Below are 55,779 nucleotides of genomic sequence, written 5' to 3'. Positions count from 1 at the left end.
AGCGACGACGCGCTTGATGTCGTTCTGGATGATGCCCAGGAAGCCCATGAACAGCGCGGTGATCGAACCGATGACGATGATGAACGACAGTGCGCCATCCGACAGCTCGAACAGCGGCGACATGCGCGACACCATGAAGATGCCGGCGGTAACCATGGTCGCGGCGTGAATCAGTGCCGAGATCGGGGTCGGGCCTTCCATCGAGTCGGGCAGCCAGACGTGCAGCGGGAACTGCGCCGACTTGCCCATCGCGCCGATGAACAGGCAGATGCAGGCGGCGGTCAAGAGCGGCCAGTCGGTGCCCGGCACGGTCATCAGGGCCAGCTGGTCGGCCTTTTCGAACACTTCGGCGTAGTTCATCGATCCCGAGGCGGCCAGCAGCAGGCCGATACCGAGGATGAAGCCGAAGTCGCCGACACGGTTGACCAGGAAGGCCTTCATGTTGGCGAAGATCGCGGTCGGACGCGTGTACCAGAAGCCGATCAGGAGGTACGAGACCAGGCCCACCGCTTCCCAGCCGAAGAACAGCTGCAGGAAGTTGTTGGACATGACCAGCATCAGCATCGCGAACGTGAACAGCGAGATGTACGAGAAGAAGCGGTTGTAGCCGTCATCCTCGGCCATGTAGCCGATCGTGTAGATGTGGACCATCAGCGACACCGAGGTCACGACGCACATCATCATCGCGGTCAGGGTGTCGATCTGGAAGCCGACGGCGAGCTTGAGCGTGCCGACCGTCATCCAGGTGTAGATATCCTGGTTGAGCTTGAAGCCCTTTAGCGTTTCCATCAGGGTCATGACCGAGATGACCAGCGCGATCGCGACACCGAGGATGGTCGCCGTATGCGACACCTTGCGACCGACGACATTACCGAGGAACTTGGTGCCCAGCAGGCCGGCAATCGCCGAGCCCGCCAGCGGCGCCAGAGGCACCGCCAATAAGAGTGAGGTTGAAATTTGCCCCGCCATGTTGAACCTTATTCGTTATTAGTTATCGAGCCGAGCTCATCAGCCTTTGAGGCTGTCGAGGTCTTCCACGTTGATCGTGTCCAGGTTACGGAACAGGACCACCAGGATCGCCAGGCCGATTGCAGATTCGGCGGCCGCGACGGTCAAAATGAAGAACACGAAGATCTGCCCCGCCGCGTCGCCCAGGTAGTGGGAAAACGCGATGAAGTTCAGGTTCACCGCCAGCAGCATCAGTTCGATGGCCATCAGCAGGATGATGATGTTCTTCCGGTTCAGGAAGATGCCGACCACCGAGATCGCGAACAGGATCGCGCCCAGGATCAGGTAGTGTGCGAGCGTCAAAGTCATTTTTGCTCCTTAGGTGCTGCCGGCGATCCGGCGGCTGCGGCAGCGGCGCTGGCTGCGGCGGCTTTCTCGACGTTCGCTGCGTCGATGGCGCGCTGGTTGACCGTCTCGACCTTGACGATCTTCAGGCGGTCGTTACGCTTGACGCGAACCGCCTGGCCCGGGTCGATGGCTTTGGTGTCCTTGCGCTTGCGCAAAGTCAGGGCGACGGCGGCGATGATCGCCACCAGCAGCACCACGGCGGCGATCTCGAAGCCGTAGATGTAGCGCGTGTAGATCTGCAGGCCCAGCTCCTTGGTGCCGCCGATGTTCAGGGCGGCCGCCTCGGCGCTTTGCTCGAAGTTGCTGTAGCCATGCCACAGCACGACACCCATCTCGATCACGATCAGGCCACCGACGATGGACGCCACGGGCAGGTAGCCCCAGAAGCCTTCGCGCATGCGGTCGATATTAATGTCGAGCATCATGACGACGAAGAGGAACAGCACCATGACGGCGCCGACATAGACCAGCACCAGCACGATGGCGAGGAACTCGGCCTTCAGCAGCAGCCAGATACCGGCCGCATTGAAGAAGGCCAGCACCAGGAACAGCGCGGCGTGGACCGGATTCTTGGCCGTGATGACGCGCAGTGCGGCCAGCACCATGATGGCCGCGAACACGTAGAACAGAACAGTTGTAAATGTCATGACTTACCCAGGACCCTATTGTTATTAGCGGTACTTCGCGTCCGCCTCGCGGGCGGCGGCGATGTCGGCCTCGTAGCGGTCGCCCACGGCGAGCAGCATCTCCTTGGTGTAGTAGAGATCGCCGCGTTTCTCGCCGTGGTATTCCAGCACGTGGGTTTCCACGATCGAGTCGACCGGGCACGATTCTTCGCAGAAGCCGCAGAAGATGCACTTGGTCAGGTCGATGTCGTAGCGCGTGGTGCGGCGGGTGCCGTCGTCGCGCTGGCTTGACTCGATCGTGATCGCCATGGCCGGGCATACCGCTTCGCACAGCTTGCAGGCGATGCAGCGCTCTTCCCCGTTGGGATAGCGGCGCAGCGCATGCAAACCGCGGAACCGGTTCGACATGGGGGTCTTTTCTTCCGGGTACTGGACCGTGATCTTGCGCGACAGCGCATATTTCCCGGTCAGGGCGAGGCCCTTGATCAACTCGGTCAGCATCAGGCTGCCGAGGATTTCTTTCATTCTGGACATGATGCTTTCCTTACTTCCAAATATTCCACGGCGTCTGCATCCAGACGGCGACGACGACCAGCCAGATCAGGGTCAGCGGGATGAATACTTTCCAGCCCAGGCGCATGATCTGGTCATAGCGGTAGCGTGGGAAGGTACCGCGGACCCAGATGAAGAAGGTCACGAACAGGAAGGCCTTCAGGAACAGCCAGAAGAAGCCGATGAAGCCGCCAATGGTGCCGCCCACTTCCAGGAAGGCGAACGGCGCCGACCAGCCGCCCATGAAGAACAGCGACGCCAGGGTGCCGATCAGGATCATGTTGCCGTATTCGGCCAGCATGAACATCGCGTACGACATGCCCGAATACTCGACCATGTGGCCGGCCACGATTTCCGATTCGCCTTCGATCACGTCGAACGGGTGACGGCCGCATTCGGCCAGGCCCGATACGAGGTAGATGATGAACAGCGGGAACAGCGGCAGCCAGTTCCACGACAGGAAATTGATCCCCATGTCGGCGAACATGCCCACTTGCTGGCCGGCGACGATGCCCGACAGGTTCAGGGTGCCCGACACCATCAGCACGACCACCAGCACGAAGCCCATCGGGATTTCGTACGAGATCATCTGCGCCGAGGCGCGCATCGCGCCCATGAACGAGTACTTCGAGTTCGAGGCCCAGCCGGCGATGATGATGCCGTAGACTTCGACCGAGGTGATGGCCAGCAGCAGCAGCACGCCGGCATTGACGTCGGCCAGCGCGAACTGCGGGCCGAACGGCACCACCGACCAGGCCGCCAGCGCCGGCATGATCGTCATGATCGGGCCGATGATGAACAGGTTGCGGTTCGCCTTGGCCGGGATCACGATTTCCTTGATCAGGAGCTTCAGGCCATCGGCCATCGGCTGCAGCAGGCCACCGGGACCGACGCGGTTCGGGCCGATACGGATCTGGATCCAGCCGATGAATTTACGTTCCCACAGGGTGGCGTAGGCGATCGCGATCATCAGCGGTGCGACCACCGCGACGATCTTGATGATGGTCCAGACCAGAGGCCAGACCGGGCCGAGCAAATCGGCGCCGCCGGCGTTGAATGAATCGATGTAACCGGGCGTTGCCATTACTTGCCCTCCCCTGCTTTTTCAACTTGGATGGAACCGAACATGGCGCCGAGCGTGGCCACGGCCGGGTGGCCGGCGGCGACACGCACCGCGTTCGACGGCAGGCTCTGGTCGACATTGGCGACCAGGACGGCCGAGCCGTTACCCTGGGTGACCTTGACCTTGTCGCCCGCAAGCACGCCGATCGATTCGGCGACCGCTTTCGACAGCGTGACCAGCGGCGCGTTGGCGTCGGCGGTGCGCTGCAGCGGCTCGGAGCGGCGGGCCAGTGCGTCGGTGAAGTACACCGGCACGTCGGTCAGGCGCTCGAGCTGGCCGGCCGGGGCGTAGCTGCCCGCGGTGGGGGCCAGTTGCGCCACGTTGTTCAGCTTGGCGGCCAGGTCGGTATTGCCCTTGCCGAAGACTTCGTCGCGGATCGCTTCCGAGGTGTCGTAGTCGAAGCCGGTCAAGCCCAGCAGGTTGCCCAGCACGCGCAGCACTTTCCAGGCCGGACGGGCCTCGCCCAGCGGGCGCACGGTGCCGTTGAAGCTCTGTGCGCGGCCTTCGCAGTTCACGAACGTGCCCGAGGTTTCCGAGAACGGCGCGATCGGCAGCAAGACGTCGGCGTAATCCATGCCATGCTTGAAGGCGGACATCGCGACGACCATCTCGGCCTGCTGCAGCGCGGCGAAGGCCTGCTGCGGGTTGGCCGCATCCAGTTCCGGTTCGGCGTTCAGCAGCACATAGGCTTTCTTCGGCGTGGCGAAGATGTGTTCCTTCTTGCCGGACGTCGCGCCCACCAAGTGGCCGCCGACGGTGTTGGCGGCGTCGACCAGGTAGCCGAACGAGCAACCGGTCTGCTCGGCGATCCATTGCGCGGCGGCGTGGATCTTCGAAGCTTGCGGGTGTTGTGCGGCGGCGTTGCCCAGCAGGATGGCGCCTGGCACGTCGACGTCACCGACGACGACCAGCGAGGCGGCGATGGCCCTGGCCGCGTCCGATGCCTCGATGCCTTCGAAACCGGCCGGGACGGCGATGTTCTTGTCGGCGGCGATGGCGACCACGACTTCCGACAGCGCGACCAGCCAGTCGCTCGGCGCCGCCACCAGCTTGTGGGCGACCTTCATCAAGAGTGCCTCGTCGCTGCCGCCCAGCACCGACAGGCGCAGGCCGGCCTTGGTGGCGGCGCGCAGGCGGGTGGTGACCAGCGGGTGATCCTTGCGCAGGAACGAACCGATGACGAGCGCGCGCTTCAGGGTCGACAGTTGCGCGATCGGCATGCCCAGCCATGGGGTCACTTCGCCGTCCAGCGCGAAGTCGCTCTGGCGCAGGCGGAAATCGACGTTCTCCGAGCCGAAGCCGCGGAAGGCCTTGTTCAAGAGGTGCAGTTCTTCCACGGTCGAGTGGGCGGTGGCGACGGCCGCGAGGCTGTCGGCGCCGTGCTCGTGGCGGATATTGCGCAGGCCGTGGGCAACATATTCGAGGGCCGTCGACCACTCGGTCTCGATCCACTTGTTGTCCTGCTTGATCATCGGCTTGGTGAGACGGTCGGCATTGTCCAGCGCCTCGTACGAGAAGCGCTCTTTATCGGACAGCCAGCACTCGTTGACCGCTTCGTTCTCGAGCGGCAGCACGCGCATGACCTTGCCGCCCTTGACCTGGACGATCAGGTTGGCGCCCAGCGAATCGTGCGGCGAGACCGACTTGCGGCGCTGCAGTTCCCATGGACGCGCCGAGTAGCGGAACGGCTTGCTGGTGAGCGCGCCGACCGGGCACAGGTCGATCATGTTACCGGACACTTCCGAGTCGACGGTCTTGCCGACGAAGGTGGTGATCTCGGAGTGTTCGCCGCGGCCCAGCATGCCGAATTCCATGACGCCGGCAACCTCTTGGCCGAAACGCACGCAACGGGTGCACTGGATGCAGCGCGACATCTCTTCCATCGAGATCAAGGGGCCCGCTTCCTTCGGGGCCACCACGCGTTTTTCTTCTTCGTAGCGCGAGCCGCTCTTGCCGTAGCCGACGGCCAGATCCTGCAGCTGGCATTCGCCGCCCTGGTCGCAGATCGGGCAATCCAGCGGGTGGTTAATGAGCAGGAATTCCATCACCGACTTCTGCGCCTGCACGGCCTTGTCGCTGTGGCTGCGCACGATCATGCCGGGCGACACTGGCGTGGCGCATGCTGGCAAGGGCTTGGGCGCCTTCTCCACTTCGACCAGGCACATGCGGCAGTTCGCGGCGATCGACAATTTCTTGTGATAGCAGAAGTGCGGAATATAGGTGCCGAGTTTGTTTGCGGCGTCCATCACCATGGAACCCGGTGGGACTTCGACTTTCTTGCCGTCTAATTCGATTTCAACCATTTGATCGTTACCTGACCTGGTTTAAAGGTATGCGGGCACGAGGCAGTGCTTGTGCTCGATGTGATATTCAAATTCCTGGCGGAAGTGCTTGATCATCGCCTGGACTGGCATCGCGGCCGCATCGCCGAGCGCGCAGATGGTGCGGCCCTTGATGTTGTCGGCGATGTTGTTCAGCAGGTCCATGTCTTCCGGACGGCCCTGGCCGTTCTCGATGCGGTGGACCATGCGGTACATCCAGCCGGTGCCTTCACGGCACGGGGTGCACTGGCCGCACGATTCTTCGTAATAGAAGTACGACAGGCGCAGCAGCGACTTGACCATGCAGCGGGTCTCGTCCATGACGATGACGGCGCCCGACCCCAGCATCGAACCGGCTTTCGCGATCGAATCGTAGTCGAGGTCGGTCTGCATCATCAGGTCGCCGGGAACGACAGGCGCCGATGAACCGCCCGGGATGACGGCCTTGATCTTCTTGCCGCCGCGCATGCCGCCGGCCAGCTCCATCAAGGTCGCGAATGGCGTACCCAGCGGGACTTCGTAGTTGCCCGGACGCTCGACGTCGCCCGAGATCGAGAAGATCTTGGTGCCGCCGTTGTTCGGCTTGCCCAGCGCCATGTAGTTCTCGGCGCCGATGTTCAGGATGAACGGCACCGCCGCGAAGGTCTCGGTGTTGTTGATCGTCGTCGGCTTGCCGTACAGGCCGAACGAGGCCGGGAATGGCGGCTTGAAGCGCGGCTGTCCCTTCTTGCCTTCGAGCGACTCGAGCAAGGCGGTTTCTTCGCCGCAGATATAGGCGCCATAGCCGTGGTGGGCGTGCAGCTGGAACGAGAAGGTCGAACCCAGGATGTTATCGCCCAAAAAGCCCGCCGCGCGCGCTTCTTCGAGCGCTTCCTCGAAACGCAGGTAGTCTTCGAAGATCTCGCCGTGGATGTAGTTGTAGCCCACGGTGATGCCCATCGCGTAGGCGCCGATGGCCATGCCCTCGATCAGCGCATGCGGGTTGTAGCGGATGATGTCGCGGTCCTTGAACGTGCCCGGCTCGCCTTCGTCGGTATTGCAGACGAGGTATTTCTGGCCCGGGAACTGGCGCGGCATGAAGCTCCACTTCAGGCCGGTCGGGAAGCCCGCACCGCCGCGGCCACGCAGGCCCGAGGCCTTCATGTCGGCAATGATCTGTTCCGGCGTGATCTTTTCTTCGATGATGCGGCGCAGTGCCGAATAGCCGCCACGATTGACGTAATCGGACAGGTGCCAGTTTTCGCCGTTCAGGTTGGCGAGGATCAGCGGTTTGATGTGACGGTCGTGCAGGCTGGTCATTTGTTCAGTTCCTCAAGCAGGGCGTCGATCTTGGCGTCGCTCATGAACGAACACATGCGGTGGTTGTTCACCAGCATGACCGGTGCGTCGCCGCAGGCGCCCATGCACTCGCCTTCCATCAGCGTGAATTTGCCGTCGGCGGTGGTGTCGCGGAAACCGATGCCGAGCGCGTCCTTGATGCGCTGGGCCGCGTGTTCGCCGCCCGACAGCGCGCATGGCAGGTTGGTGCACACGGTGATCTTGTGCTGGCCGACCGGCTTGATGTTGAACATATTGTAGAAAGTCGCCACTTCCTGCACGGCGATGGCCGGCATGCCGATGTAGTCGGCAATCTCCTGCATGGTTTCAGGCGACAGCCAGCCCAGTTCGACCTGGGCGTGGGCCAGCGAAGCCATCACGGCCGACTGGCGTTGATCGGCTGGGTACTTGGCCAGCTCGCGATCGATTTTTTGATAGCACTGCGCGGATAACATAGTTTTTCTCTGCCCTCTGATTACCTGTCGATACTGCCGAACACGATGTCCTGGGTACCGATAATGGCCACCGCGTCAGCGATCATGTGGCCGCGTGCCATCTCGTCGAGGCTCTGCAGGTGGACGTAGTCCGGGGTGCGGATTTTCAGGCGGTATGGCTTGTTGGCGCCGTCGGAGACGATATAGATGCCGAACTCGCCCTTCGGGTGCTCGACCGCGGCGTAGGCCTCGCCCTCTGGGACGTGGAAGCCTTCGGTGAACAGCTTGAAGTGGTGGATCAGCGATTCCATATTGGACTTCATGTCCATCCGGTTCGGCGGCGCGATCTTGTTATTGTCGATCATCACCGGGCCGGGATTGGCGCGCAGCCAGGCCAGGCACTGCTTGATGATGCGGTTCGACTGGCGCAGTTCTTCCACGCGCACCAGGTAGCGGTCGTAGGAGTCGCCGTTGGTGCCGACCGGGATATCGAACTCGACCTTGTCGTAGGCCGCATAAGGCTGGTGCTTGCGCAAGTCCCAGGCGATGCCCGAGCCGCGCAGCATGGCGCCGGTAAAGCCCATGGCCTTCGCGTCTTCCGGACTGACGACACCGATGCCGACGGTACGCTGCTTCCAGATACGGTTATCGGTCAGCAGGGTTTCGTACTCGTCGACATAGCCGTCGAAGCGCTTCGTGAACGCGTCCAGGAAGTCGATGACCGAACCCTGGCGGTGTTCGTTCAGCTCGGCGATCGCCTTGGCGCTGCGGATCGGCGACTGCTTGTGCTGCGGCATGGTGTCCGGCAGGTCGCGGTACACGCCGCCCGGACGGTAATAGGCCGCGTGCATGCGCGCGCCCGACACGGCTTCATAGACGTCGAACAGGTCTTCGCGGTCGCGGAAGCAGTACAGGAACGGGCCCATGGCGCCGATGTCCAGCGCGTGCGCGCCGAGCCACATCAGGTGGTTCAGGATGCGGGTCACCTCGTCGAACATCGTGCGGATGTACTGGGCGCGGATCGGCGCTTCGATGCCGAGCAGCTTTTCGATCGCCAGCACATAGCCGTGTTCGTTGCACATCATCGACACGTAGTCGAGGCGGTCCATGTACGGAACCGACTGCAGGTAGGTGCGGGTTTCGGCCAGCTTCTCGGTGCCGCGGTGCAGCAGGCCGATGTGCGGGTCGGCGCGCTGGATCACCTCGCCGTCGAGTTCGAGCACCAGGCGCAGCACGCCGTGCGCTGCCGGGTGCTGCGGACCAAAGTTCAGGGTGTAGTTCTTAAGCTCAGCCATTATTTCGTCCCGTAGGTCTCTTCGCGAATCACGCGCGGGATGTTCTCGCGCGGCTCGATCGTGACGGGTTGGTAGATCACGCGTTTCTGTTCCGGGTCGTAGCGCATTTCGACGTAGCCCGAGATCGGGAAGTCCTTGCGGAACGGGTGGCCGATGAAACCGTAGTCGGTCAGGATGCGGCGCAGGTCGCCGTGGCCGTCGAACAGGATGCCGAACATGTCGAACGCTTCGCGCTCGAACCAGTTGGCGGCGCGCCAGATGCCGGTGATCGATTCGACCAGCGGCATGTCGTCGTCCGGGCAGAACACGCGCACGCGGACGCGCCAGTTCTTCTCGAGCGACAGCAGGTGCACCACGACCGCGAAGCGCGGGCCCTCATAGGTGCCTTCGCCGTATTGCGAGTAGTCGACGCCGCACAGGTCGATCATTTGTTCGAATGCCAGGCTGCGCTCATCGCGCAGGGTCTGCATCGTCTTGAGGTAGTCCGCGGACTTGACCACCACCGTCACTTCGCCCAGCGCCACGGAAATAGCGGCGCCCTCGCCCAATGCATTTTTCAGGGCGAGTTCAAGGGTCTCGAGTTTTGTCGTCATGGAGTACGCCGTCCGTTTTTAGCGCGCGATGGTATTGGTGCGCTTGATCTTGTTCTGGAGCTGCATGATGCCGTAGAGCAGCGCTTCGGCAGTCGGCGGGCAGCCTGGCACGTACACATCGACCGGGACGATGCGATCGCAGCCGCGCACCACCGAATACGAATAGTGGTAGTAGCCGCCGCCGTTGGCACAGGAACCCATCGAGATCACCCAGCGCGGTTCGGCCATCTGGTCATAGACCTTGCGCAGCGCCGGCGCCATCTTGTTGCACAGGGTGCCGGCGACGATCATCACGTCGGACTGACGCGGCGATGGACGGAACACGATGCCGAAGCGGTCCATGTCGTAGCGGGCCGCGCCCACGTGCATCATCTCGACCGCGCAGCAGGCCAGACCGAACGTCATCGGGAACATCGACCCCGTGCGCGCCCAGTTGATCAGCTTGTCGGCTGTGGTGGTGATGAAACCTTCGTTTAATACGCCTTCAATTGCCATGGCTTATTCCCAATCAAGGGCACCTTTCTTCCAGATGTACCAGAAACCGACCACGAACTCGGCGATGAACACCATCATCGTGATGAAACCGGTCCAGCCCAGCTCGCGCATCGAGACGCCCCATGGGAAGAAGAATGCCGTTTCCAGATCAAACAAAATAAACAGGATCGCGACCAGGTAGTACCGGACGTCGAACTTCATGCGTGCGTCTTCGAAGGCTTCGAAGCCGCATTCATACGGGGACAGCTTGGCGTCGTCGGGCTTGTGCGGCCCGAGCAGGCGGCCGAGCAGCTGCGGGGCGACACCGACACCGATGCCAACCAGGATAAAGAGAAGAACGGGGAGATAATTTTCGAGGTTCACGGATGAAGCTTTCTGAACGATCGGTTAATGAAAAACTGCGGGAAAACTGCGGGGATGCAGCACCGAATCGCGGAACCTGGCTTCAAGCCTACCACCAGGATCGTGGGACTGATCCTCGTAAAAAAGCCAGCTCAGGCATGAGGAGAAACTCGTGCGCCCTTGCTGGCTTCTTTCTAAATTTTGGTGCCGACGGCGAGACTCGAACTCGCACAGCTTGCGCCACTACCCCCTCAAGATAGCGTGTCTACCAATTTCACCACGTCGGCTGGAGACCAGTATTTTACCCTGCCTTAGCACTACTTTTCAATGCTCAAATTGCGTAATCACAAGGATATTTGCAATCTTTTTGAATCATGTCGCCGAATAATCAATTGCTCATCAATGGCTTACGCCAACATGACAGGCATTTCCAATCAGGCATGCATCGATATTCGCAGGGACCGCACTGGCGGGCTTGCTGCTTCAGAGCCGCGCCGCCGCATTCTACGCCTAAAAACAGGAACGCGCCGGAGAACGGCGCGTATCGGTGCTGCAAGGTGTGGCGCGACGGACGCGCCATGCACGATGCTTACTTGGCCGGCGCAGCCGGTGCGGGTGCGGTCGTGACAGGAGCGGGAGCGGGAGCCGGGGTTGCCGGAATCGCCGCCGCTGGCGCCGCGCTGTTCGCCGGCAGGGTCGGCACATCCGCTGGTGCGGCCTGGTCCGGTGCGCCGCCCGGGATGCCGGAGGCCGGCGCTCCGGTGGCCGGCGCCTGGCTCGACGGCACAGTCACGCGGCCCATGACGCCGCCGCCGCTTTCGCTGCTGCCGCCACCGTTGCCGATATAGGCCAGGGCGAGGGTCGAGCCGAAGAAGATGGCGGCTGCCACGGCGGTCGACTTCGACAGGAAGTTCGACGAGCCGGAGGCGCCGAACAGGCTGCCCGATGCGCCCGAACCGAAGGCCGCGCCCATATCGGCGCCCTTACCGTGCTGCATCAGCACCAGGCCGATAATGGCCAGGGCCGACACCACCTGCACGACGATAATCAAATTGAACCAGATCATTGCAATTCCATTCCAAGGGTTATAACAACGTTTTTAAATTTCTTATATTTTCAAAATATTCGAAAATTCATTCGTGATGCTTTTCTGAAAGACTTATGCAGCTTACTTAACCGAACGAATGATCCCGAGAAAATCAGCCGCTTTCAGCGCCGCTCCACCGATCAGGCCGCCGTCGATATCCGGCTGGGCCATCAGATCGGCTGCATTTTCCGGTTTCATGCTGCCGCCGTAAAGGATTTGTACGGTTTCGGCAGCCTCGGCGTTGCAGTTGCGCAGTTTCTCGCGCAAGAAGGCGTGCACTTCCTGGGCCATCGCCGGCGTCGCCGTCTTGCCGGTGCCGATCGCCCAGACCGGCTCGTAGGCCACGACCAGGCGCGGCACCGCATCAGCGCCAAGCAGTTCGAGCACCGCATCGAGCTGGGCGCCGACCACTTCTTGCGTGGCGTCGGCCTCGCGCTGCGCCAGCGTCTCACCGACGCACACGATCGGGGTCAGGCCCGCGTCCAGTGCCGCCTTGGCCTTGCGCGCCACCAGTTCATTCGATTCGCCATGGTAGGCGCGGCGCTCGGAGTGACCGACGATCACGTAACGACAGCCGAAATCCTGCAGCATCGAGGAACACACTTCACCGGTGAACGCGCCGCAAGGCTCGGTCGCGACGTCTTGCGCGCCCCAGGCCATCGCGCTACCCGCGAGAAGCTGTTCACACTGGAACAGGTAGGGAGCCGGCACGCACACGGCGCTTGCGGCGCCCTTGCCCGTCAATCCAGCGAGAATACCTTGCAGCAGCTCGGCATTGACTGCACGGCTGCCATTCATCTTCCAGTTACCTACGACCAGTTTGGGACGCATACTACCCCATGTCAAATAACCCGCTATTCTAGCGGTCGTTCATATGGCGGTCAAACAAAGGCTGCGCTGTCAAGCCGCCCGTCGAACCGCTGCCGGATGCGCCGCGGCGGGCCGATCCAGCCCTGCCCGGCGCGCGTTTCATGTCGTTTCCTCAGCCTTCCTGCAGTTGCAGGACGATCTTGCCGACGTGGGTGCTCGATTCCATCAGCGCATGCGCCTCGGCCGCCTGCGCCAGCGGGAAGACACGGTGCACGACCGGCTTGATCTTCCCTTGCGCAAACAGCGGCCAGGCATGCTCGCGCAGCTGGCGCGCAATCGCGGCCTTGAACGCCACCGGACGCGGACGCAGGGTCGAGCCGGTGATGTGCAGGCGCCGCCGCAGCACCTGCCCCATGTCGATATTGGCGCGTGCGCCGCCCAGCAGCGCAATCACGACCAGGCGGCCATCGTCGGCCAGGCTATCGATCTCGCGCGCCACGTAATCGCCCGCGACCATATCCAGAATGACATCGACACCTTTACCACCTGTTAGTTCCTTGACCACGGCGACAAAATCCTCGTCGCGGTAGTTGATGCCGCGTTCGGCGCCAAGCGCCTCGACGGCGCGGCATTTGTCCTCGGTGCCGGCGGTGGCGAACACGCGGTGGCCCAAGGCCTTCGCCAGCTGGATCGCGGTCACGCCGATGCCCGAGCTGCCGCCCTGCACCAGCAGGCTCTCGCCTTCGGCCAGCTGCGCGCGGTCGAACACATTGCTCCAGACCGTGAAATAGGTTTCTGGCAAGGTGGCGGCTTCGAGGGCGCTCAGGCCCTCGGGGACCGGCAGGCACTGCGCGAGCGGCGCGGCGCAGTAGTCGGCATAGCCGCCGCCCTGCACCAGCGCGCACACTAGGTCGCCTTTCTTGAAGCCGCTATCGGCCAGGTCGCCTTCGACGATCTCGCCGGCCACTTCCAGGCCCGGCAGGTCGGACGCGCCGGGCGGCACCGGGTATTTGCCCAGGCGCTGCAGCACGTCGGGACGGTTGATGCCGGCGGCGTGGACCTTGATCAGCACTTCGCCGGCCTTCAGGGCCGGCGTCGGGCGTTCGCACAGTTGCAGGACTTCCGGCTTGCCGGGCTGGGTGATCTCGATAGCGCGCATAAGAGGTTGCTCCCGTGTTAGCAAAACCGTAATTGTACGGGACTCGGGAGCGCTGTGCGCGCCGTCGTGCGCCCCGTTACGCGCCCTGCTCCACCGCGTCGAGCGCTTGCCGCGCCATGGCGCGGATGCCGGCATAGGTACGCGCGGCGGCAATGAAACGGCCGGTATGACAGAACACGGCGTCTTCGACGCCGGTCACGGCCGCCAGCTCGGCCTCGCGCAGGCCCGCCCATGACGCCGGCAAGTCGGCACGCGCATCGAAGCTCTCGGTATCGACCGACACCGTGTGCAGGATGTAGCGCTGCTCGGTCAGGCTATGGCTGATGACGAACAGGATCTTCGGCATTTCCTTGCGCACCACGCTGCTCCAGGGCAGTGCGGCGTTCTTGAGGAACAGCAACCTGCCGTCTTCCAGCACTTCGGCCTGGCGCACCTGGTTAACGGCCAGCATGGCGCCGACGCGGTAGCGCACGGCATTGCCCATGATGTCGGTCAAGAACTCGAGCGCGCGCATGAACTGGCCCATGCGATAGGTGTCTACCGCTTCGCCATAGCCCAGCCGCTGCTCATCGAGCCAACCGGGATTGAAGCCCGACACCACGGCCGACAAGCCATAGCTGCCCGGCGCATTCTTGGCCACGCCCACGTCCGACAGGTCGAGGTATTGCACGATATCGGCGTCGATCGCATAGGCGATCTGCTGGGCCACGTCGTCCGGCAGGCGCTCGCCGGTATGGCGTTCGGCCAGGGCGGCCACGCATTGCCCGCCATACTCGCGCCACACCAGGCCGGCACTGGCATAGGGCACGCCGGACACGCGGGCGCCGTCGAATTCCTTCTGGTGGTGGTCGAAACGGCCCGTGGCCGGGTCCCAGACCCCGCCGACGTCGATCGCGAAGTCGGCGGCATCGATCCTGGCCTGTTCGCGGGTGCGGACGATGTCGGCATCGGGGAACAGCACCTTCAGGACGGCGACCGCCCACGCATCATCCGCGTGGAATTTGCCGCCGTGAGTGGCAATCAACATACATGCTCCAAATAGTCGCTACGCCCTTGTATTGACAGGCGCTCGCGCGTGGTTCGAAGCCGAAGCCTACCACGCGGACCTGTCCCGGCGCGCCCTTGCGCTACCACTTCGGGCAATTTCATCGGCTTGCGCACCGAGTGCGCGGGCCAGTTTCTGGTGGCGGTGCGCGAAGAACAGTTTCACCATGGCGCGCACGACCGGCGTCGCGAACCGGGGCGAGAATGCGAGGTGGTCGGTGATGCAGGCGCCACGGCCGTCGGCGGCCGGCGTGATCACGCGCTCGTGGCGCCAGGCGCGCATCGACAGCAGGGCCGACTGTTCGACGAAACGGTGGCCCGGCACGATCTCGGTAAAGGTCAGCTTCGACATATCGATCGGAAACAGGCCGAACAACAAGAACTTGCAGCGGCCCAGCGGCTTGCCGAGCATGGTGGCGGCGCCGATGTCGGTCATCCCCTTCGGGAACACGACCTTCAGCAGTGGCCGCATCTCGGCGCGCACGCCATCGAGCGAGGTCGACCAGGCCCAGGCTTCCTGGGTGGATACCGGCACCGTGGTCGTCATCGTCAGTTCGACATTTGCCATTGCCTTCTCCTTATGGATGTATTCGGCATATGCTGGCCCGCTTCGGCATTCGGCTCAGTTCGGCAGATCGCATACGCTCACCATCGCCAGCCAGCGTGTTCTTGCCGGACTGATCTGCCGGCGCGGCGTTCGCAGAACGCGCCGGTTGGCTGCGCGTCGTGCGGGCATCAACCGGGGTATCGGCGGCAAGCGCCTGCCGAGCGACAACCCGGCCAGTGCGCTGTCTGGGCACAACGCCCGGACAGCGCTGCGAGCGCGACGTACCGGCCGCCGCGGCGTGCGTCACTTGGTGCTGTTCATCGGCATCGACGATATCGGCAACAATTCGCAGGCCGGTCCGGTCACGCTGGAAGACATGATGGCTGGCTACCGCCATCTGGTCGCGCGCGCAACCGATCGCCGTGATCGGCGCAACGCCGGCGCCGCTCGAAGTCTACATCCCGGCGCCGGTCTTCGATGACGTTGGCAGCGTCGTCCCCACCCTCCAGGTCCGTGCCAGCGCCTGCGCCTCTTCGACCTGTTCCTGCGACATTTTCTTGGCAATCGCGGCGCGCTGCTCGACAGCATTGCGGTTGCCGCCCGCCGCCGCCAGGTTGTACAGCATGTACGCCAGCACGGCGTCCTGCGGCACGCCGGCCACGCTGTAGCGGTACATCAGCCCGAGCGCATGCTGGGCGTCGGGATTGCCCTGCTCGGCCGCCTTGCGGAACCAGCTCACGGCGTGTTTCTGGTCTTGCGGCACGGCATTGCCGGTGTAGTACATGGCGCCGACCACGTACTGGGCGTCGGCCTTGCCCTGCCCGGCCGCCTTCATATGCCAGGCGAAGGCCTGCTTGTAGTCGCGCGCGACGCCGCGGCCCATGTAGTACATGAGGCCCAGCAGGTGCTGGGCATCGGGATTGCCGGCCCTGGCCAGCGGACCGATTTCTTTCAGTGCCAGTGCATAGTTACGGGCGTTGTAGGCGCTCGCGCCCTCCGCAAAGCCGGCCCGGGCGCTCGTCTGCGGGCCCAGTTGCAGGCCGATGGCAAGCAGCGTCACAAGGAGTAGTTTTTTCATGTCTCGTGCACAGAATCTGGATCGATCGGGTGTTCCCGTTGTCGTGGCTCGTGCGCCGCGCTTACTTCCAGTTGACCTTGCCCAGGCCGTCGAGGGCGACCTTGCGGTTGGCCGGCTTGCCGAACACCGTCACCGACCCCATCCCCGACAGCGAGAGGTTGGCGCTGCGCTGCGCGTTGACGGTGGCGTTGCCGAGCCCCGACAGGTCCAGGGTCACCGCCTCGACCGTACAAGCCTGGGCGTCGAGCCCGCCCAAGCCCCCGAGCTCGGCCCTGAGGTTCTTGCTGCGCCCGCTCAGGGTCACGTAGCCCGCGCCGCCCAGGCTCAGATCGACCGTCTCGCTGTCCACGCCCTGGATCCTGAGGTTGCCGACGCCGCCGAGGCTGGCCTTGATGGTGCGGTATTCCGATGATGATACATACATCGATCCGGCGCCATCCAGACTGATGTCCAGTGTCTCTCCGGCAAAACCACTCACGGTCGTGGCGCCCACGCTTTCAGATGATACTGCGCGCAGGTTCGGCAGCACCAGTTCGGCCTGCAAGCCGGACGAACGGCCGAAGCTGAAGCCGGAATTGCGGCCATCGGTCTCGATCTGGAGAGTGTCCCCGCGCTGCGACGTCGTGGTGCGCGACAGCAGGCGCGCGTCGCCGGTCAGCACCAGCGCCGGCGTGGAGCCCTGGCGAATCCTGAGGTCCCCCACCCCTTCGAGCTTGACACGCACCACGCGCGCATCGATCGGCCGCGTCTCGCTGCTGGTGTCCGGGGCCGCACCAGCGAAGCCGATCGTCGCGCCCAGCAAGGCCACCGCGGCGCCCAGCTTGATCAGGTGGTTCATCCATTCTCTCCCGTGAATTCTTGCGCCGGCCTCGTGCCGGGACTTGTCATGTTGCAACTATAGCCCGAAAGCCGGGCACGGCGATGGTCGATGCGATGAACTGCACGATTTGCCACCCGAAATGCAGGCGCATGGGGTCGGATGCTGTCTGCATGACATCGCTGTGTCGTGCGCAGCGGCGACGAAAAGATTACTTATTAGCATGCCATTGCGCTAAGATGAGCCGCCGGTGGATCAGCTACCATCGTCCCAACATTCATCATTGAGGTCACCATGCGCATGCGCCAATTACCTGCCCTGATGGCCGGGCTCACCCTGTCGATGTCGGCCTTCGCCGCTTCGACCGACCAGTGGACCCTGCCGGTCAACACCAAGAAACTCGACAACGGACTGACCGTCATCGTGTCGGAAGACCGCAGCTCGCCGACCGTCGGCGTCTCGGTCGTCTACCACGTCGGCATGCGCCTCGAGCCGAAGAACCGCACCGGCTTCGCCCACCTGTTCGAGCACCTGATGTTCCAGGGCACCCCTAACGCGCCGAAGGGCATCTTCGACACCACCATCACCGCCGGCGGCGGCTGGAACAACGGCTCGACCCGTCCCGACTTCACCAACTATATCGAGACCGCCCCGACCTCGAGCCTGGAACCGATCCTGTGGCTGGAAGCGGACCGCATGAAGACCCTCGACTTCAGCCCGGCCACGTTGAAAAACCAGCAGGACGTCGTCAAGGAAGAGATCCGCGTCAACGTCAAGAACCAGCCTTACGGCGGCTTCATGTGGATCGACATCAGCCAGCACGCCTTCCAGAAATGGGAAAACAACCACGACGGCTACGGCAGCTTCGAGGACCTCGAAAACGCCAGCCTGGACGATGTGCGCGCGTTCCACCGCGACTACTACGGCCCCAATAACGCGGTGCTGGCGATCGCCGGCGACATCACGCCGCAGCAGGGTTTCGCGCTGGCCCAGAAATACTTCGGCGGCATCCCGGCGCGTCCGGTGCCGAAGGGTACCGACTTTACCGAACCACTCAACACCGCCGAGAAGCGCCTGGAGCAGAGCGACGCCCTGGCCCAGGTGCCGGCAATCGCGGCGGCCTGGAAGGTGCCGGAACGCGGCAGCCGCGACCAGGCGCCGATCGCGGTGCTGGCCGAGCTGCTGGGCGGCGGCGACGCTTCGCTGTTCTACCAGGGCCTGGTCAAGGGCCGCGAGATCGCCCTCAACGTCGACACCATGTTCGGCCTGACCAGCCCGTGGGAATACAACGGCCCGACCCTCATGACCGTGTTCGCGCTGTACAAGCCGGACAGCAGCGCCGACGCCGTGCTCAAGGCGATGGACGAAGAGATCGCGAAGATCGCCAAGGACGGCGTCGACGACGCCACCCTGAAGCGCGTCAAGACCCGCATGCTGGCCGACTGGAACAACAAGCTGGAAAGCTTCGTCAACCGCGCCGACACCCTGGCCAAGCTGCAGACCCTGTGGGGCGACGCCAACGTGGTCAACCAGATCCCGGGCCTGATCGAGGGCGTGACGTCGAGCGACATCCAGCGCGCGGTCAAGACCTACCTGGTGCCGACCAACCGCACCGTCATCGACCGCAAGCCGGCCGCCATGATCGAGGCCGCGAAGACCGCCTCGGCCGCCACCAACACCAAATAAGGAGCGCATCATGAACAAGCTGATGCTGAAATTGACCTTACCTCTCGCCGTTTCGCTCGCATTCGCCCCGGCCGCTGGCGCGCAGGACCCCAGGACGCCGGCCAGGCCGAAGGACATGCCCGCCTACGGCCAGGAAAAATCGATCCCGGCGCCGAAGATCGCCAAGCAGACCCTGTCCAACGGCCTGACGGTGTGGGTCGTGCCGCGCGACGGCCTGCCGCGCGTGGACTACGTGCTGGCGCTGCGCGGCGCCGGCTTCGCGGCCGACGCGCCGAACCGGAGCGGCTTCGCCGCCATGCTGGCCGGGATGCTCAACGAAGGCACCGCCAAGCGCGATTCGCGCGCCATCGCCGAAGCGGCCCAGGGCCTGGGCGGCGAAGTCGCGGCCAGCCCGGCTGCCGACGGCATCATCCTGTCGGCCAACGCCCTTGCCTCGCAGGCGCCGGCGATGCTGAACCTGATGGCCGAAATCGCGCGCCAGCCGTCCTTCCCCGAGAACGAAGTGGCGCTGGCGAAGGCCAATGCGCTGCAGGCGCTGCGCGTCTCGGAAACCCAGCCGGGCTTCCGTGCCGAGCGCGCGATCAAGAAGGCGGTATACGCCGACCACCCTTACGGCCGCACCGACCCGACGGTCGAATCGATCAATGCCGTCACCGCCCAGGTGCTGCGCACCGAACACGCCAAGCGCTTCCGTCCTGACCGCGCACTGCTGGTGGTCACCGGTCGCATCAGCGAAGCCGAGGCCATGAAGCTCGCGCAAGCCGCCTTCGGCGACTGGAAGGCCAGCGGCGCCGCCCTGCCCGACACGCCGGCCGCCAGCACGGGCGTGACGCCGGCGCGCATCCTGCTCAAGCGCGACGGCAGCGTGCAGTCGACCCTGCGCCTGGGCAGCCCAGGCATCGCGGCCAGCGCGGCGGACCAGATCCCGCTGCGCCTGACCAGCACCATCCTGGGCGGCGGCTTCTCGAGCCGCATCAATACCAACCTGCGCGAAGAAAAAGGCTATACCTACGGCGCCTCGGCCGGCGCGCGCATGAGCCGCGCGGGCGGCATGATGGTGGGCGGCGCCGACGTGCGCAACGAAGTCACCGGCGCCTCGCTGGAAGAGTACTTCAAGGAGTACAAGCGTCTCGGTTCGGAGCTGGTGCAGCCACAGGAAATGGACATGAACAAGCGCTACGTTGCCGGCGGCTACCTGCTCAGCAACCAGTTGCAGCGTTCGGTCGCCAACACCCTGGCCGCCAACTGGCTGGTCGGCCTGCCGCCGGAATTCCTGGGCGAGTACGTGCCGAAGATCCAGAAGGTCACGCCGGAACAGGTGCGCACGGTCGCGAAGAAGTATTTCTCGCCCGAGAAGCAGTCGATCGTGGTGGTGGGCGATCCGTCGAAGCTGGCAGACCAGCTCAAACCGTATGGCGCGTTCACGGTGCAGGACAAGTAAGCCGACGCGGCGCACCTGGCCTGAAAGCCCCGCGGCGTTGCGCGGGGCTTTTTTTGGGCGCTGTGCGCGCTGATTCGTTTCTTTCTGACGGCAAGTGCGTACTGGAACAGCGTCTTTTTGCGCCTGCGGCATGCGCGCCACACTTATGTGTTGTCAAGACCCGCCGACCGGTCCATCCTTAAGCTGCAGCCTTGCACAGGAGGAGTGGACATGGCAACGCGCTACTACATCACGCTCGGCGCATCGACGACGGCCGGGGGCACGGTGACCTCGGCCAGTTCGCTGCTGGCGCTCGATGGCGTCAAGGTCGCGCTCGAAGGCGACCAGGTGTCCTGCCCCGCCTGCGGGTCGACCGGCATCATCGGCCTGAATGGACCGCGCATGCCGGCGCGCCGCGACGGCCGGCAATATGCCCTCGACGGCGACTTGTGCCTGTGCCGCTGCGATCCGCCGCCGCGCCTGGTCGCGGTGCAAAGGCTGTGCGGTCAGTAAGCGTCTAGCCAGGCACGCCCAGGATCACGCTCGATGCCTTGAACAGCGCGGTCGCGGCAGCGCCTTCGGCCAGTTCCAGCACGTCCACGCTGTCGTTGGTGATCGTGGCCGCCACGCTGCCGCCGCCCGCCAGCGCGATCACCACCTCGGAATTGACCGCGCCGCGCATCAGGCGCGTGACCACGCCCTTGAGCTGGTTGCGCGCCGACAGCCGCGCACCGTCGCCAGCCGCCATCACGATCACCGACGACGACTTGATCAGCGCGAACGCCTGCCGCCCCGGCGCGAGCCCGAGATTGTCGAGGCTCTCGCGCGTGACGATGGCGACGATCGCCTGCCCGCCCGCAATCTGGAGCTCGACTTCGTCATTCACCGCGCCGCGCGTTACCCGCGTGACGTTGCCGAAAAACTGGTTGCGTGCGCTGGTCCTCATCTTGAACCTCGTGAAAAGTGCCAGGTCGTCGGCCACGTCGCCAGCCTGGCGGTTGAGTCGCTCGAGAAAGTCTCGGTGCACCTGTTCGATCGTCCTGAAATTGTCCACCAGCTGCTGGCCGCGCGCCGTGAGCCGCGTGCCGCCGCCCCCCTTGCCGCCGGTGACACGCGCCACCAGCGCCTCGCCCGCGAGATTGTTCATCGTGTCGATCGCATCCCAGGCCGCCTTGTAGCTCAGCCCGACCGCCTTGGCCGCGCCGGTGATGGAGCCGAGCTGCCCGATCGCCGCCAGCAGTTCGACCCGGTTGCTGCCGCCGAGGTTTTGGCCGCCGACCGTCATCCAGACCTTGCCCTCGAGAGCGATGCCCTTGTCTTGCGTACTCATCTATTGTCGCCTGCCGTTTCGTTATATACTTTGATTTATAGCGCCTTGCTGTTCAGTTGAGCAGGCTAACACGATGTGCCTATCCTCACCTGGAGAAAAGCATGACACGCCTCGCCAGCCTGACCCTCGCGCTGACCATCATGGGGACGGCGCACGCCGGCGAGGTCCAGGTCGCGGTCGCCGCCAACTTCGCTGGCCCGATGGAAAAGCTGGCCGCCAACTTCGGGCGCGACACCGGGCACAAGGCCATCGTCGCCAGTGGCGCAACCGGCAAGTTCTACGCCCAGATCCGCAACGGCGCGCCATTCGAGGTGCTGCTGGCGGCCGACGACGAAACCCCGGCCAGGCTGGAGGCCGAAGGCCACGTCGTGGCCGGAAGCCGCTTCACCTATGCCACCGGGCGCCTGGTGCTGTGGTCGGCCAGGGATGGCGTCGTCGATTCGGGCGGCAATGTGCTCAAGACCGGCGCCTATCGACACTTGTCGATCGCCAATCCGAAGACCGCGCCGTACGGCGCCGCGGCCATCGCCACCTTGCGCAAGCTCGGCCTGTACGAGACCGTGCAGCCACGCATCGTCCAGGGTGAAAACATCGCCCAGGTCTGGCAGTTCGCCAGCACCGGCAATGCCGAACTGGGTTTCGTGGCCCAGGCCCAGGTCTGGCGCGACGGCAAGTTCACCGCGGGTTCGGGATGGATCGTCCCGGCCACCATGCACGCGCCGATCCGCCAGGATGCCGCGCTGCTGGCCAAGGGCGCCAGGAACCCGGCGGCCCAGGCGCTGCTGCGATACCTGCGCAGCGACAAGGCGAAAGCGCTGGTCCGCAGCTTCGGCTACGAAGTCTGAGCCGATGCTCGATTCGTCCGACATCGCCGCGATCTGGCTGACGCTCAGGCTGGCCATGGTCGTCACCCTGCTCCTGCTGGTATTCGGCACGCCGCTGGCATGGTGGCTGGCGCGCACCCGGTCGCGCCTGCGGCATGCGGTCGGCGCGGTGGTGGCCCTGCCGCTGGTGCTGCCGCCGACCGTGATCGGCTTCTACCTGCTGCTGGCGATGGGACCCAACGGCCCGCTGGGCCAGTTGACCACGGCGCTGGGCCTGGGCACGCTGTCGTTTACATTTACCGGCCTGGTGATCGGCTCGGTGTTCTATTCGCTGCCCTTCGTGGTGCAGCCCCTGCACAACGCGTTCGAGGCGGTCGGCAAGCGCCCGCTGGAAGTGGCGGCCACCTTGCGCGCCAGTCCGTGGGACACCTTCTGGTCGGTCGTGGTGCCGCTGGCGCGGCCCGGCTTCGTCACCGGCGCCATCCTCGGCTTCGCCCACACCATCGGCGAATTCGGCGTGGTGCTCATGATCGGCGGCAACATCCCCGGCAGGACGCGCGTGGTGTCGACCCAGATCTACGACCACGTGGAAGCGATGGAATACGCGCAAGCCCACTGGCTGGCGGGCGGCATGCTGGCGTTCTCGTTCGTGGTGCTGCTGGTGCTGTACACGCTGTATCCGCAATCGGCCAGGGGGACGCGCCGATGAGCGGCATTCATATCAGGGTAAGACTGGACCGGGGCGGCGCCGGCGGTACCTTCCTGCTCGACGCCGACCTCGACCTGCCCGGCCACGGCGTGAGCGCCCTGTTCGGCCATTCCGGTTCCGGCAAGACCACGGTGCTGCGCATCCTGGCCGGGCTGGAGCGCGTCTGCGGCGCCTGCGTCGTGGTAGGCGACGAGACGTGGCAGGACGATACGCGCGGCGTGTTCGTCCCAACGCACCGGCGCGGCATCGGCTATGTATTCCAGGAGGCGAGCCTGTTCGAGCACCTCGACGTGCGCGCCAACCTGGAGTTCGGCCTCAAGCGCCTGCCGCGGGATGCGCGCCGCTTCGGGATCGGGCCCGTGACCGAACTGCTCGGCATCGGACACCTGCTGGACCAGCGCCCGGCCACGCTCTCGGGTGGCGAACGCCAGCGCGCCGCGATCGCGCGCACACTCCTCGCCTCGCCGCGCCTGCTGCTGATGGACGAGCCGCTGGCCGCCCTCGACATGAAGCGCAAGCAGGAAATCCTGCCCTATCTCGAACGCCTGCACGACGAACTGGCGCTGCCGGTGGTGTATGTCAGCCACTCGGCCGACGAGGTGGCGCGCCTGGCCGACTACCTGGTGGTGCTGGAACAGGGACGGGTATTGGCCAGCGGAGCGCTGTCCGAGACCCTGGCCCGGCTCGACCTGGCGGCGAATTTCGAGGACGACGCCGGCGTGATGATCGAGACCGTGCTCGCCGAACGCGATGCGGATGGACTGTCGCACCTGGCCTTCCCTGGCGGCGAGCTGCTGGTGGGCCGGCGCGACGCCGCCATCGGCAGCCGGGTGCGCTGCCGCATCCATGCGCGCGATGTCAGCCTGGCCCTGGAGCGCCCGCGCGGCAGCAGCATTACCAACATCCTGCCGGCCGTGGTCGATGCGCTGGGACCGGCGGCGACGCCCGGACAGGTGCTGGTGCGGCTGAAGATCGGCGAAACCCTGCTGCTGGCGCGCATCACCGAGCGCTCGCGGCGCGAGCTCGCCGTGGAACCGGGATGCGCGTTGTGGGCGCAGGTGAAGGCGGTGGCGTTGCTGGCGTGATCTAGACGCGTGGCCGGCATGGGGCGGAAGGCATGGCCGTCCGCCCCACTACCGTGGACGTCATATCAACCCCGCAGCGCCGCTTCCAGGTCCGACAACTCCGCCGGCTTGACCAGGTGCGCATCGAAACCCGCCTCCTGCGCGCGGCGGCGGTCTTCGGGCGAACCATAACCGGTATGCGCCACCAGGCGGATGTGCGCCAGTGCCGGATTGGCCTTGATGCGGCGCGCGACCTGGTAACCGTCCACGCCCGGCAAGCCGATATCGAGCACGATCACCTGCGGCTTGTGGCGCAGCGCCAGCGCCTCGATCTCGCCGGCGTCGGCCGTGGTACGTGGCTGGTAGCCCATCTCGGCCAGCAGGAAACCCATCATCTCCATGGCGTCGACGTTGTCGTCCACCAGCAGCACGCGCATGCCGCCCGAATCGGGGCCACTGACGGCCTCTGGCGACGGCGCCTCGGGCACGCCGGATGTGATCCGCAGCAGCGGCAGTTCGATCGTGAAGGTGCTGCCCTGGGCGATGCCCGGGCTGGCCGCTTCCAGCCGGCCGCCATGCAGCTCGGCCAGGTGCGAGACCAGCGACAGGCCGATGCCCAGCCCTTCGGGCGCCCGGTCGGGCGGCACCGCGGCCTGGGCGAACATGCCGAAGATGCGCGGCAGGTTGTCCTCGTCGATGCCGATGCCGTCGTCGCGTACCGAGATGCGCACGCGTGCCTGCCCGCCTTCGCCCGTGACCTCGACACCAAGCACGATTGCGCCGCCGATCGGCGTGAACTTGGCTGCGTTGTGCAGCAGGTTGCCGACCGACTGGGCCAGCCGCACCGGGTCGCCCATGACCCACAGGTCTTCGTTCGGCTGGCGTACGTCCAGGCTGTGTTCGCGCGTGGCGATCAGCGGGCCGGCGGTCTCGATCGCCTGCGCGATCACGCTCTTCAGGTTCACTTCTTCGTTGCGCAGCACGATCTTGCCTTCCGAGATGCGCGCCACGTCCAGCAGGTCGTCGACCAGGTGCGCCAGATGGTCGACCTGTCGCGTGATGACGTCGCGCGCGCGCGCCTGCAGCTCGCTCGCGCCTTCGCCGCTGGCGGCCAGCAGGGCGGCGGCATTGCGGATGGGGCTCAGGGGATTGCGCAGCTCGTGCGCCAGCGTCGCCAGGAACTGGTTCTTGTTGCTGTCGGCGGTGCGCAGCAGTGCTTCCATCTCGCGCCGGCTCGTGATGTCGCTGCTCACGCGCGCCACCCGGTAGACCTCGCCGCGAGCATTGCGCACCGGGAACAGGCGGTCGCGCACCCAGCGCACCTGGCCGTCGGCGCCGCGGATGCGGAATTCATCGTCGTAGTGCGGTTCCTCGGCGATCCGTTCCCAGCGCCGCGCCATGCGGATGCGGTCGTCCTGGTGCACCGCCTCGAGCCAGCCTGCAGGCTCCTGGCCCAGCATCTCCACGCTGCGCCCCCATAGCGTGGCGTAGGCGGGGCTCACGTATACCAGCTGGCCGCCGGGCACCGAGAACATCCAGAACACATCGTCGATATTGTCGGTCAGCTGGCGAAAGCGCTCCTCGCTGTCGCGCAGGTCGACCTGGATGTGGCGCATGCGCAGCAGCGCGTTGACGTTGGCGATCAGTTCGTCGGCCTCGATCGGCGCCGCCAGGTAGTTGTCGGCGCCGCCTTCCAGGCCGCGGATCTTGTCGGCGCGCCCGGTCAGCGCGGCCGAGGTCTGCAGCACCAGCACGCTGCTGCTGTCCGATTCGGCCTTGATGCGGCGGCACACTTCGATGCCGTTGATGTCCGGGAGCTTGACGTCGAGCAGGACCAGCGCCGGCATTAGGCGCCTGACCATGTCGAGCGCGTCGGTGCCGTTGGCGGCCTCGATGACGTCGAACCCGGCGCTCTGCAGGATCCGGGTCTTGGCGTAGCGGGCCCCGTCGTTGTCGTCAACGTTGAGAATCTGAGTTGGATGACTATTCATGATGCGGTTCCATCAGGATCCATGGGCGATTGCAGCGATGTGCCGGGCAAGATGCGCGGCAGGGTCAGCGTGAACGTCGAGCCAACGCCTGGCGTGCTCGAGACGTCGACCCGCCCACCGAGCAGGTCGGCCAGCTTGCGGCATAGCGGCAGGCCGAGGCCCGTGCCCTTGCTGCGGCGCTGCAGCGGATGCTCGATCTGGCTGAACTCTTCGAAGATCAGCTGCAGGTTGTCGCGGCTGATGCCGATGCCGGTGTCGGCCACCGCGAAGGCGATGGTGTCGGCTTCCGGGTCGTGCGCGGCGAATACCAGCACCGAGCCCTGCTCGGTGAACTTCAATGCGTTGGAGATGAAGTTGCGCAGGATCTGCGAGATCTTGCCTTCGTCGGAATAAAACGGTTCCTCGATGCCGGACGGCTCGAAGATCAGCTCCACGCGCGCCTCGTCCACGAGCGGACGCAGCATGCCCTTGAGCGCGCGGAACAGGTTTTCCACCACCACCGGTTCGACGTGGGTCTCGACCCTGCCGGCCTCGATCTTGGCCAGGTCGAGCAGGTCGTTGACCAGCTCCGACAGGTCGGCCGCCGCGGTGGAGATGAACTTCACCTGCCGTTCCTGCTCGTCGGTCAGGTCGCCGTCCATGCGGTCGAGCAGCAGCTGGGCCAGCGCGCGGATCGACGACAGCGGCGTGCGCAATTCGTGGCTCGTGTTGGACAGGAAGCGCGACTTCATTTCGTCGGCGCGGCGCAGGCGCTCGGCCTTGTCTTCGATCTCGGCGTACAGCGCCACGATGCCGCGGTTGGTGTCTTCCAGTTCACGTGTCAGCGACACCAGGTCGTCCTGCCGTTCACGCAATTCGGCAAGGGTGGACAGCAATTCCTGGTTTTGCAGCTGCAATTCGAGCACCGGGTTCGAGACCGGGGTATCGGCCAGGCGCGCGCCAATCTCGGCCAGCCTGGCGCTCGTGACGTGTTCGTGGCGCGGCAGCGTCTTGCGCACGGTGACGGTCGATGCGCCGGCCTCGCCGGGATCGACCTCGCAGGCATCCATCAGGCGGTGCGCGGTGACGATCGCCAGTTCGCGCAGCGACTCGGTGTCGTCGGCCGCGGCCAGGTGGGCGTTACCCGCGCCACCGCTGACCAGCACCTCCAGGTGCTGGCGGCCGTCCTTTTCGCACAGCTGGAACAATGCCCTGCCGCCGCGGCCCTGCAGGCTGGCGCCGCGCGCGACTTCCGACACTGCGGTGCCGATGCGCACCTGGTCCTGCTGCGAAAAGCCCAGCAGCGCCGAAATCTGGCGCGCGCGCTGGCGCACCAGGACCACGTCCTGGTCGCTGTCGAGGCCGACGTTCAGGATGCGCTGGGCAGTCATCTCGCGCCCGCCAGGCGCCGCACCACCAGCACCATCGCATCGTCGCGTCCACGGCTGTAGTCGCGCATCAGGATCGCCGCGATCAGGGCCGGGCTGCGCCCCTGCAGGCCGGGGTACTTGTCCAGGTCCCACTGGGTCTGGATGCCGTCCGAGCACAGGATGCACAGCGCGCCGGTCTCGAACGGCACAGTGAACTCCTGCACCTTGCGCATATTGTGGCCGACGATGCCATTGTGCGACACCAGCGCCCGGCGCACGTCGCCGATGGCGATCGCACCGATATTGCCGACGCCGGCGAAACGCAGCTCGTCGGCCTCGAAGTCGATGTGCGCGGCGGCCAGCGCGGCGCCGCGCGTGGGCCGCAAGGCCTCGTGCGCCGCGTGCACCAGTTCACCGGCGCCGATCGCGCCGCGCTGGCCGAGCGTCGTGATCGCCGCATTCGACGCGCGCGCCGCATCCGGGCCATGACCCAGCCCATCGGACGCGAGCAGGGTCGCGCCGTCGGCACCGCAGGCGACCGCCCAGCCGTCGCCGCAGACCTCTTCGCCCCGGATCGGCGTCCACAGCGCCCCTACCTCCACGGCGCCGGGGCCGGGGCCGGGAGCGGGCACGTCGCGCCACACACGCATGAAGAATGCGGCGCCGTCGCCGCGGGTCGAGTACACGTCGAATTCGTCCGACAGCCGATTCAGCGCGCCCAGGCCGGTACCGGCGGTGCCGGCGGTCGAGACGCCGTCGACCAGGCTGCTGGCCAGGTCGGCGATGCCGGGACCTCTGTCGAGCGCCAGCACGTCGATGCCGATACCGCTGGGTGACTGCGCCGGACCGACGTGGATTTCGCCTTCGCCGGCATGCTTGAGGATATTGGTGGCTGCCTCGGTGATGATCAGGGCCAGTTGGCCGGCGCGGGTCTCGTTGAAGCCCAGCGACTCGGCCAGCTTCTGCCCGGCGCGGCGCACGGCGGCGACGTCGCTGGCGTGGGAAACGGCGAACACGTATTGCGGGGACTGCGAACTGATCAGCGCTTCCATTTGACGATCAGCACCGCGGTGCCCTCCTTCGGACGGCTGTCGATGTCGAACTCGTCGACCAGGCGCTTGGAGCCGCCCAGGCCCAGGCCCAGGCCACCACCGGTGGTGAAACCATCGCGCAGGGCGTTGTCAATGTCGGCAATGCCCTGGCCGGCGTCGACGAACAGCAGGCCGATGCCCTTGCGTATGCCGTCGTCGAGCGCGTCGAGGTGCACCTCGCCGCCGCCGCCATACTTGATCGTGTTGCGCGCCAGTTCGCTGGCGGCGGTCACCAGCTTGGTCTGGTCGACCAGCGACAACGCGAGCGCCACCGCGCGTTCGCGCACCTGCTTGCGCAGGCCCACCACGTCCTCGTCCAGGCGCAGCGGCAAGGTCACCCGCCCGGTACGGTACTGGCGGCGGTGATCGAGCAGGTGCGTCTCGAACAGGACGGCATCGGTATGCGCGTCAACCATTATCTATAGCTCTTTCCGAGCAGGGCCATGCCCTTCTCGACGTTGAGCGCGGTCTTCACGCCGTGCAGGGTCAGGCCCAGCTCGACCAGGGTGATGGCCACCGCCGGCTGCATGCCGACGACCACGGTGCGGGCGTCCAGCACGCGCGCCATGGCGGCGGTATTGCTGATCATGCGGCCGATGAAGGAGTCGACCAGGTCGAGCGCCGAGATATCGATCAGGACGCCTTTGGCGCCGTCGCTGACGATGCGCTCTGTCAGGTCGTCCTGCAGTTGCATGGCGAGGCGGTCATGCATGTCGACCTGGATCGTTACCAGGAGCAGGTCGCCCATGCGCAGGATCGGGATGCGTTCCATGTTGCGGGCCTCAGGCGTTCTTGATCGTGATCGAGGCGCCGGTGCGCTCGAGGGCGACCAGGAAGGCGTCGGCCAGGGTAGCCTTGGTGATCACGTCTTCCAGGTTCACGCCCAGGTGCACGATGGTCTGCGCGATCTGCGGACGGATGCCGCTGATGATGCAGTCGGCGCCCATCAGGCGCGCGGCGGCGATGGTCTTCATCAGGTGCTGCGCTACCAGGGTATCGACAGTCGGCACGCCGGTGATGTCGATGATGGCGATGATCGCGCCGGTGTCGACGATCTTTTGCAGGATGTTTTCCATCACCACCTGGGTACGCGCCGAGTCGAGGGTGCCGATCAGCGGCAGCGCCAGGATGCCGTTCCACAGCTTGACCACGGGCGTCGACAGCTCGAGCAGTTCCTGCTGCTGGCGCACGATGATCTGGTCCTTGGTCTTCTGGAATACCTCGATGGTGTACAGGCCCAGTTTGTCGAGCAGGGTCGTGATGGTCCACGATGCCGCGGCCAGGCCTTCGGCGTCGCCGGCGAAGGCGTCGCGCAGGCGCGCGAAGAGCGGCTGCTTGAGCGAGAACACGAAGGTCGCGGTCTCGCCCGGGGTCGAACCCGACTTGGCGCGGGTCGACGAGATCTCGGCCAGCAAGTCGCGTACCTCGTCCCACGAACGGTGGCCGATGTTATCGAGTTCGCCGCCGCGAGTGGCGGCAGCGAAGGCCTTCAGGAATTGATTGCAATGCGAACGCAGCTGCTCGCGCGCGGCGGCGTTGCTGCGCACGCTCAGCGCCTCGAGCTGGGCGAACCATTCGGCGCCAATGGCGGCTTCCTGGTCCAGGATTGTCTGGCTGATGCGATCCGCGTAATCCTTCATGCTCATCTGTCTGATCCCTTGAATTGGTAGTTGGCGCCGCGCCTGGCCGCCTGTACTTCGGTTGGCGCGGACAAAATTCTGTTAAACATCCAACTATACCATTTTCAATTCGAGCAATCCGTGGCGCACGGTTGTCTATGGGATATTTTTGCTGTCTCGGCGAAAAAATACGCGCCGCGATGGCAAGCCGGCACGCGCCGGTCGCTCCCGGTGCACCCACTCATAAAAAATCGGCAACAAAAGCAGGGTCAGCACCGTGGACGACAGCACGCCGCCGATCACCACCGTGGCCAGCGGCCGCTGCACCTCCGCCCCGGTGCCGACCGCCAGCGCCATCGGCACGAAACCGAGCGACGCCACCAGCGCCGTCATCAAGACCGGCCGCAGGCGCGCCAGCGCTCCCTGGCGCACCGCCTCCGGCACCGGCACGCCGTCCTGGCGCAGGCCACGAATGAAGGAAACCAGCACCAGGCCATTGAGCACGGCGACACCCGACAGCGCAATGAAACCGACCGCCGCCGAGATCGACAGCGGAATCCCGCGCAGCCACAAGGCCGCCACGCCGCCCGCCAGGGCGAACGGGATCCCGGTGAAGACCAGCAACCCGTCGCGCACATTGTTGAACACCAGGTACAGCAGGACGAATACCAGCAGCAGCGAAGCCGGCACGATCAGGCGCAGGCGCTCGGTCGCCTGCGTGAGGTGTTCGAACTGGCCGCCCCAAGCGGTCCAGTAGCCGGGCGCGATGCGCACCTCGCGGGCGATGCGTTCCTGCGCTTCGGCGACGAAGGAGCCGATGTCGCGCCCGCGCACGTTGGCGCTGACCACCACCCGGCGCTTGCCCTGCTCGCGACTGAGCTGGTTGGGGCCCGGCGCCACGTCGAAGGTCGCGATCTCGCCCAGCCTGATGAAGCTGCGCGTGCCTTGCGCGCTGCCAGGCAGCGCCACCGGCAGCCGGCGCAAGGCGTCGATGTCGCCACGCACCGCTTCCGGCAGGCGCACGACGATGTCGAAGCGGCGGTCGCCCTCGAACAGGATGCCGGCGGCGCGGCCCGCGGTGGCGGTGGCGATCATCTCCTGCACGTCGCCGATGTTCAGGCCCATGCGCGCTGCGCGTTCACGGTCGACGTGGATCTGCAGCATGGGCAGGCCGCTGGTCTGCTCGACCTGGACCTCGCTGGCGCCCGGCACGCGGCGCAGCGTGGCGGCGATCTCGTTCGCGGTCGCGCCAAGCACGCCCAGGTCGTCGCCGAACAGTTTCACGGCCACGTCGCTGCGCACACCCGAGATCAGTTCGTTCACCCGCAGCCGGATCGGCTGGCTGAATTCATAGCTGTTGCCGGGCAGTCCTTGGAGCGACGTCCGGATCGCGCTTTCGACTTGCGCACGCGAGCGCCTGCGACCGGATTCGGCGCGCGGCCAGTCCTTCTCCGGCTTGAAAATGATGAAACTGTCGGCCACGCTCGGCGGCATCGGGTCGGACGCGATCTCGGCGGTGCCGATGCGGGCGAAGACGCGCGCGATCTCGGGGAATTCGCGCATCAGGGTCGTCTCGATCTGCTGCTGCATCCTGACCGACTGCGACAGGCTCGTGCCCGGCACGCGCATCGTCAGCACCGCCATGTCGCCCTCGTCGAGATTGGGGGCGAATTCGGCGCCGAGGCGCGTGGCCATCAGGCCGGCGAGAAGGATCACCAGGACCGCGAACACCAGCATCACGACGCGGTTGGCCAGCGCATAGTCCAGCGCCGGCGCATACCAGCGACGCGCCGCGAGCATCACGCGGCTCTCCTTCTCTTGCACGCTGCGGCCGATGAACAGGGCCACCGCGGCCGGCACGAAGGTCACCGACAGGATCATCGCGCCCAGCAGCGCGAACACCACGGTAAAGGCCATCGGGTGGAACATCTTCCCCTCGATGCCGGTGAGGGCGAAGATCGGCAGGTAGACGATCATGATGATCAGCTGGCCATAGACGAGCGGACGGCGCGCCTCGCGCGCCGCCGCGAACACTTCGGCAAAGCGCTCCTCGGGCGTGAGGACGCGGCCCAGGCGGTGCTGGGCGGCGGCCAGGCGGCGCACGCAGTTCTCGACGATCACCACGGCGCCATCGACGATGATGCCGAAGTCCAGCGCCCCCAGGCTGAGCAGATTGGCGCTGACCCCGTTCGCCACCATGCCCGAAAACGTAAACAGCATCGCCAACGGAATCACCATCGCGGTGAGCAGCGCGGCGCGCAGGTTCCCGAGAAACAGGAACAACACCGCCACCACCAGGATCGCGCCTTCGACCAGGTTCTTGCGCACCGTGGCGATGGCCCGCTCGACCAGCACCGTGCGATCGTAGACAGTGACCGCCTTGACGCCTTTCGGCAGGCCGCGGTTGATCTCGAGCATGCGCGCATCGACCGCTTTGGACACGGCGCGGCTGTTCTCGCCGATCAGCATCACCACGGTGCCGAGCACCACCTCGACGCCATTCTCGGTGGCGGCGCCGGTGCGCAGTTCCTGCCCGATCGTCACCTCGGCCACATCGCGCACCCGTACCGGAATGCCGCGGATGCTGGTGACGACGATATTGCCGATGTCGTCGATGGACGCCGCCTGGCCCGGCGCGCGCACCAGGTATTGCTCGCCCTCGCGCTCGATGTAGCCGGCGCCGACATTGCTGTTGTTGCGTTCCAGCGCACGGACGATGTCGGCCAGCTCCAGGCCATACGACGACAGCGTGGCGGTGTTCGGAGCCACCAGGTATTCCTTGTCGAAGCCGCCGATCGAGTTGATCTCGGTGACGCCCGGCACGGTGCGCAGCTGCGGCTTGATGATCCAGTCCTGGATCTCGCGCAGGTCGGTCGGCGTGTAGGGCGTGCCGTCCGGCTTTTTCGCGCCCGGCTCGGTCTCGACCGTCCACTGGTAGATCTCGGACAGGCCGGTCGCGATGGGGCCGAGTGCCGGCACGACGCCGCCCGGCAGCTGCTCGCGCGCGTCCTGCAGGCGCTGGCTGACCAGCTGGCGCGCGAACTGGATGTCGGTGCCTTCCTCGAACACGACCGTCACCTGCGACAGGCCGTAGCGCGACAGGGAGCGCAACTGTTCCAGGTGCGGCAGGCCGGACAGCACCGTCTCGACCGGATAGGTGATGCGCTGCTCGGTCTCCAGCGGGGAGTAGCCGGGCGCCGCGGTATTGATCTGGACCTGCACGTTGGTCACGTCCGGCACCGCATCGATCGGCAGGCGGCCGTAGTTGTAGACGCCGATGCCGGCCACCGCCAGTACCGCCAGCATCACCAGCCAGCGGCGCGCGATGGCGGTGGCGATCAGGCGGTCGAACAGGGTCGGGGTGTCGGCCGATGTTTCAGTGTTCATGGCCGCCCGCTCCCTTGCCCTGCTCGGCCTTGACCGCGAAACTGCCGGCCGCCGCGTAGGCGTCCCCGGCGCGCAGGCCGGCGGTGACCTCGACGAAGCGTCCATCCGAACGGCCGGTGGCCACCGGCTGTGCCAAGAAACCTTCCTTGACCCGCTTGTAGACGACCTGGCGACCGTCGACCGTCTGAACCGCCTCGCGCGCCACCGCCACCGGCACGTCGCTCGAACCGGTGACGATGTCGATATTCACGGCGAGCCCGGGACGCCAGGCCGCGCCTGGATTGTCGAGCACCACGCGGGCCTTGGCCGAGCGCGATTCCTCGCCGACCAGGGAGCTCACGAAGGACACCTTGCCCGGCGCCGTCGTGCTCGACGCGATGGAGCGAATCACGGCATCGGTCCCCACCCGCACGATGTCCAGGTCGCGCGCCGGGACCACCACGTCGGCCCATACGGTCGACAGGTCGGTCAGGGTGAATACGCGGGTGTCGGCGCCGACCACTTCCCCCATCGTGATGTGCTTCTCGACGATCACGCCCTCGAACGGCGCGCGGATCCTGAGCAGGTTCGATGAACCGGCGTCGCGTGCGCCCAGCGCCTGCAATTGCTGGCGCGCGCTGCGCACGGCGACCTCGGCTTCGCGCAGCTCCCGCTCGGCGCGCAGCAGGTCCTGGCGCGCCGAGATCTTCTCTTCCCACAGCATTTTTTCGGATGCATGGATCTTGCGCGCATGGTCCAGGCGGTGCTCGGCCGCCGCCAGCGCGCCGCGCTGGCTGGCCACGTCGGCGCTGGCGACGCTGGCCAGCACCTGGTCCTTGCGTACCTGCTGCCCAAGCGTGGCGTTGACCTCACTGACGGCCCCGGCGGCGCGCGGCGTCACGTGCGCGGTGCGGTCTTCGTTGAGCGCGATCTGGCCCGGCATGCGGATGAAAGTATCCAGGTGGACCGGGCCGGCAGTAGCGAGCGTGACGCCGGCCACCCCGACCTGTTCGTCGCTGAAGCGGATCACGCCGTCGTCGTCTCCTTCTTCGCCGTGTTCGTCGGCATGGGCGTGTTCCTGCGCCTCGTGATGATCGTGTTCGCCGCCACTGACGGCGCGGTCGCGCACCAGCACGACCGCGGCGACGAGGATGGCGATCGCCAGCATGAGGGCGATGACCTTGCTTTGCTGCTTGTTCATGGTTTCTCCGGTACGGCTGCATGTCCCAGCAGTCGTGCGATGTCGGCCGCGGCGCGATGGGCGTCGAGCACGGCAGTCAGGTACTGGTTCTTCGACTGGGCCAGCACGCGCTGGGCGTCGAGCACGTCGATCAGGCCGAACTTGCCCAGCTCGAAGCCGCGGCTGGCGGCGCGCTGGGCGTCTTCGGCCCCGGGCAGGATCTCGGCCGAGATCAAGGCGCACTCCGCCAGCGCCGCCGTCAGGCGCGCATGGGCCTGCGCCAGCTCGGCGCGCAGGCGTGCGCCTTCGGCATCGGCTTCGCCTCGCGCCTTGTCGACCCGGCGCAGCGCATCGAGCACGGCGCCGTCGTTGCGGTTGAACAGCGGCAGCGGCACCGACAGGCCGAGCACAGCGCGGTTGCGCGCGTCCGGCCCTTCGCGCTGCGTCCCGACGCTCACGTTCACGTCGGGCACGCGCCGGCTTTGCTCCACCCGGGCCAGCGCCTGGCGGTGCTCGACCTGGGCGCGCGCATGGCGCATGGCCGGCGCGCCGTCGATCTGCGCCAGCAGCCGGTCCAGCGACAGCGGCGCGGGCAGCACGGCCGCCTGCGGCGCGACAATGTCCAGCTGGCGCGCGTCGCCGGCCCACAGCGCGGCCAGGCGGATACGCGCGCCTTCCAGGTCGCGCGCCGCCTGCAGCGCCTCGATCCGCGCGCTGCCCTGGGCCACGCGGGCGCGGGTCTCTTCGACCGGCGACATGGTCCCGGCCTCGACCCGCTTGCCGGCGGCGCCGAGCGCGCGGCCGGCAAGCGCGACGAGCTCACGGGCCATGCGTTCGCGCTCGTGCGCGGCGATGACCTCGTGGAACGCAGCCGTGGCATCGGCGCGTACCCGATCTCTTTGCGCTTCCAGCGCAATCGCCGCCAGTTGCCCTTCCTGGTGCGCGGCGTCGACCCGCGCGGCGCGCTTGCCGCCCAGTTCGACGGGAATAGTCAGGGTGGCCGTCGTGGTGCGGTTGTCGCCCTGCCCGCCCTCGCGCAGCAGCTCGAGTTCGGGGTTGGGCAGCGCGCCCGCCTGGGCCAGCGCGCCCTGTTGCGCCGCCACTTCGCTGCCGGCTGCGCGCAGCGCGGGGTTGGCGCGCAGGGCCAGGTCGATGACCGCTTCGAGGGTCAATGGCGACGACCATGCCGCCAGCGGCGCGCACGCGCAGGCGAGCGCGAACGCCGCCAGCCGCGGTGTCAAACGATGTTTCATGATGATGCTCCGAACGGTTGGATGTCCGGCGGGGCAAGCGTTGCGCCGCGTCGTGCGGCGTTACCTGGAGACTCCCGCCGCCTTAGCTGCGCAGCGGCCTGTCGGGCGGAGGAATGAGGTCGGGAACGTGGGAAACATAGCGCCGCAATTCGCCGCGCATATGCGGGGCGCCCTTGGGCAGCGGCAGGTTCGGCTGGGCCGACAGGACGGCGCTGGCCGACAGGTGATGGCAGGCGTCGCAATCGTCGCACTGCCCGCCAGGTGCGCCGTCATCCTGGCCCTGTTCGCCTGACGGCGAATGCTTGTGGACGTGGTGACCCGGATGCGTGGTCTGCTCGTCATGGCTGCAATAAACGGCGCCGGCCGCCCAGGCGGCCTGGAACGGCATCATGATGAGTAGCAAGATCAGGATAAAACGTCGCATCGCGTTCGTCGGTGTGTGTGTAGCGCATGGCCGGCCGGCCACATTCTGCTACCAGCTATTAAATACCCTGTAGCTGCTAGAGGGTCAAGCTTTATCGTGGCGCTTGCTGCAAGTCCGGCGAGTGTTCATGCAACACCGGCCCTTCGCATATTGCGGCAGCCGGTGCGCCGTCGGCTGGGCTGCACTGATGCGCAGCGTACGCCTGGCCGCTTGGTTGCCACGAAGGCTCGCAGGTCCAGGCCGGGCTGGCTGACGGCCGTGATTGTCCAGGATACGGACCTTGAAGCCGGGAGGGCGCGGGTGGCGCGCCAAGCACTTGCTAACTTGCCAGCACCGTCTCACGCGGCTGCCACGCCGCACGCGCGGCAAGGTCGCCACCAGCCCGGGGCGCCATCGCATCGAACTGGTAATCGGCGGCGGCATGCATCTCCCACCCGCCGTCCCCCGTCAACCACAGCACATGGGTATGGTGGCGCAGCACGCCGGCGCGGTGGGCGATGCTCACCAGCGTCGTGCCCTGGTCGCGCAGGCGCTTGTAGAGCGACGATTCATTGGCGCTATCGAGCGCGCTGGTGGCTTCGTCGAGAATGACGACGCGCGGTTCATGCACGAGCACGCGCCCGAACGCCAGCCGCTGCTGCTCGCCGATCGACAGCAGCTTTTCCCAGTCCAGCACGGCGTCCAGGCCGCCGACGCGCTCGGCCAGGTAAGGCAGATGCACCTGTTCGAGAATGGCGAGCAACTGCGCGTCGCTCAAATCGGTCCGGTCGCTGGGATAGATGAGCTGGCTGCGCAGGCTGCCGGGCTGCATATACGGCTGCTGCGGCAAGAAGAAGCATTCCTCGCGCGGCGGATGATGAATCACCCCGCTGCCCTTGTGCCACAAACCGGCGATCGCGCGCAGCAGCGAACTCTTGCCGCATCCGCTGTCGCCGGTGATCAGCAAGGCGTCGCCGGGTTGCAAGGCCAGCGTCAGGTCCTTGATCAGGACACGTTCCGATTGCGGAGGACACAAGGTGAGCGACTCGATCCTGAGGTGCGTGCATGAAATCCGCTCGATGCGCGATCGCCCATCGCAGGCTGGATCGCTCTCCGGTCGCGGGCCAGGCAGCACATGGCTCGACAGCGTCTGCAGGCGGCCGATGCCCGCCACGAAGCGGCTCAGGCTTTCGAAGTTGTCGACGATGACGCCCACTGCCGTCAGGACCGCGGTGAAGGCGCCGGCGGCCTGGACCGCACGCCCCACTTCCAGCTGGCCCGACAGCACGGCGTCGGCAAGGATGACGAACGGCAGCACCAGGGTGAGCTGGCTGAAAGTGCGCTGGAACAGATTGAGCGCGCGCTGCTTCTTGATCAGGCGCGAGAAATTATGGATGACCTTGTTGAACTTGTTGTCGATGCGTGCGCGCTCCTGCGCCTCGCCGCCATAGAAGGCGATCGACTCGGCGTTTTCGCGCACGCGGATCAGGCTGAAGCGAAAATCGGCCTCGCGCCGCAGCTGCCAGAAATTCAGGTGGATCAGCCCATTGCCGAACACGTACAGCGCGGCGATCGTGCCCACCAAGGCATACGCCACCAGCACGCCCACCAGCACCTGCGAGATCGACCACAGGACGGCGCTGAAGGCGACCAGCTGCATCAGCGAGCCCAGGAAGATCAGCATGAAGTGGATCGAGCGTCCGGTGAAGGTGTTCACGTCTTCGCTGATGCGTTGGTCCGGGTTGTCGATCTCGCGATTCGACCCGAGCTCGTAGTATTTGCGCCCGTTCAGGTAACCATCGAGGAAGCGCCTGGTGAGCCAGCGTCGCCACTGGTTCGCGAACAGGTCGCGCATATAGTAGTAGAAGGCGTAGATCGGTACGGCGAAGGCCAGTACGATCAGGCAGGCCTGGACCGAGGTCCAGAAACGATCGCTGTCACGGCCCGCCAGCGCCGAGGTCATTTCCCCGGCCTGGTCGTTGAGCATGACCGCGAGCTTGGTCTCCACCAGCATCAGCACGACCAGGAGCGTGAGCAGCAGCCACGCCTTGCCTTTCTCGTCGCCCAGCCAATAGGGTTTGGCGACGCTGACAAACTGTGTCCAGGCGGCCATCGACAATGTCGCGCCATTGCGTCGTTTTTTCGTTGACCCTGGAATGTCGCCAGTGTTTCCATCGTTCGACGTCGGTGTAGGGGTCGTCATGATTCGTGTGGTGCCCATGCCCGGTCGCGTCTGGCCGCAGGACGTGACTGGTCTTGCTATCATCCTTGTCGACAGCGGCGCCATTACGATTCGACGCCGGTGTCTGCGGTCCCGTGGCGTGTATGTATCACAGCCACGAGCCCAGCATAGAACCCCGAATCGAACCGTTCCGTGCGAAAACATACATAGTAGACCTCTGCCGCGGGCGATCGTTCCATCGGCCGCCTCGCGCAGCCAGGCGCCTACCCATGTTTCTCATGCATTGTCGCTCGATGCGCGAGGATGGCATGCGGCGAAAAAAAACCGCCAGGCTTGCGCCCTGGCGGTTTTTTCATTCAGCGGAGAACCGCCCTGTTGCTTGCAGCCTGATTACTGCGCCGCGCCTTCGACCGGATCGGCGGCCTTCATCGACAGCTTCAGGCGACCGCGCTCGTCGGTCTCGAGGACCTTCACGCGCACTTGCTGGCCTTCCTTCAGGTAGTCGGCAACGGCGTTGACGCGCTCGTTGGCGATCTGCGAGATGTGCAGCAGGCCGTCCTTGCCAGGCATGACTTGCACGATCGCGCCGAAGTCGAGCAGCTTGAGCACGGTGCCGTCGTAGGTCTTGCCCACTTCGACCGATGCGGTCAGCTCTTCGATGCGGCGCTTGGCTTCCTGGCCGGCGGCGGCGTCGACCGACGCGATGGTCACGATGCCTTCGTCGGTGATGTCGATCTGGGTGCCGGTTTCTTCGGTCAGCGCGCGGATGACGGCGCCGCCCTTGCCGATCACGTCACGGATCTTCTCGGGGTTGATGCGGATGGTGATCAGGCGCGGTGCGAAGTCCGACAGCTCGGTCTTCACGGTCGGCATGGCCTTCTGCATCTCGGCCAGGATGTGCTGGCGGCCGTCCTTGGCTTGCGCCAGCGCGACCTGCATGATTTCCTTGGTGATGCCCTGGATCTTGATGTCCATCTGCAGCGCGGTGATGCCCTGCGCGGTGCCGGCCACCTTGAAGTCCATGTCGCCGAGGTGATCTTCGTCGCCCAGGATGTCGGTGAGCACGGCGAACTTGCCGCCTTCCTTGATCAGGCCCATGGCGATGCCGGCCACGTGCGCCTTCATCGGCACGCCGGCGTCCATCAGCGCCAGGCAGCCGCCGCAGACCGAGGCCATCGACGACGAACCGTTCGATTCGGTGATTTCCGACACCAGGCGCACCGAGTAGCTGAAATCTTCAGGGTTGGGCAGCGCGGCGACCAGCGCGCGCTTGGCCAGGCGGCCGTGGCCGACTTCGCGGCGCTTCGGGGTGCCCACGCGACCGGTTTCGCCGGTGGCGAACGGAGGCATGTTGTAGTGCATCATGAAGTCGTCGGTGTACTCGCCCATCAGCGCGTCGATCTTCTGGCTGTCGCGCGCGGTGCCGAGGGTGGCCACGACCAGGGCCTGGGTCTCGCCGCGGGTGAACAGGGCCGAACCGTGGGTGCGCGGCAGGACGCTAGAGCGGATCGAGATCGGACGCACGGTACGGGTGTCGCGGCCATCGATGCGTGGCTCGCCGTCCAGGATCTGCGAACGCACGACCTTGGCTTCCATGTCGAACAGGATGTTGCCGACGTCGCCGGCATCGGCGCTGACGCCCTGTGCCGACAGCTCGGCCATCACTTCGCTCGACAGCGACTTCAGCTTTTGCTGGCGCGCCGATTTTTCGCGGGTCTGGTAAGCGTCGCGGATCTTGGCGCCGGCCAGTTCACCGATGCGGGCGATCAGTTCTTCGTTCCTTGGCGCCGGCGCCCATTCGACTTCCGGCTTGCCGCCTTCGGCGACCAGGTCGTGGATCGCATCGATCACGGCCTTCATTTGCTCGTGGCCGAACACGACCGCGCCGAGCATGATTTCTTCGGACAGTTGCTTGGCTTCCGATTCCACCATCAGGACGGCGGTTTCGGTGCCGGCCACGACCAGGTCCATTTGCGAGGTCTTGAGCTCGGTGGTGGTCGGGTTCAGGATGTACTGGCCGTTCGCGTAGCCGACGCGCGCAGCGCCGATCGGACCGGCGAACGGGATGCCGGCGATGCACAGGGCGGCCGAGGCGCCGATCATCGCAGGGATGTCCGGATCGATTTCAGGGTTGACCGACAGCACGTGGATGATGACCTGGACTTCGTTCAGGTAGCCTTCCGGGAACAGTGGACGGATCGGACGGTCGATCAGGCGCGAGGTCAGCGTTTCTTTTTCGGAAGGACGGCCTTCGCGCTTGAAGAAACCGCCTGGGATCTTACCCGCAGCGTACGTTTTCTCCATGTAGTCGACGGTCAGCGGGAAGAAATCCTGGCCCGGCTTGGCGTCCTTGCGCGCAACCACGGTTGCCAGGATCACGGTATCTTCGACCGACACGACGACGGCGCCGCTTGCCTGGCGCGCGATTTCACCCGTCTCCAGGGTGACCGTGTGTTGACCGTACTGGAAGGTTTTCGTAACTTTGTTAAACATTGGGTAATCCCTTTCATTTTGCCGACAGATTTTCAGGAGCTGTCGTTCACCTCTCACCACGGGTTGCTTAGCAACCTTTACTACAAAAGCAAAACCGCAAAAACGAAAAATGCCCGCGCTAGATAACTGGCGCAGGCATTTTTTAACTAAACCGTCTGAAGCAAGCTTGCAATTACTTACGCAGGCCCAGCTTGGCGATCAGGTCGCGATAACGATTCAGGTCCTTGTTCTTCAGGTAAGCCAGCAGGCTCTTACGACGGTTGACCATCATGATCAGGCCACGACGCGAGTGGTGATCCTTCTGGTGTGCCTTGAAGTGGCCGTTCAGTTCGTTGATGCGTGCGGTCAGCAGTGCGACCTGGACTTCCGGCGAACCGGTATCGTTCTGGCCACGTGCGTTGTCCGCGATGATCGCGGCTTTGTTGATGTTTTCAACCGACATGATGTTACCTTTCACATGCGGTGCAAGAGTCGGAACCCACAGCACCGTGATTTATCAAATACCTGTCCGGATTGGACAGACCCGCCAGTATAGTGCAAAACGCCGCCTAGAACCAGTGTTTGCTATCCTCCTTCAGCGATTGGACAGCCGGGCCCTTTTACTGCAAGCTCGACACAGGTGACCAAAATGATCAAGATCAGCAAATTGACAACACTGACCGCCGCCCTGCTGCTGGCAGGCTGCGCGATGCGGCCCGCGCCGAACCCCGGCGACACGCTGGACGTGGTCCAGTCCAAGCTGGGTACGCCGACGTCGATCTACACGGACGGCACGCAGCGGGTGCTCGAGTACGCGACCGGCCCCATGGGCCAGCTTACCTGGATGGCGCATCTCGGCCCGGATGGCCGCCTGACGTCCTATGAGCAAGTCCTTACGAGCGAAAAGTTTGCCACCATCAAGATCGACAAGGCGACCAAGGACGAGGTGCTGCGCACGATCGGCCGCCCCGCCGAGCATTCACGCGTGGCGATGCGGAACTACGAGGTGTGGTCGTATCGCTACAAGGAGGCCGGCGTCTGGAACTCGTTGATGCACGTCCATTTTGACGAGCAAGGCGTGGTGCGCCAGATGATGAACGCCCCGGACCCGGTATACGATCCGCGCGACCGCTTCGGCTTCTGAGCGCTACCTGGCCGCGCCCCTGTCGCGCCCGCCGTCCCTGCGGCCGCCGTCGCTGCGCACGAAGTCCTCGACGGCATCCAGGCTCGGCGCCAGGCGGCGCAGCGCCGCCGACAAGGTGGCGACCAGGGTCGCGTGGTTGACATTGTCGTATACCACCTCGCGCACCGGCACCCCCACGCTGCGCAGACGGTCGGCCAGGGCGCCGGAATTGCGCACCGGCTCCACCGTCCTGTCATTGCGCGCGGCGATCAGGAGGGCCGGCGGCGCCTTGGCGCTCACGTGGTTGATCGGCTGCGAATCGCGGGGCGTGCCGGGATACGGGAACACCTCGCGCGTCGTTTCGTTCTCGATCGGCAAGAAGTTATACGGGCCGGCCATGCCGATCCAGCCGCGCAGGATGCCCGGATCGCTGCCCTGCTTGCGCAGCCAGCGCGGATCGAGCGCCACCATGGCGGCGTTATAGGCGCCGGCGCTATGACCCATGACAAACACGCGCTTGGGGTCGCCGCCGTATTGCGCGATCCGGCGCGAGGTCCACGCCACGGCGCGCGCGCTGTCGTCGAGAAAGGCCGGATAGCCGGCTTGCGGATACAGGCGGTAGTCAGGGATGACCACCACGAAGCCGCGCTCGGCCAGCGAGCGGCCGACGAAGGCGTAGTCGTCGCGTTCGCCGCTGACCCAGTTGCCGCCATAAAAGAACACGATCACCGGGGCATTGCGCGCCCCCTTCTCGGGCCGGTAGATGGAGAGGCCGTGGCGCGGGTCGGGCCCATAGGCGGCGGTCGCCACCGAGCGCGCCGTACCGCCTGGCGACACGGCGTTGACCAGGGCCAGCGGCGAGCAGGCGCTCAGGGCGCCCGCCAGCAGCAGCACGGCGAGCGCAGCGACGGCGGCCATGAATGCCTTCATCGGAGGAAACCGCCGCGCACGGGGATTCAACGGCGCACGCCGTTGTCCGGCTCGTCGTCGTCGAGCGGGATGATGCTGACCGGCTTGCCCTTGGCCTTGCGCCATGCATACACCGCATAGCCCGACAAGCCATACACCACGAAGATCGGCCACAACACCTTGGGCGGGTCGATCGCCAGCAGCGCCAGCACCAGCGCGATCAGGAATACCGCGATGAACGGCACCGACTTCTTGAAGTTGATGTCCTTGAAGCTGTAGAACGGCACGTTGGAGACCATGGTCAGGCCGGCGAACACGGCGATACACCAGGACACCCAATCGACCTTGCGCGCGCTCACGCTGATGTCGGGATCGATCATCATCATGATGAAGCCGATCACCAGCGCCGCGGCGGCCGGACTCGGCAAGCCCTGGAAGAAGCGCTTGTCGACCACCTGGATATTGGTGTTGAAGCGTGCCAGGCGCAGCGCGGCGCAGGCGCAATAGATGAAGGCCGCGATCCAGCCCAGCTTGCCCAGGCCGCGCAGCGACCATTCGTAGATCACCAGCGCCGGGGCGGCGCCGAACGAGACCATGTCGGCCAGGCTGTCGTATTGTGCGCCGAATTCGGACTGGGTATTGGTCAGGCGCGCGATGCGCCCGTCCAGGCCGTCGAGGATCATGGCAATGAACACGGCCCAGCAGGCATGCTCGAAGCGCTGGTTCATCGCCATGACGATGGCATAGAAACCGCAAAACAGCGCCGCGGTGGTGAAGGCGTTCGGCAGCAGGTAGATACCGCGGCCGCGCTCGCCAACCTGGCGATCCTCGGCGCGGCGCCCGAAACGCTTTTTCAGGCGCGAGAATCGCGGCCCTTTTGGCGTGGTCCCTGGTGTTCTTCTTCGTGGAAAAGTTGGCATAAGGATTCGTATTCAAGGTAGTCGCCGAGCGACAGTTCCCCCACATTATAGAGGTGGGGGCATGTGTTAGCGAAACACTACGCTAACCCGACTGGCGATCGCATGGCGCTTACTTGAACCCAGCCATCCTTTACTTGAACCTGACCTTGCCCACGACACGCATTTGCAAGGTGGTTTCGCCGGGCTCGAAGCTCGGTTCCGACATCTCGTCGGCCATCTCGCGCTTGGCGCTGCGCATCATCATGGCCTGGGGGGCCGCGGCATCGCCCGCGTAGTTGCCCGAGCCCTCGAAGTCGACCGTGTCGAGCACGGCGTCGGTCGGCTGGCGGCCCATGGCCTTGGCGATCGAGACGATGCGTTCGTTCAGGTTCTGGTACGTCGCGGCGATGCGCTGGTCATCCAGGCGCTTCAGGAGTTCCGGGCTCAGGCCGAAATTGACGCCGTTGATCTGCAGCACCTTCTGCGCGGCGGCGGCGGTCTTCGGCAGCGCGGCCAGGTTCGTCGTCTTCACTTCCAGGTACTGGCCCACGCGCCATGCGATCGGCACCGGCTTGACCGGCTGCTGGGTGGTGCGGCCGACAGGTTGCGGCGGCACTTCCGGGTAGACCGGGTAGGTGTAATAGCCCTGGGTCTTGAGTTCGGCATTCGGATCGGCGCGGCGCACGATCCCGGTGCCCTCCTTCATCTTGCGATTGACGCGGTCGGCGGCGACATTCTTGTCCTTGTCGTGCTCTTCGACGGCGAAGATGACGGTGGCCTGGTCATTGGCGTGCTTCACCTCGCCAAAGGCGGGAACCACGACCATGGTGCCGCTGGTGGCGGGCGATGGCAGGCTTTGCGCATGGGCGACGGCGCTGAACGCCAGGACCAGGGCAGCGGCGACGAGGGATTTCGAGATAGCCATTTATTGTTCTCCTATAAGTTGCGACAGATGTCCGACAGCACTTATACGATACCAACTGCAATCATTCCATCGTGATTTTGTAATGGACAGTTGCAATTGAGTAGCTTTAGGGTGGCGTTGTAACCGTCACACCGTCCGAGAAATCCCTCCCGAATGGCGTCGTCCCCGCCCAGGCGAAGACCCAAGTTTTTTCGCTCCGCCACGGAGGCATGTCCGATGGGCTTGCGTGGTACTTGGGCCCCACCTGTGCGGGGACGACGTGCGAAAGTCTGGTGGAACAATAGCGCAAGCGCTGGGCTACGGCTCCAGGAACTCCGTTCTCGACTGATCGACCAGCCAGTTTTCGACTGGTCGACCAGTCAGTCCTTGACTGATCGACCAGTCAGTTCTTTGACTGATCGACCAGTCAGTTCTTTGACTGATCGACCAGTCAGTTCTTTGACTGATCCACCAGCTTGTTCTTGGCGATCCACGGCATCATGCCGCGCAGCTTGGCGCCGACTTCCTCGATCTGGTGCTCGGCCGTCAGGCGGCGGCGCGAGATCAGGGTCGGGGCGCCGGCCTTGTTTTCCAGGATGAAGCTCTTCGCGTATTCGCCGGTCTGGATGTCTTTCAGGCACTGGCGCATGGCGTTCTTGGTGTCTTCGGTCACGATGCGCGGGCCGGTCACGTACTCGCCGTACTCGGCATTATTCGAGATCGAATAGTTCATGTTGGCGATGCCGCCTTCGTAGATCAGGTCGACGATCAGCTTGAGCTCGTGCAGGCATTCGAAGTAGGCCATTTCCGGCGCGTAGCCGGCTTCGGTCAGGGTCTCGAAGCCCGCCTTGATCAGCTCGACGGCGCCGCCGCACAGCACGGCCTGCTCGCCGAACAGGTCGGTCTCGGTCTCTTCGCGGAAGTTGGTCTCGATGATGCCGGCGCGACCGCCGCCATTGGCCATGGCGTACGACAGCGCGATGTCGCGCGCCGCGCCCGACTTGTCCTGGTAGACGGCGACCAGGTGCGGCACGCCGCCACCTTGCGTGTAGGTGCCGCGCACGGTGTGGCCAGGGGCTTTCGGCGCGACCATGATCACGTCGAGGTCGGCGCGCGGCACGACCTGGCCGTAGTGGACGTTGAAGCCGTGGGCGAAGGCCAGCACCGCGCCCTGCTTGGCGTTCGGTGCGACGTTCTTGTTGTAGACCTCGGCGATGTTTTCATCCGGCAGCAGGATCATGATGACGTCGGCGGCCTTGACCGCCTCGTCGACTTCGGCGACCTTCAGGCCGGCCTGTTCGACCTTGTTCCATGATGCGCCGCCGCGGCGCAGGCCGACGGTGACGTTGACGCCCGATTCCGACAGGTTCTGGGCGTGGGCGTGGCCTTGCGAGCCGTAGCCGATGATGGCGACATTCTTGCCTTTGATGAGGGAGAGGTCGCAGTCTTTGTCGTAGAAAACTTTCATTTTGGGTGTCCTGTATATGAGTAATGTAGTGGGTAGTTCGGCGTAACGCGTGGACGGCGAAGCCGCCCACCCTACGGTTCGTTCTTATACTTTGAGGATGCGTTCGCCGCGTCCGATGCCGGAGCCGCCGGTGCGGACCGTTTCGAGGATGGAAGTCCGGTCGATCGAGTCGATGAAGGCGTCCAGCTTCGACTTGGCGCCGGTCAGCTCGATCGTGTAGGTCTTTTCGGTGACGTCGATGATGCGGCCGCGGAAGATATCGGCGGTACGCTTCATTTCTTCGCGTTCCTTGCCGACGGCGCGCACCTTGATCAGCATGAGCTCGCGCTCGATGTGCTGGCCTTCGGTCAGGTCGACCACCTTCACCACCTCGATCAGGCGGTTCAGGTGCTTGGTGATCTGCTCGATGATGTCGTCCGAACCCGAGGTGACGATCGTCATGCGCGACAGGGTCGCGTCTTCGGTCGGGGCGACGGTCAGGGTTTCGATGTTGTAGCCGCGCGCCGAGAACAGGCCGACCACGCGCGACAGCGCGCCGGCTTCGTTCTCCAGGAGGACAGAGATAATATGTCGCATCACAGGTCCTCCGAGCCGAGCAGCATTTCGTTCAGGCCGCGGCCCGCCTTGACCATCGGCCAGACGTTTTCATTCTGGTCGGTGATGAAGTTCATGAACACCAGGCGGTCTTTCATGGCGAACGCTTCGCGCAGCGAACCCTCGACATCGCCAGGCTTCTCGATGCGCATGCCGACGTGGCCATAGGCCTCGGCCAGCTTTTCGAAGTCGGGCAGCGAATCCATGTACGACTCGGAATAACGCGAACCGTAGTCGATCTGCTGCCACTGGCGCACCATGCCGAGGAAGCGGTTGTTGAGCAGGATGATCTTCGGCGTCAGGTGGTATTGCTTGCAGGTGGCAAGCTCCTGGATGCACATCTGGATCGAGCCTTCGCCCGTGACGCAGGCGACGGTCGCATCCGGATTGGCCATCTGCACGCCCATCGCGAATGGCAGGCCGACGCCCATCGTGCCCAGGCCGCCGGAATTGATCCAGCGCCGTGGCTTGTCGAACGGGTAGTACTGCGCGGCCCACATCTGGTGCTGGCCCACGTCGGAGGTGATGAAGGCGTCGCCGTCGGTCACTTTATACAGCTGTTCGATCACGGCCTGCGGCTTGATCACGATCTCCGAGGTCGGATACTTGAGGCAATCGCGGCCGCGCCATTCGGCGATCTGCTTCCACCAGCCCTGCAGTGCGTTGGTATTCGTTTGCACATTGCCCGCGTCGAGTTGCGACAGCAGTTCGACCAGCACGTCCTTGACGTTGCCGACGATCGGGATGTCGACCCGCACCCGTTTCGAGATCGACGAGGGGTCGATGTCGATGTGGATGATCTTGCGCGGGCTGGAGGCGAAGTGTTTCGGATTGCCGATCACGCGGTCGTCGAAGCGGGCGCCGATGGCGATCAGGACGTCGCAATTCTGCATCGCCATATTCGCTTCATAGGTGCCATGCATGCCCGGCATGCCGACGAAGTGCGGATCGGTCGAGCGCGAACCGCCCAACCCCATCAGCGTGTTCGTGATCGGGAAACCGGTCTTCTCGACCATGCGGTTGAGTTCGTCCGAGGCATTGGCCAGGATCACGCCGCCACCCGCATAGATCATCGGGCGTTCGGCGTTCTGCAGCAGCTGAACCGCCTTGCGGATCTGGCCGGCATGGCCCTTGTCGACCGGACGGTACGAGCGCATCTCGATCTCGCGCGGGTACTCGTACAGGCATTTATTGACGGTGATGTCCTTCGGAATATCGACCAGCACGGGGCCGGGACGGCCGGTGCGGGCAATGAAGAAGGCTTTCTTGATGGTCGAGGCCAGCTCGCGCACGTCCTTGACCAGGAAGTTATGCTTGACCACCGGACGCGTGATGCCGACGGTATCGCACTCCTGGAAGGCATCCTGGCCGATCGCATGGCTGGGCACCTGGCCCGAGATCACGACCATCGGCACCGAATCCATATAGGCGGTCGAGAGGCCGGTGACGGCATTGGTGACGCCAGGGCCGGAAGTGACCAGGGCCACGCCCACGGTATTCGAGCTGCGCGAATAGGCGTCGGCGGCGTGCACCGCGGCCTGTTCGTGGCGAACGAGGACGTGCTGGAATTTATCCTGGTTGAAGATGGCGTCGTAGATATAGAGAACCGCACCGCCCGGGTAACCGAAGACGTGCTTGACGCCCTCTTCTGCCAGACAACGGACCACTATCTCAGCGCCCGTGATGGGGACGGCTGAATCGTTACTCATGTACATTCCTTTCAAAACCCAATGGGAGATTGATCGGATGCCCGTTCCTGGCGATATGCGTCTTTGCGCGACAACCCTCAGGCTTGACTTCTTTCTGCGTGCACGTCGATGTTTCGGACACCGTAGGGTCCTTACGCACCGGCGCTGGGCGCAACTCGTTGAGCTTGAGTGTTTGTAGCGGTCTTACGCATCTCTCGCGCTTGTGGCGCGGGTCGGAGCAAACTGCCTACAAATGAAAGCGTGTCACAACCGGAACAGGCTTTGTGTGCCGACTCCGGATGACGTTAAGCCTTGGGGATGCAAAGCGTGAGGAACACCTTACCGCGCCGCACCATTTTGGTCAAGAAGGGAAAGATAAAAATCGCTCCATGGGCCAAAATGGTGCAACAAATTCGGCAAGGAGGGGGGGAATGTGCGCGGATTTTGCGCGGCGCGGTCGAATACGGGATTGGCGGCCCCTCCGCCCACGCATTCAGCGCTGCATCGCCCAGCGCCGCACGGTGATGCGTTCCAGCGTCTGGAACACGCAATGCTCGATGGCCAGGCCGATGACGATCACGGTTGCCAACCCCGCGAACACCTTGTCGGTGAACAGCTCGTTGCGGCTCTGGAATATGTACCAGCCCAGCCCGCCCTGCCCCGACGTGCTGCCAAACACCAGTTCGGCCGCGATCAGCGTACGCCATGCGAACGCCCAGCCGATCTTGAGACCCGACAGGATGGCCGGCAGGGCCGCGGGGATCAGGATCTGCAGCACCATCCGCAATCCACCCAGCCCATAATTGCGACCGGCCATGCGCAGGGTCTCGGGCACGGCCCGAAAGCCGGCGCAGGCATTCAGCGTCAGTGGCCACACCACCGAATGCACCAGCACCATCAGCAGGCTGCCCTTGCCAAGCCCGAACCACAGCAGTGCCAGCGGCAACAGGGCGATCGCCGGCAGCGGATTGAACATCGAGGTCAGGGTGTCGATCAACTCGCGCCCGAAGCGGTTCGACACCGCGAGCCAGGTCAGCAGGAAGGAGCCCGCCACGCCCAACAGGAAGCCCTGGCCCAGGATCGCCAGCGATACCGATACATAGCCGATCAGCTCCCCCGACAGCACGCCGTCCAGGAAGGCCCTGCCGGTCTGCAAGGCGCCCGGCAGCAGCAGGTCGTTGTCGAACCAGCGCGCCAGCAGCTCCCATACGACTGCCAGCGCCAGCAGGATGGCGGGTTTGCGCACCCAGCCGAACCGGTCCGGCGTGAACGAAGCGGCGGCGCCCGCCCGCGAGGCCGACGCCGGCTGCGGCGGCAAGACGTATTCGGGCCGGATCGGCGGTTCGCGCAAGGCATTCACGATTGCACCGCCCCGGCCTGGTGATCCTGGCGTCCGGGCGCGCCAGTGTCGAACAAGAGTCCATGGATGCGCTGGGTGGCGGCCTGGAACTCCGCGCTCCCGGCGCTCGACAGGCTGAACTGGTGGCTATTGAGTTCGGCCCGCACCCGCCCCGGATGCGGCGACAGCAGCAGGATGCGGTTGCCCACCACCAGCGCCTCCTCGATCGAGTGGGTCACGAACAGCATGGTGAACCCGATCTCGTCCCACAGCGACTGCAGTTCCTCCTGCATGCTGCGCCGCGTCAGCGCATCGAGGGCGGCGAACGGTTCGTCCATCAGCAGCACGGCCGGCTGCCTCGCCAGCGCGCGGGCAATGGCCACCCGCGCCTTCATGCCGCCCGACAGCATGTGGGGATAGGCGTCGGCGAAGCGCGCCAGTCCGACCTTGCCCAGCCAATGGCGGGCGCGCCCGTCGGCTTCGCTACGCGAAACGCCCCCGGCCAGCATTGGAAACATCACGTTCTGCCTTACCGTTTTCCACGGCGGCAGCTGGTCGAATTCCTGGAACACGACGATGCGATCTGGCCCCGGCCCCGTGATCGGCTTGCCGCACAGGCTCAGGCTGCCTGCACGCGGGGCGATGAAGCCGCCGATTGCCTTGAGCAAGGTCGACTTGCCGCAGCCGGACGGCCCAAGCAACACGAAGCGGTCGCCGCGGTGGACGTCGAAGCTGACGTCGTCCGTGGCGCGGACGATGCCGCGCTCGCTGGCGTACTCGAGCGTGACATGCTCGGCGCGCAGCAGCGGCTCCACGGTTGCGGTATTGCGCACCAGGTTCAATGGAATGACAGGGGAACGCATCTCAGCTCCCGTTGGCGATGACCGGATGCTCGAAGAAATAATCCTTCCACGACGCCGGCTTGTTCTTGATGGCGCCGACCTGGTGCAGGAACCGGGCCAGGCCCAGCGTGTTCTGCGGCGCGACGCGGAACTGCGTCTTCGGATCCCTGATCACCTTCAGCAGCAGCGCGCGGTCGATATTGCCCTTGTTGACGCGCAGGTAGGCATCGGCCGCGCCTTCCGGATTGGTCGCGACGTACTGCGCCGCCTCGGCCAGCGCATCGAGGAAGGCGCGGTAGGTCCTGGGATTCTCTTTCACATATTTTTCGGTGGCGTACAGCACCGTGGCCGACGCCGGCCCGCCCAGCACCTGGTAAGAGTCGAGCACGACGCGCGCGTTCGGGTTAGCAGCCAGCTCTTGCTCCTGGAATGGCGGCCCGCCGAAGTGGGCGTTCAGCTCGGTCTTGCCGGCGATCAGGGCGGCGGCCGCGTCCGGATGCGGCACGGTCTGGGTGATCGCATCGAGTTTCTTGAATTGCGCACTGCCCCACTGCCTGGCCGCGGCCATTTGCAGGATGCGGGCCTGCACCGACACCGTCACCGCCGGCAGCGCGATGCGGTCTTTCGGACCGAAGTCGGCGATGGTCTTGACGGCCGGGTTGGTGCTGACCAGGTAATATGGGAAGCTGCCCAGCGAGGCGACGCCGCGTACGTTCTGGCGGCCCCTGGTGCGGTCCCAGATCGTCATGAGGGGGCCGACGCCGGCGCCGGCGATGTCGATCGAGCCCGACAGCAGCGCGTCGTTGATCACGGCGCCGCCCGAGAGCTTGACCCAGTCGACATCGATGCCGACGCCCTGCTTCCTGCCATGCTTTTCGATGAGTTTCTGGTCTTGCGCCACGTTCAGCAGCAGATAGACCACGCCGAACTGCTCGGCGACGCGGATTTTTCCTTCGGCCTGCGCGAACGACGGCAGCGCGAGCGCCAGCGCCGCACTGGCGGCAACGAACTTCTTGTGGAGTTTCATGTGTTTCCTGTGTGAGTCAGAATGGAACGTCGCCTTCGATGGTCGTGCGGTACAGCTTGCGGCGCAGGTGGTCGGGACAGCCGGTCGCCAGGTGCATCAGCGAGCGGTTATCCCAGAACACCATGTCGTGCGGCCGCCACTGGTGGCGGTACACGTGCTGAGCGCGGGTGCCGTGGTCGAACAGCACATCGAGCAGCTCGCGGCTGCGCGTTTGGGGCACGCCCAGGATGCGGGTCGTGAAGTGCTCGCTGACGAACAGCGCCTTGCGGCCGGTCTCGGGATGGGTGCGCACCACGGGGTGATGCACCGGCCTGACTTCGTCGATCTGGGCCTGGGTGAGCCTGGGACGGAAGGGATTGCGCTGGCGCAGTTCTTCATACCTGGCCAGGTACCAGTGCTCGGCCTGCAAGCCCTCGACTTCGCGTTGCAGATCCCGAGGCAGGGCTTCCCAGGCCGTGTGCTGGTTCGAGAACAGGGTATCGCCACCCTCGGACGGCAATTCTTGCGCATGCAACATCGAACCCAGGCTCGGGATTTCCTTGTACGACAGGTCGGAATGCCAGAAATGGCCGGCGTCGCCCAGGCCGACCGGCGCGCCGTTTTCGCGGATATTGGAGACGATCAGCACTTCCGGGTGGCCCTGCAGCTGGAAATTGCGCAGCACGTGGACCTGCAATGCGCCGAAGCGGCGGCTGAATTCGACCTGCTGGGCAGGCCGGATGCGCTGGTCGCGAAACACCAGCACGTGGTGATCGAGGTGGGCCCGGCGCAGGCGCTGGAAATCCTCGATACTTAGCGGACGCGACAGGTCAAGGCCGAGGACTTCGGCGCCCAGCGGTTCGCCGGCAAACGGTTCGATGACAAAGTCTTGGCGTGGAAAATCGAGCGGCATGATGGCGAAAGTGCAGTATGGTCGTGTTGACAGCCTATCCACACCCACTTGCCCCAACAACGAATGTTTTCGCCTATCCTCATGCGGTTTTTCGTAGTTATGCAAATGACATCCCCGGGCGATGCCGCTGCGCGTTATCGGTGCAGGCCGGGGCGTTTTTTGCTAGGATGCGAAAGTTTTCCCTAAAGCACGAGCAAGAATAGCGCTTCCCTGAACCCGCATGGCCACAGATAAAGAACTCAACGACTTCCTCGAGAATGTCGAACGGCGTGCGTTCAAGCAGGCGGTGTATGCGGTGCGCAAGGACGAGTCGGCGCTGGATATCGTGCAGGACGCGATGATCAAGCTGGCCGAGAAATACGGCGACAAGCCGGCCGCCGAGCTGCCGATGCTATTCCAGCGCATCTTGCAGACGACGATCCTCGATTACTTTCGGCGCGAAAAAGTCCGCAATACCTGGGTCAGCCTGTTCGGCGGCTTCAGCCGCGGGGAGGGAAACGACGACGACGACTTTGATATACTTGCTTCTTACGAGGCCGAAGGAGGATCGGCCGCAGAGTCGAGTGCGGATCAGGTTGAGCGGGCACAGACCTTGCGTTTGATCGAAGAAGAAGTACAAAAGCTCCCAACGCGTCAACGGGAAGCCTTCCTGATGCGTTACTGGCAGGATATGGACGTGGCCGAAACGGCGGAAGCGATGGGATGCTCGGAGGGTAGCGTCAAAACACATTGCTCTCGTGCCACCCACGCCCTCGCCGCAGCGCTCAAGGCCAAGGGAATCAGACTATGAATACCGACGACATCAACCTGGCGTACAAGGTACGCCACGCACTGAACGAACAACTCGACGCCCTGCCGGCATCGACGACCGACCGGCTGGCGGCCGCGCGCGCCGCCGCGCTCGCCCGTAAGAAGCCCGAGGAAACGTTCCTCCAGGTCAAGACCGCCGGTTCCGGCTGGCGTGAAGCCTTCGCCGGCCTTGGCAACTTCGTGAGCGCGCCGGCCATGTCGCGCCTGGCCGTCGCGGTGCCGGTCCTGGCGCTGGTGATCGGCATGGGCGGCATGTACCAGCACAATCAGCAACAGCAGATCGCCGAACTGGCCGACATCGACGCCGCCGTGCTGTCCGACGAATTGCCGCTGAGCGCTTACCTCGACCCTGGATTCAATGCCTACCTGGAGTCGCAGCAGCGCCGGCAATGACGAAGAAAGACGCATCACAGTCTCGCGCAAGCAAGTCCGGCGCGTCGAAATCACGGTTTCCGGTAGTAAAAACGGTGGCCGGCGTGCTGGTGGCGGGTGTGATCGCCTGGGTCATCGTCGACCGGCTCGATACCCCGTCGGTGATACCGACACTGGCGCAGGCTGTCGATGGCGAACGTCCGCTCCCCAAGACCCTCGACAAGCCGCTGTGGCGTGACCTGAGCAATGCCCAGCAAGTCGCCCTGGCCCCGCTCGAACCCGAGTGGGACCGCATGGAAGGCCCGAGAAAGCGCAAGTGGATCGAGATGTCGGCCCGCTTCGCCTCGATGACGGCCTCCGAGCAGCAGCGCGTGCACGAGCGCATGCGCCAGTGGTTGAAGCTCACCCCCGAACAACGCGAGCTGGCGCGCGAGAACTACAGCCGCACCAGCCGCCTGGCCCAGGGCGACAAGGCCGCCGACTGGGAAAACTACAAGCAGTTGTCGGCAGACCAGAAGCGCAAGCTGGCCAACAGCCCGGCGGCGACGCGCCACAAGAGCATCCCGGTCGCGCTGCCCGAAACGCCGATGCTGGTCGTGCCGACCCCCTGCCCGCCCAACACCACCCGCCGCGGCGCCGAGTGCATCCTGATCGGCACCGATATCGTGGTCCCGACCGAGATGGCGAGCGTGCCGCCGGCGACGGCGCCAGCCGGCGCCTCACCTGGTCCGAATTCGCCGCCTGCGCCTGCTCCGAACGCCCCCGCCACCACTGCCAGCAGCGGCGCCATCGCCGCGCCAGGCGGCCAGCAAGCACCCGCCCAGGCTGCCAATGCAAGCAACTGAGCCGGCCGTCGACCAGACCCTGGCCGTCCCGGCAAACGCGATGTCGTTTCCTACGCCGACCATCAAGCGCCGCTTTACGGCGATGGTCTATGAATTCTTCTTGCTGTTCGCTGTCGAGATGCTGGCGGTGCTGGTCTATCTTCTCCTTACCGGCAACCGCCACGAGCCCGTCTTCCAGTACGGGCTGAAACTCTACCTGTTCCTGGTCACCGGCCTGTATTTCACCTGGTGCTGGCGCGACAGCGGCCACACGCTGGCCATGAAGACCTGGCGCATCAAGGTGGTCCAGCCGGGCCACGCCTGCCTGCCCTGGCGCACGGCCATCGTGCGCTACCTGCTGGCCTGGGCCTGGTTCGCGCCGGCGCTGATCGTGTGCGCCGTGTTCGGGCTGCACGCCAAGGGCGAAATCGCCATCGCGCTCGCCATGGGCATCGTCGTGTGGGCGCTCACGGCCTTCCTCGACAAGGAACGGCAATTCCTGCACGACCGGCTGGCCGGCACACGCCTGATCCAGTTGCCCAAGATCAAACGCTGATCGACCGCCTGTCGCGACGCGACAGGTTCAGCGCGTCACTCGCACAGCTTCAAAGAACCAGCCTTGCCAGGCTATCACGAGCCTGTTCGAGCTTTTTATGAATACCGACGTGCAGCTGAGATCAACTACTGTCACCGGATTTGGCAGCCCCAGTTTTTCTGCGTCTGCGTGGAATGCCTTGCGCAGATGAAGATTTGGCTCTACTTTTTGGGCTGCGAATTCGGTTTCACCACAGTCGCGATCGTCGAATTTCACCTTGCGTTTGCTGATTGAAAAAATATGGCCGATCAGTTTCTGCGCCTCATGTTCATCGAGGGAGACAATTTCGGCGCCATCTAGCGCAGCAATAAATTTCCACTGCCCGGAGATACGGCGTTCTATCGAATCTGCACCTTGGACGAGCGGAGCAGTCGCGAGAAGCAGTGTGAGGATGACAGACGAGATCCGGTGGCGTTGAATCTGGGCCAGGAGTCTTTTTATGAGAGCCTGTCAGATTTTCTGTGTGGAACGGGGTCATGAAATAATGCCGAAAGGACTGTTCCATGACCGAAGTGATGACCACCAAGAAGCCCAAAAAACAGAAAGCAGCGTACCCGT

At 64.9% G+C, this 55,779-nt stretch carries 56 protein-coding genes and 1 tRNA gene (1 of these 57 only partly in view); 12 read left to right on the top strand and 45 right to left on the bottom strand.

Annotated features, from left to right (window positions below; translation table 11 throughout):
• From nuoL to AC56KW_RS24205, 18 genes are all read right to left on the bottom strand, one after another.
• A protein-coding gene (nuoL, locus tag AC56KW_RS24290; RefSeq protein WP_497173193.1) for an NADH-quinone oxidoreductase subunit L crosses the window boundary here: on the bottom strand, positions 1-969 show its 5' portion. Its footprint begins 1,167 nt before the window's first position; 969 of the gene's 2,136 nt are visible here — the first part of the coding sequence; its start codon is at positions 967-969; its stop codon lies off the left edge, out of view.
• Between the two features lie 39 nt (positions 970-1,008).
• A complete protein-coding gene (gene nuoK, locus AC56KW_RS24285; protein ID WP_123067878.1) occupies positions 1,009-1,317 on the bottom strand; it encodes an NADH-quinone oxidoreductase subunit NuoK in 309 nt (102 codons plus the stop codon).
• Entirely contained in the window at positions 1,314-2,003 is a 690-nt protein-coding gene (locus tag AC56KW_RS24280) for an NADH-quinone oxidoreductase subunit J (RefSeq protein WP_497173192.1), read from the bottom strand. The genes nuoK and AC56KW_RS24280 overlap by 4 nt, the downstream gene beginning before the upstream one ends.
• Positions 2,004-2,027: 24 nt before the next feature.
• Positions 2,028-2,516: an NADH-quinone oxidoreductase subunit NuoI gene (gene nuoI, locus AC56KW_RS24275; RefSeq protein WP_137173402.1), complete on the bottom strand. Its 489-nt coding sequence runs from the start codon at positions 2,514-2,516 to the stop codon at positions 2,028-2,030.
• 10 nt (positions 2,517-2,526) lie between these two features.
• Positions 2,527-3,618 carry an NADH-quinone oxidoreductase subunit NuoH gene (gene nuoH / locus AC56KW_RS24270; protein WP_123067875.1) on the bottom strand — a complete coding sequence of 364 codons (1,092 nt, stop codon included), beginning with the start codon at positions 3,616-3,618 and terminating at the stop codon, positions 2,527-2,529.
• Entirely contained in the window at positions 3,618-5,960 is a 2,343-nt protein-coding gene (gene nuoG, locus AC56KW_RS24265; protein ID WP_497173191.1) for an NADH-quinone oxidoreductase subunit NuoG, read from the bottom strand. Before nuoG ends, nuoH begins: the two co-directional genes overlap by 1 nt.
• Positions 5,961-5,981: 21 nt before the next feature.
• A complete protein-coding gene (gene nuoF / locus AC56KW_RS24260; protein ID WP_497173190.1) occupies positions 5,982-7,277 on the bottom strand; it encodes an NADH-quinone oxidoreductase subunit NuoF in 1,296 nt (431 codons plus the stop codon).
• Positions 7,274-7,750, bottom strand: a complete 477-nt coding sequence (gene nuoE, locus AC56KW_RS24255; protein WP_497173189.1) for an NADH-quinone oxidoreductase subunit NuoE — start codon at positions 7,748-7,750, stop codon at positions 7,274-7,276. Before nuoE ends, nuoF begins: the two co-directional genes overlap by 4 nt.
• A 20-nt stretch (positions 7,751-7,770) precedes the next feature.
• Complete coding sequence (locus tag AC56KW_RS24250; protein WP_497173188.1) at positions 7,771-9,024, bottom strand: NADH-quinone oxidoreductase subunit D; 1,254 nt, start codon at positions 9,022-9,024, stop codon at positions 7,771-7,773.
• Entirely contained in the window at positions 9,024-9,617 is a 594-nt protein-coding gene (locus AC56KW_RS24245; RefSeq protein ID WP_497173187.1) for an NADH-quinone oxidoreductase subunit C, read from the bottom strand. Before AC56KW_RS24245 ends, AC56KW_RS24250 begins: the two co-directional genes overlap by 1 nt.
• Before the next feature lie 18 nt (positions 9,618-9,635).
• Positions 9,636-10,112 (bottom strand): NuoB/complex I 20 kDa subunit family protein, encoded by a 477-nt coding sequence (locus tag AC56KW_RS24240; RefSeq protein WP_005666428.1) that lies wholly within the window; start codon positions 10,110-10,112, stop codon positions 9,636-9,638.
• Positions 10,113-10,115: 3 nt separating this feature from the next.
• Positions 10,116-10,475, bottom strand: coding sequence for an NADH-quinone oxidoreductase subunit A (locus AC56KW_RS24235; RefSeq protein ID WP_497173186.1), 360 nt, complete (start codon positions 10,473-10,475; stop codon positions 10,116-10,118).
• A gap of 181 nt (positions 10,476-10,656) precedes the next feature.
• A tRNA-Leu gene (locus AC56KW_RS24230) sits at positions 10,657-10,741 on the bottom strand.
• Positions 10,742-11,043: 302 nt separating this feature from the next.
• Positions 11,044-11,520, bottom strand: coding sequence for a preprotein translocase subunit SecG (gene secG / locus AC56KW_RS24225; protein WP_497173185.1), 477 nt, complete (start codon positions 11,518-11,520; stop codon positions 11,044-11,046).
• A gap of 102 nt (positions 11,521-11,622) precedes the next feature.
• Positions 11,623-12,372 carry a triose-phosphate isomerase gene (gene tpiA / locus AC56KW_RS24220; RefSeq protein WP_497173184.1) on the bottom strand — a complete coding sequence of 250 codons (750 nt, stop codon included), beginning with the start codon at positions 12,370-12,372 and terminating at the stop codon, positions 11,623-11,625.
• Between the two features lie 151 nt (positions 12,373-12,523).
• Positions 12,524-13,510 carry an NAD(P)H-quinone oxidoreductase gene (locus AC56KW_RS24215; protein WP_497173183.1) on the bottom strand — a complete coding sequence of 329 codons (987 nt, stop codon included), beginning with the start codon at positions 13,508-13,510 and terminating at the stop codon, positions 12,524-12,526.
• Positions 13,511-13,586: 76 nt separating this feature from the next.
• A complete protein-coding gene (locus AC56KW_RS24210) occupies positions 13,587-14,537 on the bottom strand; it encodes an MYG1 family protein (RefSeq protein ID WP_497173182.1) in 951 nt (316 codons plus the stop codon).
• Between the two features lie 66 nt (positions 14,538-14,603).
• Complete coding sequence (locus AC56KW_RS24205) at positions 14,604-15,122, bottom strand: Rv1443c family protein (protein WP_497173181.1); 519 nt, start codon at positions 15,120-15,122, stop codon at positions 14,604-14,606.
• Here AC56KW_RS24205 and AC56KW_RS24200 point away from each other — a divergent pair.
• Positions 15,091-15,582, top strand: coding sequence for a hypothetical protein (locus AC56KW_RS24200; RefSeq protein WP_497173180.1), 492 nt, complete (start codon positions 15,091-15,093; stop codon positions 15,580-15,582). The two genes, AC56KW_RS24205 and AC56KW_RS24200, sit on opposite strands and share 32 nt — an antisense overlap.
• Here the strand turns inward: AC56KW_RS24200 and AC56KW_RS24195 are convergent.
• Together AC56KW_RS24195 and AC56KW_RS24190 are read right to left on the bottom strand one after the other, a co-directional pair.
• The gene (locus tag AC56KW_RS24195) at positions 15,556-16,179 is read right to left on the bottom strand and encodes a tetratricopeptide repeat protein (RefSeq protein ID WP_497173179.1); all 624 of its coding nucleotides are present in this window, start codon (positions 16,177-16,179) and stop codon (positions 15,556-15,558) included. The two genes, AC56KW_RS24200 and AC56KW_RS24195, sit on opposite strands and share 27 nt — an antisense overlap.
• A 61-nt stretch (positions 16,180-16,240) precedes the next feature.
• Positions 16,241-17,017 (bottom strand): GIN domain-containing protein, encoded by a 777-nt coding sequence (locus AC56KW_RS24190; protein ID WP_497173178.1) that lies wholly within the window; start codon positions 17,015-17,017, stop codon positions 16,241-16,243.
• Positions 17,018-17,296: 279 nt separating this feature from the next.
• Here AC56KW_RS24190 and AC56KW_RS24185 point away from each other — a divergent pair, with 279 nt between their 5' ends.
• The 3 genes from AC56KW_RS24185 (at position 17,297) to AC56KW_RS24175 (ending at position 20,615) form a co-directional block, all read left to right on the top strand.
• On the top strand, positions 17,297-18,682 hold the full coding sequence (locus AC56KW_RS24185; protein WP_497173177.1) for a M16 family metallopeptidase: 1,386 nt from the start codon (positions 17,297-17,299) through the stop codon (positions 18,680-18,682).
• Positions 18,683-18,692: 10 nt separating this feature from the next.
• Complete coding sequence (locus tag AC56KW_RS24180; protein WP_497173176.1) at positions 18,693-20,123, top strand: M16 family metallopeptidase; 1,431 nt, start codon at positions 18,693-18,695, stop codon at positions 20,121-20,123.
• 210 nt (positions 20,124-20,333) lie between these two features.
• Complete coding sequence (locus AC56KW_RS24175) at positions 20,334-20,615, top strand: PAAR domain-containing protein (protein ID WP_497173175.1); 282 nt, start codon at positions 20,334-20,336, stop codon at positions 20,613-20,615.
• A gap of 4 nt (positions 20,616-20,619) precedes the next feature.
• Here the strand turns inward: AC56KW_RS24175 and AC56KW_RS24170 are convergent, their stop codons facing one another.
• On the bottom strand, positions 20,620-21,432 hold the full coding sequence (locus AC56KW_RS24170) for a TOBE domain-containing protein (protein ID WP_497173174.1): 813 nt from the start codon (positions 21,430-21,432) through the stop codon (positions 20,620-20,622).
• 101 nt (positions 21,433-21,533) lie between these two features.
• Here AC56KW_RS24170 and modA point away from each other — a divergent pair, with 101 nt between their 5' ends.
• From modA to modC, 3 genes are read left to right on the top strand one after another with little or no spacing between them, the layout of a single operon-like run.
• The gene (gene modA, locus AC56KW_RS24165; RefSeq protein ID WP_497173173.1) at positions 21,534-22,277 is read left to right on the top strand and encodes a molybdate ABC transporter substrate-binding protein; all 744 of its coding nucleotides are present in this window, start codon (positions 21,534-21,536) and stop codon (positions 22,275-22,277) included.
• A gap of 4 nt (positions 22,278-22,281) precedes the next feature.
• Positions 22,282-22,965: a molybdate ABC transporter permease subunit gene (gene modB, locus AC56KW_RS24160; RefSeq protein ID WP_497173172.1), complete on the top strand. Its 684-nt coding sequence runs from the start codon at positions 22,282-22,284 to the stop codon at positions 22,963-22,965.
• A complete protein-coding gene (gene modC / locus AC56KW_RS24155; RefSeq protein WP_497173171.1) occupies positions 22,962-24,050 on the top strand; it encodes a molybdenum ABC transporter ATP-binding protein in 1,089 nt (362 codons plus the stop codon). Before modB ends, modC begins: the two co-directional genes overlap by 4 nt.
• Before the next feature lie 65 nt (positions 24,051-24,115).
• Here modC and AC56KW_RS24150 read toward each other — a convergent pair whose 3' ends face one another.
• The 13 genes from AC56KW_RS24150 to rpsO form a co-directional block, all read right to left on the bottom strand.
• The gene (locus tag AC56KW_RS24150) at positions 24,116-26,020 is read right to left on the bottom strand and encodes an ATP-binding response regulator (RefSeq protein ID WP_497173170.1); all 1,905 of its coding nucleotides are present in this window, start codon (positions 26,018-26,020) and stop codon (positions 24,116-24,118) included.
• The gene (locus AC56KW_RS24145) at positions 26,017-27,390 is read right to left on the bottom strand and encodes an ATP-binding protein (RefSeq protein WP_497173169.1); all 1,374 of its coding nucleotides are present in this window, start codon (positions 27,388-27,390) and stop codon (positions 26,017-26,019) included. Before AC56KW_RS24145 ends, AC56KW_RS24150 begins: the two co-directional genes overlap by 4 nt.
• The gene (locus AC56KW_RS24140) at positions 27,387-28,421 is read right to left on the bottom strand and encodes an ATP-binding protein (RefSeq protein ID WP_497173168.1); all 1,035 of its coding nucleotides are present in this window, start codon (positions 28,419-28,421) and stop codon (positions 27,387-27,389) included. The genes AC56KW_RS24145 and AC56KW_RS24140 overlap by 4 nt, the downstream gene beginning before the upstream one ends.
• On the bottom strand, positions 28,409-28,876 hold the full coding sequence (locus AC56KW_RS24135; RefSeq protein WP_497173167.1) for an anti-sigma regulatory factor: 468 nt from the start codon (positions 28,874-28,876) through the stop codon (positions 28,409-28,411). The genes AC56KW_RS24140 and AC56KW_RS24135 overlap by 13 nt, the downstream gene beginning before the upstream one ends.
• On the bottom strand, positions 28,876-29,232 hold the full coding sequence (locus AC56KW_RS24130) for an STAS domain-containing protein (RefSeq protein WP_005666383.1): 357 nt from the start codon (positions 29,230-29,232) through the stop codon (positions 28,876-28,878). Before AC56KW_RS24130 ends, AC56KW_RS24135 begins: the two co-directional genes overlap by 1 nt.
• 10 nt (positions 29,233-29,242) lie before the next feature.
• Positions 29,243-30,106, bottom strand: a complete 864-nt coding sequence (locus AC56KW_RS24125) for an STAS domain-containing protein (protein WP_497173166.1) — start codon at positions 30,104-30,106, stop codon at positions 29,243-29,245.
• Positions 30,107-30,235: 129 nt separating this feature from the next.
• The gene (locus AC56KW_RS24120) at positions 30,236-33,433 is read right to left on the bottom strand and encodes an efflux RND transporter permease subunit (RefSeq protein WP_497173208.1); all 3,198 of its coding nucleotides are present in this window, start codon (positions 33,431-33,433) and stop codon (positions 30,236-30,238) included.
• Positions 33,434-33,455: 22 nt separating this feature from the next.
• Complete coding sequence (locus tag AC56KW_RS24115; RefSeq protein WP_497173165.1) at positions 33,456-34,646, bottom strand: efflux RND transporter periplasmic adaptor subunit; 1,191 nt, start codon at positions 34,644-34,646, stop codon at positions 33,456-33,458.
• Complete coding sequence (locus AC56KW_RS24110; RefSeq protein ID WP_497173164.1) at positions 34,643-35,878, bottom strand: TolC family protein; 1,236 nt, start codon at positions 35,876-35,878, stop codon at positions 34,643-34,645. The genes AC56KW_RS24115 and AC56KW_RS24110 overlap by 4 nt, the downstream gene beginning before the upstream one ends.
• A gap of 82 nt (positions 35,879-35,960) precedes the next feature.
• Complete coding sequence (locus AC56KW_RS24105; protein WP_497173163.1) at positions 35,961-36,302, bottom strand: hypothetical protein; 342 nt, start codon at positions 36,300-36,302, stop codon at positions 35,961-35,963.
• A gap of 319 nt (positions 36,303-36,621) precedes the next feature.
• Positions 36,622-38,394, bottom strand: coding sequence for an ABC transporter ATP-binding protein/permease (locus AC56KW_RS24100; RefSeq protein ID WP_497173162.1), 1,773 nt, complete (start codon positions 38,392-38,394; stop codon positions 36,622-36,624).
• A gap of 459 nt (positions 38,395-38,853) precedes the next feature.
• Positions 38,854-40,956: a polyribonucleotide nucleotidyltransferase gene (gene pnp, locus AC56KW_RS24095; protein ID WP_497173161.1), complete on the bottom strand. Its 2,103-nt coding sequence runs from the start codon at positions 40,954-40,956 to the stop codon at positions 38,854-38,856.
• A gap of 172 nt (positions 40,957-41,128) precedes the next feature.
• Positions 41,129-41,398 (bottom strand): 30S ribosomal protein S15, encoded by a 270-nt coding sequence (gene rpsO, locus AC56KW_RS24090; protein WP_005666365.1) that lies wholly within the window; start codon positions 41,396-41,398, stop codon positions 41,129-41,131.
• A 186-nt stretch (positions 41,399-41,584) separates the two neighbouring features.
• Here rpsO and AC56KW_RS24085 point away from each other — a divergent pair, with 186 nt between their 5' ends.
• Complete coding sequence (locus AC56KW_RS24085; protein WP_497173160.1) at positions 41,585-42,079, top strand: hypothetical protein; 495 nt, start codon at positions 41,585-41,587, stop codon at positions 42,077-42,079.
• Positions 42,080-42,082: 3 nt separating this feature from the next.
• Here the strand turns inward: AC56KW_RS24085 and AC56KW_RS24080 are convergent, their stop codons facing one another.
• The 10 genes from AC56KW_RS24080 to AC56KW_RS24035 all read right to left on the bottom strand — a co-directional run bounded on the left by AC56KW_RS24080 (position 42,083) and on the right by AC56KW_RS24035 (position 52,620).
• On the bottom strand, positions 42,083-42,976 hold the full coding sequence (locus tag AC56KW_RS24080; protein WP_497173159.1) for an alpha/beta hydrolase: 894 nt from the start codon (positions 42,974-42,976) through the stop codon (positions 42,083-42,085).
• A gap of 38 nt (positions 42,977-43,014) precedes the next feature.
• Entirely contained in the window at positions 43,015-43,887 is an 873-nt protein-coding gene (gene pssA, locus AC56KW_RS24075; protein ID WP_497173158.1) for a CDP-diacylglycerol--serine O-phosphatidyltransferase, read from the bottom strand.
• A gap of 130 nt (positions 43,888-44,017) precedes the next feature.
• Positions 44,018-44,791 carry an SIMPL domain-containing protein gene (locus AC56KW_RS24070; protein ID WP_497173157.1) on the bottom strand — a complete coding sequence of 258 codons (774 nt, stop codon included), beginning with the start codon at positions 44,789-44,791 and terminating at the stop codon, positions 44,018-44,020.
• A gap of 430 nt (positions 44,792-45,221) precedes the next feature.
• A complete protein-coding gene (gene ilvC, locus AC56KW_RS24065) occupies positions 45,222-46,238 on the bottom strand; it encodes a ketol-acid reductoisomerase (protein WP_005666356.1) in 1,017 nt (338 codons plus the stop codon).
• 84 nt (positions 46,239-46,322) lie between these two features.
• Positions 46,323-46,814, bottom strand: a complete 492-nt coding sequence (gene ilvN, locus AC56KW_RS24060; protein ID WP_497173156.1) for an acetolactate synthase small subunit — start codon at positions 46,812-46,814, stop codon at positions 46,323-46,325.
• Complete coding sequence (locus AC56KW_RS24055; RefSeq protein WP_497173155.1) at positions 46,814-48,541, bottom strand: acetolactate synthase 3 catalytic subunit; 1,728 nt, start codon at positions 48,539-48,541, stop codon at positions 46,814-46,816. The genes ilvN and AC56KW_RS24055 overlap by 1 nt, the downstream gene beginning before the upstream one ends.
• A 472-nt stretch (positions 48,542-49,013) precedes the next feature.
• Positions 49,014-49,883 carry an ABC transporter permease gene (locus AC56KW_RS24050; protein WP_497173207.1) on the bottom strand — a complete coding sequence of 290 codons (870 nt, stop codon included), beginning with the start codon at positions 49,881-49,883 and terminating at the stop codon, positions 49,014-49,016.
• The gene (locus tag AC56KW_RS24045) at positions 49,877-50,722 is read right to left on the bottom strand and encodes an ABC transporter ATP-binding protein (protein ID WP_497173154.1); all 846 of its coding nucleotides are present in this window, start codon (positions 50,720-50,722) and stop codon (positions 49,877-49,879) included. Before AC56KW_RS24045 ends, AC56KW_RS24050 begins: the two co-directional genes overlap by 7 nt.
• Before the next feature lies 1 nt (position 50,723).
• Positions 50,724-51,728, bottom strand: coding sequence for an ABC transporter substrate-binding protein (locus tag AC56KW_RS24040; RefSeq protein ID WP_497173153.1), 1,005 nt, complete (start codon positions 51,726-51,728; stop codon positions 50,724-50,726).
• A gap of 16 nt (positions 51,729-51,744) precedes the next feature.
• The gene (locus tag AC56KW_RS24035) at positions 51,745-52,620 is read right to left on the bottom strand and encodes a TauD/TfdA dioxygenase family protein (protein WP_497173152.1); all 876 of its coding nucleotides are present in this window, start codon (positions 52,618-52,620) and stop codon (positions 51,745-51,747) included.
• A gap of 220 nt (positions 52,621-52,840) precedes the next feature.
• On the opposite strand from AC56KW_RS24035, the gene AC56KW_RS24030 reads away from it, so the two are divergent.
• Genes AC56KW_RS24030 through AC56KW_RS24015 form a run of 4 tightly spaced genes read left to right on the top strand, consistent with a single transcriptional unit; the run spans position 52,841 to position 55,182 of the window.
• Complete coding sequence (locus AC56KW_RS24030) at positions 52,841-53,410, top strand: RNA polymerase sigma factor (RefSeq protein WP_497173151.1); 570 nt, start codon at positions 52,841-52,843, stop codon at positions 53,408-53,410.
• Positions 53,407-53,823: a DUF3619 family protein gene (locus tag AC56KW_RS24025; RefSeq protein ID WP_497173150.1), complete on the top strand. Its 417-nt coding sequence runs from the start codon at positions 53,407-53,409 to the stop codon at positions 53,821-53,823. The genes AC56KW_RS24030 and AC56KW_RS24025 overlap by 4 nt, the downstream gene beginning before the upstream one ends.
• Complete coding sequence (locus AC56KW_RS24020) at positions 53,820-54,647, top strand: DUF3106 domain-containing protein (protein ID WP_497173149.1); 828 nt, start codon at positions 53,820-53,822, stop codon at positions 54,645-54,647. The genes AC56KW_RS24025 and AC56KW_RS24020 overlap by 4 nt, the downstream gene beginning before the upstream one ends.
• Positions 54,634-55,182 carry an RDD family protein gene (locus tag AC56KW_RS24015; RefSeq protein WP_497173148.1) on the top strand — a complete coding sequence of 183 codons (549 nt, stop codon included), beginning with the start codon at positions 54,634-54,636 and terminating at the stop codon, positions 55,180-55,182. The genes AC56KW_RS24020 and AC56KW_RS24015 overlap by 14 nt, the downstream gene beginning before the upstream one ends.
• Positions 55,183-55,209: 27 nt before the next feature.
• Here the strand turns inward: AC56KW_RS24015 and AC56KW_RS24010 are convergent, their stop codons facing one another.
• Positions 55,210-55,437 (bottom strand): hypothetical protein, encoded by a 228-nt coding sequence (locus AC56KW_RS24010; protein ID WP_497173147.1) that lies wholly within the window; start codon positions 55,435-55,437, stop codon positions 55,210-55,212.
• Between the last annotated feature and the right edge of the window lie 342 nt (positions 55,438-55,779).

It is taken from the genome of Telluria sp. RT2P19 (assembly GCF_059685725.1).
Note: the sequence above shows the minus strand (reverse complement) of the source record. Positions and strands in the feature narration are given on the sequence as shown.

Bases quoted from the DNA above. Each gene is read 5' to 3' on its own strand.
- nuoK (WP_123067878.1), bottom strand. From the start codon at position 1,317: ATGACTTTGACGCTCGCACACTACCTGATCCTGGGCGCGATCCTGTTC.
- AC56KW_RS24280 (WP_497173192.1), bottom strand. From the start codon at position 2,003: ATGACATTTACAACTGTTCTGTTCTACGTGTTCGCGGCCATCATGGTG.
- nuoI (WP_137173402.1), bottom strand. From the start codon at position 2,516: ATGTCCAGAATGAAAGAAATCCTCGGCAGCCTGATGCTGACCGAGTTG.
- nuoH (WP_123067875.1), bottom strand. From the start codon at position 3,618: ATGGCAACGCCCGGTTACATCGATTCATTCAACGCCGGCGGCGCCGAT.
- nuoG (WP_497173191.1), bottom strand. From the start codon at position 5,960: ATGGTTGAAATCGAATTAGACGGCAAGAAAGTCGAAGTCCCACCGGGT.
- nuoF (WP_497173190.1), bottom strand. From the start codon at position 7,277: ATGACCAGCCTGCACGACCGTCACATCAAACCGCTGATCCTCGCCAAC.
- nuoE (WP_497173189.1), bottom strand. From the start codon at position 7,750: ATGTTATCCGCGCAGTGCTATCAAAAAATCGATCGCGAGCTGGCCAAG.
- AC56KW_RS24250 (WP_497173188.1), bottom strand. From the start codon at position 9,024: ATGGCTGAGCTTAAGAACTACACCCTGAACTTTGGTCCGCAGCACCCG.
- AC56KW_RS24245 (WP_497173187.1), bottom strand. From the start codon at position 9,617: ATGACGACAAAACTCGAGACCCTTGAACTCGCCCTGAAAAATGCATTG.
- AC56KW_RS24240 (WP_005666428.1), bottom strand. From the start codon at position 10,112: ATGGCAATTGAAGGCGTATTAAACGAAGGTTTCATCACCACCACAGCC.
- secG (WP_497173185.1), bottom strand. From the start codon at position 11,520: ATGATCTGGTTCAATTTGATTATCGTCGTGCAGGTGGTGTCGGCCCTG.
- tpiA (WP_497173184.1), bottom strand. From the start codon at position 12,372: ATGCGTCCCAAACTGGTCGTAGGTAACTGGAAGATGAATGGCAGCCGT.
- AC56KW_RS24215 (WP_497173183.1), bottom strand. From the start codon at position 13,510: ATGCGCGCTATCGAGATCACCCAGCCCGGCAAGCCGGAAGTCCTGCAA.
- AC56KW_RS24210 (WP_497173182.1), bottom strand. From the start codon at position 14,537: ATGTTGATTGCCACTCACGGCGGCAAATTCCACGCGGATGATGCGTGG.
- AC56KW_RS24205 (WP_497173181.1), bottom strand. From the start codon at position 15,122: ATGGCAAATGTCGAACTGACGATGACGACCACGGTGCCGGTATCCACC.
- AC56KW_RS24195 (WP_497173179.1), bottom strand. From the start codon at position 16,179: ATGAAAAAACTACTCCTTGTGACGCTGCTTGCCATCGGCCTGCAACTG.
- AC56KW_RS24190 (WP_497173178.1), bottom strand. From the start codon at position 17,017: ATGAACCACCTGATCAAGCTGGGCGCCGCGGTGGCCTTGCTGGGCGCG.
- AC56KW_RS24185 (WP_497173177.1), top strand. From the start codon at position 17,297: ATGCGCCAATTACCTGCCCTGATGGCCGGGCTCACCCTGTCGATGTCG.
- AC56KW_RS24180 (WP_497173176.1), top strand. From the start codon at position 18,693: ATGAACAAGCTGATGCTGAAATTGACCTTACCTCTCGCCGTTTCGCTC.
- AC56KW_RS24175 (WP_497173175.1), top strand. From the start codon at position 20,334: ATGGCAACGCGCTACTACATCACGCTCGGCGCATCGACGACGGCCGGG.
- AC56KW_RS24170 (WP_497173174.1), bottom strand. From the start codon at position 21,432: ATGAGTACGCAAGACAAGGGCATCGCTCTCGAGGGCAAGGTCTGGATG.
- modA (WP_497173173.1), top strand. From the start codon at position 21,534: ATGACACGCCTCGCCAGCCTGACCCTCGCGCTGACCATCATGGGGACG.
- modB (WP_497173172.1), top strand. From the start codon at position 22,282: ATGCTCGATTCGTCCGACATCGCCGCGATCTGGCTGACGCTCAGGCTG.
- modC (WP_497173171.1), top strand. From the start codon at position 22,962: ATGAGCGGCATTCATATCAGGGTAAGACTGGACCGGGGCGGCGCCGGC.
- AC56KW_RS24150 (WP_497173170.1), bottom strand. From the start codon at position 26,020: ATGAATAGTCATCCAACTCAGATTCTCAACGTTGACGACAACGACGGG.
- AC56KW_RS24145 (WP_497173169.1), bottom strand. From the start codon at position 27,390: ATGACTGCCCAGCGCATCCTGAACGTCGGCCTCGACAGCGACCAGGAC.
- AC56KW_RS24140 (WP_497173168.1), bottom strand. From the start codon at position 28,421: ATGGAAGCGCTGATCAGTTCGCAGTCCCCGCAATACGTGTTCGCCGTT.
- AC56KW_RS24135 (WP_497173167.1), bottom strand. From the start codon at position 28,876: ATGGTTGACGCGCATACCGATGCCGTCCTGTTCGAGACGCACCTGCTC.
- AC56KW_RS24130 (WP_005666383.1), bottom strand. From the start codon at position 29,232: ATGGAACGCATCCCGATCCTGCGCATGGGCGACCTGCTCCTGGTAACG.
- AC56KW_RS24125 (WP_497173166.1), bottom strand. From the start codon at position 30,106: ATGAGCATGAAGGATTACGCGGATCGCATCAGCCAGACAATCCTGGAC.
- AC56KW_RS24115 (WP_497173165.1), bottom strand. From the start codon at position 34,646: ATGAACAAGCAGCAAAGCAAGGTCATCGCCCTCATGCTGGCGATCGCC.
- AC56KW_RS24110 (WP_497173164.1), bottom strand. From the start codon at position 35,878: ATGAAACATCGTTTGACACCGCGGCTGGCGGCGTTCGCGCTCGCCTGC.
- AC56KW_RS24105 (WP_497173163.1), bottom strand. From the start codon at position 36,302: ATGCGACGTTTTATCCTGATCTTGCTACTCATCATGATGCCGTTCCAG.
- AC56KW_RS24100 (WP_497173162.1), bottom strand. From the start codon at position 38,394: ATGGCCGCCTGGACACAGTTTGTCAGCGTCGCCAAACCCTATTGGCTG.
- pnp (WP_497173161.1), bottom strand. From the start codon at position 40,956: ATGTTTAACAAAGTTACGAAAACCTTCCAGTACGGTCAACACACGGTC.
- rpsO (WP_005666365.1), bottom strand. From the start codon at position 41,398: ATGTCGGTTGAAAACATCAACAAAGCCGCGATCATCGCGGACAACGCA.
- AC56KW_RS24085 (WP_497173160.1), top strand. From the start codon at position 41,585: ATGATCAAGATCAGCAAATTGACAACACTGACCGCCGCCCTGCTGCTG.
- AC56KW_RS24080 (WP_497173159.1), bottom strand. From the start codon at position 42,976: ATGGCCGCCGTCGCTGCGCTCGCCGTGCTGCTGCTGGCGGGCGCCCTG.
- pssA (WP_497173158.1), bottom strand. From the start codon at position 43,887: ATGCCAACTTTTCCACGAAGAAGAACACCAGGGACCACGCCAAAAGGG.
- AC56KW_RS24070 (WP_497173157.1), bottom strand. From the start codon at position 44,791: ATGGCTATCTCGAAATCCCTCGTCGCCGCTGCCCTGGTCCTGGCGTTC.
- ilvC (WP_005666356.1), bottom strand. From the start codon at position 46,238: ATGAAAGTTTTCTACGACAAAGACTGCGACCTCTCCCTCATCAAAGGC.
- ilvN (WP_497173156.1), bottom strand. From the start codon at position 46,814: ATGCGACATATTATCTCTGTCCTCCTGGAGAACGAAGCCGGCGCGCTG.
- AC56KW_RS24055 (WP_497173155.1), bottom strand. From the start codon at position 48,541: ATGAGTAACGATTCAGCCGTCCCCATCACGGGCGCTGAGATAGTGGTC.
- AC56KW_RS24045 (WP_497173154.1), bottom strand. From the start codon at position 50,722: ATGCGTTCCCCTGTCATTCCATTGAACCTGGTGCGCAATACCGCAACC.
- AC56KW_RS24040 (WP_497173153.1), bottom strand. From the start codon at position 51,728: ATGAAACTCCACAAGAAGTTCGTTGCCGCCAGTGCGGCGCTGGCGCTC.
- AC56KW_RS24035 (WP_497173152.1), bottom strand. From the start codon at position 52,620: ATGCCGCTCGATTTTCCACGCCAAGACTTTGTCATCGAACCGTTTGCC.
- AC56KW_RS24030 (WP_497173151.1), top strand. From the start codon at position 52,841: ATGGCCACAGATAAAGAACTCAACGACTTCCTCGAGAATGTCGAACGG.
- AC56KW_RS24025 (WP_497173150.1), top strand. From the start codon at position 53,407: ATGAATACCGACGACATCAACCTGGCGTACAAGGTACGCCACGCACTG.
- AC56KW_RS24020 (WP_497173149.1), top strand. From the start codon at position 53,820: ATGACGAAGAAAGACGCATCACAGTCTCGCGCAAGCAAGTCCGGCGCG.
- AC56KW_RS24015 (WP_497173148.1), top strand. From the start codon at position 54,634: ATGCAAGCAACTGAGCCGGCCGTCGACCAGACCCTGGCCGTCCCGGCA.